The following is a 57,671-nucleotide window of genomic DNA, read 5'->3' as shown; positions in this document are numbered from 1 at the left end:
CGGGCGACGGACTTGGAGACGATGTTCGAGCTCGTGTGTGGAGCCATGTGCACCATCTTCGCGCCCGTGTCCTGGAACTGACCCTCGCCAGCGAAAGCCACGGAGAGCACCTCGCCCTTCGCGTGCGGGCCGGTCATCCACACGGCCGGGTACTTCATGGTCACCTTGGAGCCGATGTTGCCGTCGACCCACTCCATCGTTCCGCCCTCTTCGCACTTGGTGCGCTTGGTGACGAGGTTGTAGACGTTGTTCGACCAGTTCTGGATCGTGGTGTAACGGCAGCGGCCGCCCTTCTTCACGATGATCTCGACCACTGCGGAGTGGAGGGAGTCGGTCTTGTAGATCGGTGCGGTGCAGCCCTCGACGTAGTGGACGTAAGCGTCCTCGTCGACGATGATCAGCGTGCGCTCGAACTGACCCATGTTCTCGGTGTTAATGCGGAAGTACGCCTGCAGCGGAATGTCCACGTGCACGCCCTTTGGCACGTAAATGAAGGAACCACCGGACCAGACGGCCGTGTTCAGCGCGGAGAACTTGTTGTCGCCGGCCGGGATCACGGTGCCGAAGTACTCCTCGAACAGCTCGGGGTACTCGCGCAGTCCGGTATCGGTATCGACGAAGATCACGCCCTGCTTCTCCAGGTCCTCGCGGATCTGGTGGTACACAACCTCGGACTCGTACTGGGCGGCTACGCCAGCGACCAGGCGCTGCTTCTCGGCCTCCGGGATGCCCAGCTTGTCGTAGGTGTTCTTAATGTCCTCCGGCAGGTCCTCCCAGGTCTGAGCCTGCTTCTCGGTGGAACGGACGAAGTACTTGATGTTGTCGAAGTCGATATCGCTGAGGTCCGCGCCCCACGTCGGCAGTGGCTTCTTGTCGAAGATGTCCAGAGCCTTCAGGCGGCGCTTCAGCATCCACTCCGGCTCGTTCTTCTTCGCGGAGATGTCGCGGACGACGTCCTCGTTAAGGCCGCGGCGGGCAGAGGCGCCGGCGACATCGGAATCGTGCCAGCCGTAGCCGTACGCGCCGATGGAATCGATAATCTCTTCGTCGGTCTGGGGTTTAGTTTCAGGTGTTTGTGCAGCTTGAGTCATGGTTTAACTTTCCTTCTTGGGGGAAGGGTCAATGGTTCTAAGCGGAATATAGGTGGTGCAGACACCGTTGCCGTCGGCGATTGTCGCCAAAGGTTGGGTGTGCTGTCCCAGCAGCTCTGCAACCACCCGGTGCTCCGCCGCGCACAGTTCTGGGAACTCGTGAGCGACATCTTGGATCGGGCAGTGATGACGGCAAATCTGTACGCCACCGCCTGCGTGGCCGACAGTGGCAGCGTAGCCCCTCTCGGTCAATGCGTCGGCAATGGCCTGGGCCTTGGCGGCTACGTCTGCGTCGGAGTCGGAGACGTCCTGCAGCAGATCGTTGATGCGCTGAGCGGCGAAGTCCTCCACCGCTTCCTCTCCTCCTGCAGAGCGAAGAGCACGCAGAGCCAGCAAGGCGAGCGTGTCGTAATCATGTCCAAACTCCGCCCGGCCTTGGTCGGTCAGCCTGAAGAGCTTGGCGGGCCGTCCACGTTGCCCGGAACGAGGTGCCTCGACGACCTCGGCGAGGCCGTCGGAGACGATGTTGTCTAAGTGACGCCGAACGCCGGCGGCGCTTAGCCCAAATGCCTCGCTAATGTCCGATGCGCTCACCGGACCGTGGCGCAGCACATGCAGAAGAATGCGGTGCCGCGTGTCGTGCTCTGGAGTGGGCTGGGTTGCCCGCTCCTCAGATGTCCGTGCCACGCTAGTACCTCCTTTAGCTTCTGTTCGAGTGCGCCTGTGCAACTTAAAGTTGTGCCTACATGATTAGACAACAAAAGTGTGTCGTAAATATTCCCGCTTGTCTACTAAGGTAACCCTGCCTAACTCGCGGCCATCCTTGGAGCTATCTCTGTGGCGCTGGTCACGGCCATGGCTGAAGAAGATTGCTTGCGACATTCGGTAGTATCTGCACCTATGACTACCCCCACCTCAGCCACCCCGAGGGCCACCCCGAGCTCGTCTCGGGGGTCGCGTCTCTTGGCGCCCTGGCGGAGGTTCCAGGAGCAATTGCCCCACCTGGGCCTGGCGGGGTCGCGATCGGCACAGCTGCACTCGGAATCCGAGGGCGACAATGTGCCGGAAAGCTCCCTGCAGCTCCAGCCCCTGAGTCGCGCGCTTTCCATGCGGCTTTACGCTGCGGTATTCCTGGGAGCCCTCGGCACCATGCTGATCACGGTCGGCGGCCTGGGCGCCGGCGCGTTCCCCGTGATCCACAACCCCTATTGGGACTTCCCCGGCGTGAACACGCTGGCGCGGATGCTGCACTCCACCACCGTTTTGGTCTTCGTTGGCATCGGCTTCTTGGTCTACGGCTGGTTGCTTCTGTCTACCTTTGCTGTCTCCGCGCCCGGCAGGCCCAACCACCCGATCCCGGTGCGCACCTATTGGCGCACATTCTTCGTGTGGGTCACCCCGCTCATGGTCACCCCGCCACTGTTTACCCAGGACATCTACTCCTACCTGGCGCAGGGAGCGATCGCCGCGAGGGGCTGGGACCCCTACAGCGCCGGCCCCGTAGACCTGCTGGGTATCGACGACCCCCTGGCCCGTTCCGTGCCCCTGATGTGGGCGCACTCCCCTGCACCCTATGGGCCGGTGGCGCTGGGCTATAGCGGGGTCATCTCCATGCTCACTGACAACTCCATCATCCTCGGCATCGTGCTGCATCGGTTGGTGGCCATCCTGGGGCTGGCCTTAAGCGGCTGGGCTCTCGTACGCCTGGCACGGCGCTGTGGCGTGTCGAGTGGAGCTGCCTTGTGGCTGGGCGTGTTGAACCCGTTGGCGATCCTGCACCTGGTCGGCGGCATTCACAACGAGGCCGCCCTGATCGGCCTTCTGCTCGCAGGCATGGAGTTGGTGCTGCGCGGCGTGGATAACGAAGAGCGCCCCCTCACCAGCCGCTGGATACTAATCATCGGCGGTTTCGGCCTGATCACAATGGCCGGCTTGGTCAAAGTCACGGCTTTCATCGGCCTGGGCTTCGCCGGTGCCGCACTCGCCCGCTGGTTCGGCGGGCGCCTGCTGGATCTCTGCTCCGCCGCGAGTGTCGCCGTAGCCGTCGCGGTCGTAACGTCCGTCGCATTCTCCCTATTCACCGGTGTCGGTTTCGGCTGGATCACCTCCCAGGGTGGCGCTGCGGAGATCATCTCCTGGATGTCGATCACCACCTCCCTTGGGCTGTCCTCCGGGGCGCTCGGTGCCCTCTTGGGGCTGGGCGATCACACCGATTCGGCGCTGATCATCTTCCGCACCCTCGGACTGCTCGTGGGTGCGTTCTGGGTGGTTCGCATGCTGTGGGCCTCCTTCCGCGGCCGTATCCACCCCGTAGGCGGGCTGGGCGTGGCCACCCTCATCCTGGTGCTTTTCTTCCCCGTCGTGCACCCCTGGTACCTTCTGTGGGCGATTCTCCCCCTTGCGGCCTGGGCGAACAGGCGCGCGTTCCACCTCACCGCCGTTATCTATTCGGTGGTGTTCAGCTTCTTCATCCTCCCCCGCGGACTTTCCCTGCCAACCTCCACGGTGATCTACATCTATGCGATGAGTCTCGTGTTCTTCCTGGTAGCGCTGGTGGCTCTGCGGGCTATGGCGGCCCACAACGCAGATCTGGCCGAGGCCCTGTCGTTTCGCTCCGATAAACTCCGGCGGGCAGTAGCCGCTGCTACGTAAAACGCTGCCAGGGGGCTAGACTTTCACATCATGACCACAAGACCTGAAACCCAGGCAACCCAAGCAGCCCCAGCACGGGCGAGCTCTCCCGTGCTTCAGCTCCGCGACGTAGTCAAGACCTACGGCGAGCGCCGCGCCGTCGACGGGCTGAGCCTCGAGTTGTCCGCCGGCCAGGTGCTCGCTCTCCTCGGCCCGAACGGCGCTGGCAAGACCACGACCGTCGAAATGTGCGAGGGCTTCATCCGTCCCACCGAGGGCACCATCCGCGTGTTCGGCAAGGATCCGGCCGTCGAGTCGGACGAGGTGCGCAGTCGCATCGGGGTAATGCTGCAAGGTGGCGGCGCGTACCCCGGAATCCGCGTGGGCGAGATGTTACGGCTGGTGGCGTCATACTCGAAAAACCCCTTGGATCCCGACTGGCTGCTCGAGACCGTCGGGCTGACCGGCCACGAAAAGACTCCCTACCGGCGCCTATCGGGTGGCCAACAGCAGCGCCTGAGCCTGGCCTGTGCACTGGTTGGGCGCCCCGAGCTGGTGTTCCTGGACGAGCCGACCGCCGGCCTGGACGCCCAGTCCCGCCTGGCGGTGTGGGATCTGGTGGCCTCGCTGAAGCGCGACGGCGTGGCGGTGGTGCTGACCACCCACCTGATGGACGAGGCCGAGGCGCTGGCCGACCAGGTGGTCATCATTGACTCCGGTCGCGTGGTCGCTTCTGGCACGCCCGAGGAGATGATGTCGAGCCGCGACCCGAATTCCACCGGTGCGTGGCTTGCGGTGCAGGTTGATTCCGACGCCGCACTCCCCGATGTCTCCGCGGCCATTGCCAAGCGCGCGGAGGTGCCGGTGACGGTGGACGAGCTGCGCCCCCGCCACTTCAGGATCGAGGCTGAGGAGCTGAGCCCGCAGTTGGTTGCAGCGGTGGCCGAGGCTTTCGCCGATGAGTCCGTGATGATCAGCCAGCTCGAGGTCAACAGGCAGTCGCTGGAGGACGTCTTCCTCTCTATCACCGGAAAGGACATCCGCTCATGAGTACCACCAGCCGCTTCGAGCCAGGGCTCTTTGCCCCCGCACCTCAGCAGGCGAAGTCCGGCGACATCGTAAAGGCCCAGGCCAAGATAGAATCGCTGCTCTTCTTGCGTCACGGGGAGCAGCAATTGCTCTCTATGGTCATCCCGCTGGGGCTGCTTATTGGTCTGACGCTGGTTCCCGGCGATGACGCATCCCACGCAGTCAGCCGCATCTTCCCCATGGCTTTGGCGATTGCACTGATGGGTGCGGGTTTCACGGGCCAGGCCATCGCGGTAGCCTTCGACCGGCGCTATGGGGCTCTGAAGCGCATCGGCGCGGCGGGTGTGCCCACCTGGGCGCTGATCGCGGGCAAGGTTGTCGCAGTGTGCATCGTGGTGCTGCTGCAGGTGTTGGTGCTATCCATCGCCTCATTCGCGCTGGGATGGCGCCCGGACATCGTGGGGTTGCCCGCGGCCCTGGTGACGGCGGTACTGGGGGTTGCGGCCTTCACCAGCCTGGGGCTGCTGCTGGGCGGCACCCTGAGCTCGGAGCTGGTGCTGGCGCTGGGCAACACGATCTGGTTCGTTTTGCTAGGTGCGGCTGTGTTCGCCACCATGGCAACCCCGGCCGGTGAAAACGTCAGTGCTTTCCTCATGGCCGTGCCCTCGGTGGCGCTAATGGAAGGCTTCCACACCGCAGTGGTTGCCGGTGGATTCAACTGGTTGGCGCTGCTGAGCCTGGCCGTGTGGGCCGTGATCGGCTCGGTCCTCGCGCTAAAGCTTTTCCGCTTCACCATGGAGAGCGACTAACGCAAGGACGGCTAGCGGCAATTAGCCCCGCCACGTGGGCTTCCGATAGTCTTAAAGGCGTGCTTGAGACTATGAAACAACGCGCCGCGGAGGAGAACAATCCCTTCGTCAGAGCGCTGCTGAAGCTGTACGCCTTTGCACATGCAGCCGACCGCAGGTTTGGCTTCCCTCGGCCCGTTACCGCCCCGACTATCCGGCGCCAGCGGCTCTTCGCCATCATCCTGTTGGCTTGCCAGACGGGAATTACCTTCACCGGCTCTTTGGTGCGCGTTACGGGCTCCGGTTTGGGCTGCGACACGTGGCCGCAGTGCCACCCGGGCTCCCTGTTCCCGGTTGCTGGCTCCGCGCCGTGGATTCACCAACTGATCGAGTTCGGCAACCGGACGCTGACATTCGTACTGATCATCGCCGCCCTGGTGTGCTTCATTTCCGTGGTGCGCGCCGCGCGCCGCTCTACGATTCTCCACCTGGCCTTCATCCAGGGCATCGGCATTATCGTCCAGGCCGTTCTGGGTGGCATCACCGTGCACATGGATTTGATGTGGTGGACCGTTGCCCTGCACTTCCTGCCCAGCATGCTGCTGGTCTTCCTGGCCGCGAAGCTGGTGGTGCGCATCGGTGAGCCCGACGATGGCGAGATGCAACCCCTGATGCCACGTCCCCTGCGCATTCTCACCGACGGATCCGCGCTGAGCCTGGCGATCGTCCTGATTACCGGCACCCTGGTGACCGGTGCCGGTCCGCACGCGGGCGACGAGGCGATTCTTCCGGAGCACCGTCTGCAGGTTCCGCTGATTGACATGGCGCACATCCACGCCGGTTTCATGTATCTCTACCTGGGCCTGACCGTTGGCTTGCTGGCGGGCGTGTTCGCACTGAACCTGGAGCACCGCATTAAGACGGCCTCCTACTGGGTGATCGCCGCGATCATTCTGCAGGCCATCGTCGGCATCATGCAGTACTGGCTGGGTGTTCCCCGCTGGTCGGTGCCGATCCACGTTATTGGCTCGGGGCTTACTACCGCGGCCACCGGCTTCCTCTGGGCTCTGAAGTACCGCTACAGCGGTGGCAACGCCAGCCTGACGGGCACGACGGCCGGCGACTGCCAGCGTCAGGAGACTGTCGACGCCTAAGACGGCTAAGATGCCGAATTATGACTCAGCCGACGCGCATGCCGCGCACCACCCTGAAATTCAACTCGGGGGTGGACACTCCATTGGTGCCCGGTCGGGGCGAACACTACTACTCCACTCCTAACCCGATGCGGGATAGCAGCGGATGCTTTCAAGCCGTGAGCGCGGCGGGTCCTCCGCCGTACTCACAGGAAATGCCATTACGTATTTCTATCCTCGTGGCAGCTGGACTCGTCGGTGTTGTCTTTACAGTCATCGCCCTCATGATGCCATTCGGTAGTGCACGCGGCGCGGACTCCACGGGCGACAGTCTTAGTTTCATGAACGCCTTCTTCTTTTTTGCTGGAATCGCCTTCGTCATGGCCGTGGGCTTTCTGATCAACAGCACGCTTTCGCGGCGCAGGAGAATAGCTACTGCCTGGAAGAATGGCTGGATCGACTACTACCCGGCGCTAGTCGGGCAGATTTATCACACTCGCAGCGTTTTGCGAAAGGGCAATAAGTTAGGCCCAAATTTTTTGTACTACTACCGGGCACCTCTCCAAGTGCTCTACCCGGATGGCTCGTTCCGGCAGATGCAGTCTTTTGAATTCGAGATGAAGGCCAGGCCCGACTGGTATCGCATGCGTTGCAATATGGCCTCATCGGCGAAAACCGCTGTCGCGAATGGTTGGAACAATAACGGATGGGCAATCGTCGGCGTAAGTCGCCTTCCTGGGCAGACGCATGCCGAACTCGACCCCGGACTCACGCACCAACAGTGCGAAGCCATATTCAACCTCGCTGAACGCTACTGGCTCAGGACGGCTTGGTGATCTTAGTCGTGATGCTAGCCGAGCACAGCCTCGGCGAGCGTCTGCCACCCCAGCACCGCGTCCACGGAGAGAGCGACGAAGAGGATAGACAGGTAGTTGTTCGATAGGAAGAACAGCTGCATCGGCTTCACCGGCGTACCGTTCTTCACTCCCTGGTGCAGCATGTGAGCCTTGATGATGAACCAGCCGCCGGAAATCAGCGCCGCAGCCAAGTAGATCCAGCTAGCCGCCGGAACCAGCAGGAGCGAAGTGATCACGGTCGCCCAGGTGTAGCCCAGGATCTGGCGCGTTACCTGCAGCGGGGGCTTGACCACGGGCATCATGGGCACGCCCGCGGCCTCGTAGTCTTCGCGGTAGCGCATTCCCAGAGCCCAGGTATGCGGCGGCGTCCAAAAGAAAATAATCATGAACAAAATGAGCGCCTGAACCCACGAGGACCACCCGGCGTGGAACGCACCGCCGTTGTTATCAGTGATGACGGCCCAGCCAACAATCACCGGCATGCAGCCCGCAGCGCCACCCCAGATGACGTTCTGCCAGGTACGGCGCTTGAGCCACTTGGTGTAGACGAAAACATAGAACCAGTTCGTCAGCACGATAAATCCGGCGGCCAGCCAGGAGTGGCACAAGAATCCCAGCCACAGCACAGAGGCAATCAGCAGCACCCAGGCGAAGACGCGGGCCTCCCCGACGGAGACGGTCTGACGGGCAGTCGGACGGCGACGGGTGCGGCGCATCAGCTGGTCGATGTCGTGATCGACCACGTTGTTGAACGTGTTGGCCGCGCCAGCTCCCATCCAGCCGCCGATGAGAGTCAGGAGGATAAGGCCGAAGTTCACTTCGCCGCGCGCTGCCTGCAACATCGCAGGGATCGTGGCCACCAGCAACAATTCAATGACCCTGGGTTTGGTCAGTGCTAGATATGCCTTGGCCGTCTCAGCGAATGTCTTCACCGGCTGCCTCGCCTCCACCTTCTCGAAAATTTTCCGAATCGCGTCTAACGCTACCCGAGCGCAGGATGCAGGCCGAAACAGAGCCTGCACTCGCCCATCTACATATGGTCGTACGGGAGCTCCAAATAGTTCCCGCGGAGTGCAAAAAATTTTTGCCGCGAAAATCCGGCCTGCAACTGCGCCCACTAGCCACGGCGAACGTTTACGACCATTAGTATGTATGGGGTATTCGGCTTGATGAAGAAAGGCAACTGACAGTGACTCTCTCCCCAGAACAGCAGGCACTCACGGTGCGCAACTACCCGGCGGACTGGACGGAGACCGACACGCGCGCGGTCGACCTTGCCCGCGTACTGGCCGCAGACGCCGTGGAGAACTGCGGCTCGGGCCACCCCGGCACGGCAATGAGCCTGGCGCCGCTGGCATACACCCTGTACCAGCGCGTGCTGCGCCACGACCCGCAGGACGTGCACTGGGTAGGCAGGGATCGCTTCGTCCTCTCGGCTGGCCACTCCTCCCTGACCCAATACATCCAGCTGTACCTGGGCGGCTTCGGCCTGGAACTGGAGGACCTGCAGGCGCTGCGCACCTGGGACTCCAAGACACCGGGCCACCCGGAGGTGCACCACACCGACGGCGTGGAGATCACCACCGGCCCGCTGGGCCAGGGCCTGGCGTCCGCGGTGGGTATGGCGATGGCTTCCCGTCGCGAGCGCGCCCTGTTCGACCCGCAGGCTCCGGCCGGCGAGTCCCCCTTCGACCACTTCATCTACGTCATCGCTTCTGACGGCGACGTGCAGGAGGGCGTGACCTCCGAGGCTTCCTCCCTGGCAGGCACCCAGCAGCTGGGCAACCTCATTGTTTTCTGGGACGACAACGGCATCTCCATCGAGGACCAGACCGAGATCGCCTTCACCGAGGACGTCTCCGCCCGCTACGCCGCCTACGGTTGGCAGACCCTCGAGGTCACCGGCGAGGATGTCGAGGGCATCCTGGACGCAGTCGAGCGCGCCAAGGCCGAGACCTCCCGCCCCACCTTCATCCGCCTGCGCAGCGTTATCGCCTACCCCGCCCCGACGAAGATGGATACCGGTGCTTCCCATGGCGCTGCCCTCGGCGCGGAGGAGATCACGGGCATCAAGCAGGCCCTGGACTTCCCGGACGAGCCGTTCCCGGTGGAGGACAACGTAATCGCCCACACCCGCGGTCTGATCGATCGTGGCGCGGAGGCACACAAGCAGTGGCAGGTTCTTTTTGACGCCTGGGCGGAGAACAACCCGGAGAACAAGGCTCTGTTCGACCGTCTGTACTCCCGCGAACTTCCGGAGGACTTCGACGCCGAGGTTCCCAGCTGGGAGGCCGGCGAGTCCCTGGCTACCCGCAAGGCTTCGGAGGCCACCCTGCAGGCTCTAGGTAAGACCCTGCCGGAGCTGTGGGGTGGTTCCGCCGACCTGGCTGGCTCCACCAACACCATCATCAAGGGCTCCCCGAGCTTCGGTCCGGAGGCCATCAGCACCCGTAACTTCACCGCGGAGCCGGGCGGCCGCAACCTGCACTTCGGTATCCGCGAACACGGCATGGTCGCCATCCTGAACGGCATCGCCCTGCACGGCCCGACTCGCCCGTACGGCGCAACGTTCCTGCAGTTCTCCGACTACGCCCGCGGTGCGGTGCGCCTGGGTGCACTGATGAAGTCGGATGTTTACCACGTGTGGACGCACGACTCCATCGGCCTGGGTGAGGACGGCCCCACCCACCAGCCGGTCGAGCACCTGGCCTCCCTGCGCGCCATCCCCCACCTGGCGGTTATCCGCCCGGCGGACGCCAACGAGACCGCTGCCGGCTGGGTGGCTGCCCTGCAGGCCGAGGAGTCCCCGAAGGCTCTGGTCTTGACCCGCCAGAACGTCCCCGTGCTGGAGGGAACCCAGGACAAGGCCGCCGAGGGCGTGGCCCGCGGCGGCTACGTGCTGGTCGAGGAATCGACGGACACTCCGGAGGTCATCCTGCTGGCCACCGGCTCCGAGGTACAGCTGGCCGTGGAGGCCGCCAAGGAGCTGGAGAGCCAGGGCGTGGGCACCCGCGTGGTTTCCATGCCGGTCATGGAGTGGTTCCTCGAGCAGGATGCCGAGTACCAGGAGCAGGTCCTGCCAAGCAGCGTGACGGCTCGCGTCTCCGTCGAGGCTGGCATCTCCATGCCGTGGCACCGCTTCGTCGGCCTGAACGGCCGCACGGTCTCCCTGGAGCACTACGGCGCTTCGGCGGACTACCAGACGCTCTACCGCGAGTTCGGCATCACTTCCGAGGCAGTCGTCGCCGCCGCGCACGACTCCATCGCGGCGAACAAGTAAGCCCTACCTGAGCTAACCCCAACCCCACCCCAAGGACTGATTCCTTACATGAGCACCCCCGCCAACATCGACGCACTTGCACAAGCCGGCACCTCCGTGTGGCTGGACGACCTGTCCCGCGACCGCCTGCGCACCGGCAACCTCGCTGAGGTCATTGAGAACAAGGGCGTGGTCGGCGTGACCACGAACCCGGCCATCTTCGCCAACGCGATGTCCCAGGGCACGGCTTACGACGAGCAGCTCCGCGAGCTCGCCGCCGCTGGCACTCCGGCTGGCAGCGCGGTGTTCGAGATGGCGGCGGACGACGTGGCGGACGCCTGCGACGTCTTCCTGCCCATCTACGAGAAGACCGATGGTGTGGACGGCCGAGTCTCCCTAGAGGTGGATCCGCGCCTGGCCAACGAGCGCGAGGCCACCGTCACACAGGCCAAGGAGCTGGCTGCGAAGGTGGGGCGCGAGAACCTTATGATCAAGATCCCCGCCACGCAGGAATGCCTGCCCGCCATCACCGACGTGCTGGCCGAGGGAATCAGCGTGAACGTGACCCTGATCTTCTCCGTCAGCCGCTACATCCAGGTGATGGAGGCATTCATTGCCGGTATTTCCCGTGCCGCTGAGGCCGGCAAGGACCTCACCAAGATCCACTCCGTGGCCAGCTTTTTCGTCTCCCGCGTGGACACCGAAATCGACAAGCGCCTGGATGGCATCGGCACCGACGAGGCCAAGCAGCTCAAGGGCAAGGCCGGCGTGGCCAACGCGCAGCTGGCCTACGCCGCCTTCGAGGAGCGCCTGCTCAACAACCCCGACTGGACCGCACTTGCCGATAAGGGAGCGCACGTTCAGCGACCACTGTGGGCGTCCACCTCAGTAAAGAACCCCGAGTACCCAGACACTCTGTACGTAACCGAGCTGGCCGGACCGTACACCGTGAACACGATGCCGGAGAACACCCTGGACGCAACGATCGACCACGGCGAGATCCACGGCGATTCCCTCAGCGGCACCGCGGAGGACGCGCGCGAATTGTTCGCCCGGTTGGATGCGGTCGGCGTGAACCTGGCCGAAGTGTGGGCACTGTTGGAGGACGAGGGCGTGAAGAAGTTCGTGGACTCCTGGAACGAGCTGTTGGACACCCTCTCCGCGCAGCTAGAAGCCAAGTAGCTCAAGCAGCACAAGCAGCACTCATCCCCACCGACTAAAGAAAATAGGACTTTAGACAAGTGCAACTTCCCTTTTCCGCCGAGGAATGGCGCAACCCGCTACGCGACGAATTGGATAAGCGCCTGCCGCGCATTGCCGGTCCCTGCGGCCTGGTGATCTTCGGCGTAACCGGCGACCTGGCGCGCAAGAAGCTGCTACCCGCCGTGTACGACCTAGCTAACCGTGGACTGCTGCCGCCCGGCTTCAGCCTGATCGGCTACGGTCGCCGCGACTGGTCGAAGGAGCAGTTCGAGGAGCAGGTCCTGGAGTGCGTCAAGGAGCACGCGCGCACCCCGTGGCGCCAGAACGTGTGGGACCGCCTCGCCGAGGGTATCTTCTTCGTCACCGGCGACTTCACCACTGATTCTGCTTTTGACGCCCTCGCGGAGAAGACCCGGGAGATCGACAACGCGCGCGGCACCGCCGGCAACTGGGCTTATTACCTGTCCGTCCCGCCGGACCACTTCCCCAGCGTGTGCCACCAACTCGAGCGTTCCGGGCTGGCTAAGCCGGATCCGGAGCTGGGAGAGCTGCACAACGGCTGGCGCCGCGTGGTCATCGAGAAGCCCTTCGGCCACGACGAGCAGTCGGCCCACGAGCTCAACGAAATCGTGAACAGCGTGTTCCCGGAATCCAGCGTGTTCCGCATTGACCACTACCTGGGCAAGGAGACGGTGCAGAACATCCTGGCACTGCGCTTCGCCAACCAGCTGTTCGACCCAATGTTCAATGCGCACTATGTGGACCACGTGCAGATCACCATGGCCGAGGACATTGGCCTGGGCGGACGCGCTGGCTACTACGATGGCATCGGCGCCGCCCGCGACGTGATCCAGAACCACCTGCTGCAGTTGCTGGCGCTAATCGCCATGGAGGAGCCGGTGACGTTCAACCCGGAGGAGCTGCAGGCGGAAAAGGTGAAGGTGCTGCGCGCAACCACCCCGGTCGGACCTTTCGCGCAGACTACGGCGCGCGGGCAGTACACCTCCGGCTGGCAGGGTTCGATCCCGGTGAAGGGGCTGCGCCAAGAGGACGGCTTCGACCCGGAGTCCACCACGGAAACCTACGCCGCGGCGACCTTTGAGATCTCCTCCCGCCGCTGGGCCGGGGTGCCGTTCTACCTGCGCACCGGCAAGCGTCTGGGGCGCCGCGTGACGGAGATCGCCATCGTGTTCAAGGAGGCTCCGCACCTGCCGTTCGGCCCGGGCCAGACCACGGCCCAGGGCAACAACATGCTGGTCATCCGCGTGCAGCCCGAGGAGGGCGTGCTGGTGCGCTTCGGCTCCAAGGTGCCGGGCTCGGCCATGGAAGTTCGCGACGTGAACATGGACTTCAGCTACTCCGAGTCCTTCACCGAGGAATCCCCCGAGGCCTACGAGCGACTGATCCTGGATGCCCTGCTGGACGAGGCGAGCCTGTTCCCCACCAACGAGGAAGTGGAGCTCTCCTGGAAGATCCTGGATCCGATCCTGGAGCACTGGGCCCTCCACGGGCGCCCGGAAGACTACCCCGCCGGCACGTGGGGGCCGAAGGGTGCCGAAGAGATCCTGTCCCGGTCCGGGCGGCAGTGGCGTCGCCCCTAAAACCTTTTTCGTTCCCCCACCTACCCCTCCGACCGCGCGAGGAGCGCTCACTAAACGCCCATGATCATCGACCTTCCGAACACCAAGACCAAAGACATCGAGCGGCGCATCCGCGCGCTGCGTGAGGAACGCGGCGACGTCACGAGCGGGCGCGTGCTCACCCTCATCGTCGTCACCAGTGAGGACGACGATCTCGACCGCATCATCAGCTCCACCCACGACGCTTCCCGCGAGCACCCCGCCCGCGTGATCGTGCTGGTCACGCACCGCAGCGAGGAGTCTTTGCTGGACGCGCAGCTGCGCATTGGTGGCGATGCCGGGGCCTCCGAGATCATCATCATGCACCTGCACGGCGAGCTGTCCGCCAACCGCTCCTCCGTCGTGACTCCCCTGCTGCTGCCTGATACCCCGATCGTGGCCTGGTGGCCTGGCACTGGCCCGCGCAACCCGGCCTCCGACCCTATCGGCGCGCTGGCGACCCGCCGTATCACCGACTCGCTGACGGACGAGGACGAGGATGCCCTCTACCGCCGCCGCATGACGTACACTCGCGGAGATTCGGACATGGTGTGGAGCCGCATCACACTGTGGCGCGGTCTGCTAGCCTCCGCGCTGGATCAGCCGCCGCACCACCCGATCGTGTCCGCCGAAGTGTGGGGGCCGAAGCACGACCCGTCCGTGGACATCGCCGCCGGCTGGCTGGCGGAGCGCCTGGATGTGCCTTTGACCAGGCACGTTACGGTCGATGGTCGCTATGGCGAGGACGCGGAAGGCAATCGCCTGATCTCTATCGAGAAGGCGGTGCTGTACCGCCAGGTGGGAGCCATTGAGGTTGAGGTTGTTGACGCCAACACGGTTTCGCTGACCGTCGGCGATCAGAAGTCCATGGTCACCCTCGGCAGGCGTGCACTGGCCGATTGCCTGGCCGAAGAGCTGCGCCACCTGGACCCGGACTACGCCTTCGGGCATGCCCTCCGCGGCCTGGTGCGCGTGAACCGCCCGGACCGCGGTCCCCGCACTTCCCAGTATCGTGGCGTGCAAACCCCTGGGCCGCAGGAGGACAAGCTGGACCGCTGGACCTCCCGCGATGCCCGCGAAACCTATAACACTTTTGATGGTCAGGAGTCTCTACGATGAAGCCCACGCAGAATAACCGCCGTACCGCTGTCGTCAGCGACAAAACCGGGGTGGAGCTACGCCCCCGCGACAACAAGCAGGACCTGGCAACCGCCGCGGCCCGTGAGTTCATCAACACGGTGGCGGAATTGCAGCGTACCGGGGATACCGTGACGGGCGACGGCATCGTCCGCGTGGTGCTGACCGGAGGCGGCGCAGGCATCGCCACCCTGGCGGAGATCGCCGCCCTGGACCACGCAGCGCAGCAGACGGCGGAGGACTTCCCCGTCACCGCGATTGACTGGTCCCAGGTGTATGTCTTCTTCGGCGACGAGCGTTTCCTGGCCGCCGGCGACCCAGAGCGAAACGACAAGCAGGCCTTCGATGCCCTGCTGCGCCACGTGAACATCTCCTCGCTAAACGTGTTCCGTGTTCCGGCCCTGGCCGCCGGCGAGGAGCCCGACGGCCCGGCGCTGGACGCCGCCGCGGAGTTCTACGGCAAGACGGTGGACCAGGTGGCTCCCGAGGGCTTCGACATTCACCTGCTGGGAATGGGGCCGGAAGGGCATATCAACTCGCTGTTCCCGCACACCGACGCGCTACTGCATGCCGAGGGGTCGGTGGTTGCGGTGCGCGAGTGCCCGAAGCCTCCAGCGGAGCGCATTAGCCTGACCATGCAGGCGGTGAACCGCTCCCGGCAGGTGTGGCTGCTGGTCAGCGGCGAGGAAAAGAAAGAAGCTGCGGGCCAGGTGTTTAACGGCGGCAATGGCGCCGAATGGCCCGCAGCTTTGGCCTCCGGTACGGAGACGACGCTGCTGTGGGTTGACGAAGCCGCCAACCCGCTGCTTTAAGTTGTGTAAGCGGTTTGGCTTTTAGGCCAGGCCGTAGTGCAGAACCAGGTTCAGGCCGATCAGGGCGAGCAGCCAGATCACTGCGGTGCCCACGGTCAGGCGATCCAGGTTCTTCTCCGCCACGGTGGAACCGGACAGGTTGGACTGCATGCCGCCACCGAACAGGCTGGACAGGCCGCCGCCCTTACCCTTGTGCAGCAACACGGAAAGGCCCATCAGCAAGCTGGTGATAACCAGGATGATCTGCAGCGTTAGGATCAATGCCCTACCCTCAACTCTTCTGTAGAAATCGACTAACTAAAACTTTCAATTAACACCACGAATTTACCCGCTGTAGCCCCCGCGTGACAACCTGCCACGCGGGGTGTGGCGTTCTAGCCCGAGTTGCGCAGCGCGGTGGCCAGACCGTTCATCGTCAGCTGGATGCCGGAGCGCACACTATCGGAATCGTCGCCAGCGCGGAAGCGGCGCAGCAGCTCCACCTGCAGCAGGTTCAGCGGCACCAGGTACGGGAAGCGGTTGCGCACGGAGCTGACCAGCTCCGGGTTGTCCGCCAGCAGGGTTTCCCGCTCGGTGATCTGCAGGAACATCTCCACGGTCAGCTTGTACTCCTCGACGATCACGCCGAAGATCCGCTCCGCCGCTTCCCTATCGCCCACCAGCTCGGAGTACAGCTGCGCGATGGAAAGGTCCGCCTTCGACATCACCTGGGCCATATTAGAAAGCACCGAGTCGAAGAAAGGCCAGCGCCTGTGGAGCTCCCGCAGGTAGTTGAGGCGCGAGGTGGCGTCACCAGATACAGAAGAACCATCCTCGATCCAGCGCTTCAGGGCGCTGCCCACACCGAACCAACCGGGCAGCATCACGCGCGACTGCGACCAGCTGAGCACCCACGGGATGGCTCGCAGATCCGAGACCGCCGTGGTCTGCTTGCGCGAGGAGGGGCGGGAGCCGATGTTCAGGCTGCCGATCTCCGCCAGCGGCGTTGAGGTTGTGAAGTACTCGATGAAGCCCGGATCCTCGTGCATCAGTGCGGAGTAGGCCTTCCGCGACTCCTCCGCGATCTGGCGCATGGTCTCGAAGGCCACGTCCGGGTCGTTGAGGTCGTCGACGGGCAGCAGGCTGGCCTCCAGAGTGGCGGCCACGAGGGCCTCCAGGTTGCGAGAGGCGTTGGCGGGATCGCCGTACTTGGCGGAGATGATCTCGCCCTGCTCGGTGATGCGCACCGCACCCTGCACCGCGCCCTTCGGCTGCGCCAGGATCGCGTCGTAGGAAGGGCCACCGCCGCGGCCGACGGTGCCGCCGCGGCCGTGGAACAGGCGCAGGAACAGCCCGGCCTCGCGGGAGGCCTCGACCAGCGCCAGCTCCGCGTCGTAGAGCGCCCAGTTGGCGGCGAAGTAGCCTCCGTCCTTGTTGGAATCGGAGTAGCCCAGCATGATCTCCTGGATATCCCCGCGCCCCGCCACGTAGTTGCGGTACAGCGGCAACTGCCAGAGCTGGCGCATGATGTCCGCACCACCAGCGAGGTCGTCGATGGTCTCGAACAGCGGGATGATGTCCACGGAGCCGTGCGGGTGTTCGCCGTTCGCCTGGATCAGCCCGACTTCCTTCAGCAGGATCATCGGCTCGATCACGTCGGAGACGGACGAGGCCATCGAGATGATGCAGTGCGGCACCACCTCCGCGCCGAACTTCTTGGCAGCCTTCGCGGCCGCGCGGAAGATGCCGAGCTCGCGGGCGGTCTCTTCAGACCATTCGGCCTCCGGGTCGGAAAGCGGTCGCGGGCTGGCCAGCTCTGTCAGCAGCAGCTCCACCTTCACGTCCTCGTCCAACTCGGCATAGTTCTCCGCCACGCCCGCGCGGGCGAAGACTTCCGTCAGCACGTTCTCGAAGCTCTCGGAGTTCTGGCGCAGGTCCAGCGAGTACAGGTTGAAGCCGAAGGTCTCCACGGCTTCCCGCAGATCCGCCAGGGTGTGATCGGCCAGCAGGTCGTCCATGGAATGGCGCAGGGCCTGATCCACCGTGTCGATGTCCGCCAGCAGTTCCGTCGGGTTGGCATAGGGCTCGTGGCCCTTGTGGATGCCTCCGGAGACCACCGGCTCTCCCAGGGTGTGCTTGGCCGTGGCCGCCACGCGCCCACGCATACCGTGGAGGGCACGGCGGAACGGCTCGTCCACGCGGGAGGGCACATCGTTGCGCCCACGGTCCGCCAGCTGCTCCAGCGCTTCGGTCGTGTCGATGAACTTGGAGGACAGGCTGAGCTCGTGCTCCAGCGCGTAGATGGTCTTCTGGTAGTGGTCGAAGATGGTGCGCGCCGCGAAGGTCGTGGCGATGCCCACCGTTTCCGCCGTCACGTACGGGTTGCCGTCGTGGTCACCGCCGATCCACGAGCCGGGGCGCACGACCGCGGTGCGGGGCACCACGTCTCCGTACTGCTCCTTCATGTGCTCGTTCACGCGGCGGTTGATGGCCGGTATCTCGCTGAGCAGGCTGATGCCGTAGTAGCGCAGCCCCACCTTGATCTCGTCCTCGATGCGCGGACGCACGCTGCGGATCAGGGAGGTCTGCCACAACAGCGTCATTCGGCGGCGGATCACCAGCTCGATCTCGGCCAGCTGGCGGGCAGAACGTACCGAATCGGGGTTGAGCTTCAGCTCCTTGAGCACACGTGCGCGCCGCCGCATCATCTTCATGATGTCGGTCTGCACGTCAAACACGGTCCGGCGGCGGGTTTCCGTCGGGTGCGCCGTCAAAACGGGCGCAACCAGCGCGTTCGCCATCGTCTCGGCGACCTTCTCCCCCGGCACCTCGCGGTTGTGCAGCTCCTGCCAGGTGTAGGCCAGCGTGGAGCGCGGCGCGGTGTTACCGCGGTCCTCCTCGAGGTCGCGCACCCGCTCGACGTACAGGTCTTCCGCCAGGTTGGCCATCAACGCGAAGTGCGAGAACGCGCGGATGACGGGCAGTGCCTTCTCGGTCGGCAGGGTGTTGAACTGCTCGGCGAGCTCCTCAATAGGCATCTCGCCATAGCGCAGGTCAAACGCCGCGCTGCGGGTGTTTTCGATCAGGTTGAAGGTGTAGTCGCCCTCCTGCTCGCGGATCACCTCGCCCAAGATGCGCCCCAGGTAGCGGGTATCGTCCCGCACCGTTGGGCTGATCTCGGGGTGGGCGATCTCTTCGGGAGCGACGGGAATTGCGGTGCCGCGGATCGTGTCTTTGCTCATCTCTATCGCTTCTTAAGCGGTTGCCTTAGCCGCTGCGGCGGCCAGACGGGCAAAGTCTTCGCCGTCTAGTGACGCCCCGCCGACCAGACCGCCATCGACGTCAGGCTGGCTGACCAGCTCTCCGACGGAGTCGGTCTTCACGGAACCGCCGTATAGGATGCGGATACCACCGGCAACCTCCTCGCCCGCCAGCTCCGCGACGAGCTCGCGGATGGCGTGGCAGACTTCCTGCGCGTCCTCGGCGGAGGCCACCTTGCCGGTGCCAATGGCCCAGACCGGCTCGTAGGCGATGACCGTCTTGGCCAGATCCTCAGCGGACAGGCCGGCCAGGGAGGCCTTAGTCTGCTCCTTGACGAACTCGACGTGCTCGCCCTTCTCGCGGACGTCCAGCTGCTCGCCGACGCACACGATCGGCTGCAGCTCGTTGTCCAGTGCGGCGCGTGCCTTGGCGGCGACAATCTCGTCGGTCTCCCCGTGGTACTGTCGGCGCTCGGAGTGGCCGACGATGGCCCAGGTGCAGCCGAGCTTCTTCAGCATCGTGCCGGAAACCTCGCCGGTGTAGGCGCCGGAGGCGTGCTGGGAGACGTCCTGGCCGCCGTAGGTGATGGCCAGCTTGTCCCCGTCCACCAGGGTCTGCACGGAGCGGATGTCGGTAAAGGGCGGGATGAAGGCCACGTCAACGGCCTCGTAGTATTCCTTCGGCAATGCGAAGACGAACTTCTGGACGACCTGCATGGCCTCCAGGTGGTTCAGGTTCATCTTCCAGTTGCCGGCAATCAGGGGCTTGCGTGCGGTCATGAAAGTCTATGCCTCTCTAGTTCTTTCTAGATGGTTGCTGCTCGGAGCAGCTTGTTCTTGTTGCAAACGTTGGGCTGCTTAGCTCTCCAGCACGGAAACGCCGGGCAGCTCCTTGCCCTCCAGGAACTCCAGGGAGGCGCCGCCACCGGTGGAGATGTGAGAGAAGCCCTCCTCGTCCAGCCCCAGGGTGCGTACAGCTGCAGCAGAGTCGCCGCCGCCCACGACCGAGAATGCACCGGCAGCGGTGGCGTCAATAATCGCCTGAGCAACACCGCGCGTACCCTCAGCGAACGCAGGGAACTCGAATACGCCCATCGGGCCGTTCCAGAAGACGGTCTTGGAGTTGGAGAGGACTTCGGCGAAGGCCTTGACGGACTCCGGGCCGATGTCCAGGCCCATCCAGCCCGCCGGGATGGAGTTCAGGTCGACGGTGCGGTGGTCAGCGTCCTTGTCGAAGCGCTCTGCGACCACAACGTCGGTGGGCAGCGCGATGACGTCGCCGAAGCGCTCCAGCAGATCCTTGCAGGTGTCGATCATGTCTTCCTGCAGCAGGGAGCCGCCGACCTCGTAGCCCTTGGCAGCGAGGAAGGTGAAGCACATACCGCCGCCGATGATGAGGTTGTCCACGCGCGGAGCAAGCGCCTCGATGACGCCCAGCTTGTCAGAGACCTTGGAGCCACCCAGCACGACGGCGTAGGGCTTCTCCGGGTTCTCCGATACCTTGCGCAACACGTTCAGCTCGGCCTCCACCAGGCCGCCGGCATAGTGCGGCAGCTTCTTGGCCACGTCGTACACGGAGGCCTGCTTGCGGTGAACCACGCCGAAGCCGTCGGAGACGAAGGCACCGTTGTCGCCGGTCAGGGCTGCCAGCTCGGCGGCGAACTCGGTGCGCTCGGCCTCATCCTTGGAGGTCTCGCGGGCGTCGAAGCGGACGTTTTCCAGCAGCAGGATGTCACCGTCGTCCAGGCCGTTGGCGCGCTCGTGGGCATCCTCGCCGGTGACGTCGGTGGCCAGCGGTACCCACTGGTCCAGGCGCTCGGCGAGAGCCTCGGCGACAGGAGCCAGGGAGAACTCCTCCTTGAACTCGCCCTTCGGGCGGCCCAGGTGGGCGGAAACGACGACGCGGGCGCCGGCTTCCAGCAGAGCCTTCAGGGTCGGGACGGAGGCATCGATGCGACCCGGGTCGGTGATGTTGCCGTCGGACAGCGGGACGTTCAGGTCAGCGCGGACCAGGACGTGGCGGCCCTGTACACCCTCGTTGATCAGATCTTGAACGGTCTTGATGGCCATGGGAAGCTCCTTAAATTTTCTGCTGGGGTTGATTCTTATGGGGTTAAAGCGGGTTTGTATGAATAAGAGAAAACGGGTCGACTCGATCGGCGCGACGCGCTAACGTGCGGCGATCGGAGCCGAACCCGTCATTGTCCTAAATCGTCCTAAAGAGGACTTTCGGCCGGTAAGCGACTTAGAGGCGCTCGCCGACGTAGGTGGCCAGGTCGACCAGGCGGCAGGAGTAGCCCCACTCGTTGTCGTACCAGGAGACAACCTTGACCTGGTTGTCGATGACCTTGGTCAGGCCGGAGTCGAAGACGGAGGAGTGCGGGTCGCCGACGATGTCGGTGGAGACCAGCGGAGCGTCGTCGGAGTACTTAGCGATGCCCTTCAGCTCGTTCTCGGCAGCCTTCTTCAGCGCAGCGTTCACGGCCTCGACGGTGACCGGCTTCTCAGCCTCGAAGGTCAGGTCGGTCAGGGAGCCGGTGATAACCGGAACGCGGACTGCGTAGCCGTCCAGCTTGCCCTTCAGCTGCGGCAGAACCAGGGAGACGGCCTTTGCAGCACCGGTGGAGGTCGGAACCAGGTTCACGGCTGCGGCGCGGGCGCGGCGCAGGTCCTTGTGCGGAGCGTCGTGCAGGCGCTGGTCACCGGTGTAAGCGTGGACGGTGGTCATCAGGCCCTTGACGATGCCGAATTCCTCGTCCAGGGTCTTGGCCAGCGGAGCCAGGCAGTTGGTGGTGCAGGATGCGTTGGAGATGATGTGGTGGTTCTCCGGGTCGTAATCGGTGTGGTTAACACCGACGACGAAGGTAGCGTCCTCGTTCTTCGCCGGGGCGGAGATGATGACCTTCTTGGCGCCGGCTTCGATGTGAGCCTTGGCAGCCTCAGCGTCGGTGAAGAAGCCGGTGGACTCGATGACGATGTCCGCGCCCAGCTCGCCCCACTTCAGGTTCTTCGGCTCACGCTCAGCGGAAACGGCGATGCGCTTGCCGTCGACGGTGATGGACTCGTCGTCGTACTCGACCTCTGCGTCCAGGCGACCCATCACGGAGTCGTTCTTCAGCAGCACGGACAGGGTCTTGTTGTCGGTCAGGTCGTTGATGCCGACGACCTCGATGTCAGCGCCCTGGGAACGGATAGCGCGGAAGAAGTTGCGGCCGATGCGGCCAAAGCCGTTAATGCCAACACGGATAGTCATAAGTTGATCTCCTAAACAGAGCGTCTACATTTACTTCGATCTAGACGCCAAGGCCCACGGCTCAATAAACCAAGCCCTCGACCCTCACGCCGACACTTCCGAGAGTACCTGCGCCCCACCAGCTTCGCAGGGATTACTAACCCTTTTGGGACGGGGGTACTAGTCCACGTCGTTAAACAGTTCAGAGGTCACCGCGGAGTGTGTATCCGGCAGCCCCAGCTCCTCCGCGCGCTTGTCCGCCATAGACAGCAGGCGGCGGATGCGGCCCGCCACCGCGTCCTTCGTCATCGGCGGTTCCGCCAGGCGGCCGAGCTCCTCCAAGGAAGCCTCCTTGTGCTCCACGCGCAGCTGACCGGCCTGGGCCAGGTGCTGAGGCACGTCGTTCTCCAGGATCTCCAGGGCGCGCTCTACGCGGGCCGCGGCGGCCACGGCGGCACGCGCGCTGCGGCGCAGGTTGGCGTCGTCGAAGTTGGCCAGTCGGTTGGCCTTCGCCCGATTCTCCCGGGTACGGCGCTGCTTCTCCCAAACCTCGCGGGTCTCCTGGGCGCCCATCAACATCAGCAGCCGTCCGATGGAATCGCCGTCGCGGATGACCACGCGATTGACTCCCCGAGCCTCCTTCGTCTTGGCCGTCACGTCGATGCGGCGGGCGGTTCCCACCAGCGCCAGTGCGGCTTCGTTGGAGGGCGTCTGTACCTCCAGCGCCGAGGAGCGCCCCGGGTCGGTGATGTAGCCGTGAGCCAGGAAGGCGCCGCGCCAGGCCGCCACGCACTGTTCCGAGGTGCCGCCGATGATGAAGCGCGGCAGGCCGCGAACGGGCCGGCCCACGCGGTCGATCAGTTCGGTGCGGCGGGCCAGCTCCATGCCGCCCTCGGTCCAGCGCAGAACGTGGCGCGGTCGGCGGCGTAGGTTGCCGGCGCCGATGATCTGGTGCTCCGGCTCGATCTTGTACAGCTGCTCGACCATGTCGGTCAGGCGCCGGGCGGTCTCTGCCGAGTCGACCTCGGATTCCACCACGATCTTCTTGCCCACCAGGTGCAGGGCGGCCGTGTAGCGCAGCAGGCTGGCGACCTCGGCGGTCATCTCGTCGTGGCGGGTCACCAGAACTCGGTTTAGCTCTGCCTTCACATCGGCCGTCAGTGCCACGGGCTTCCTTTCTTGTGTCTCTTGTCCCGATTGGTCGTATGCAATCAGTGCTCAAAGCATCTGATTATAGCCGGGAAAACTATTCCCGCTCGGGCAGGTCCTTCACGCCCCCTGATACCTCGCGCAACACGGCCGCCAGCTTCTGCGGGTTGTGTCGGTCGGTCCAGCGCCCCCGGTTGTCGTCCTCTCGCACGTCGCGGTAGATGACTTTGGCGCCGAGTGCCGCTGCGGCTCTATCGATATGACGCCGAGTGCTGGCCACTGGCATCGTTGACAGATCGACGATGACAACGTCAATCTGCAGGCTTGGGCAGTGCTGCCGCACCATGTGGATATGGTGCTCCAAGGACATGCCTGCGGTCTCCCCCGGTTCCGGGACCAGGTTGAGCACCAGCGCCTTGACGGCCTTCGTCTGGTTCAGCGCGTCCACGATCTCCGGCACCAGCAGGTGCGGGATGACGCTAGAGAACCAGGATCCCGGACCCATGGAAACCAGGTCGGCGTTCAGGATCGCCTCCACGGCCTCCTTCGATGCCGGCGGGTTTTCCGGGTACAGCTTCACGCGGCGCACCTCGCCGAGGGTGGAGGCAACGGCCACCTGGCCACGGACGGCCACGACCTCGCGGGGATCCTCTTCGAGCCCCAGCACTTCTGCCTCGAGATCCAGCGGCTCGTTGCTCATGGGGATCACGCGCCCCTCGATGCCCAGCAGGCGCCCGATCTCGTCGAGGGCTTCCATTTCGCTGCCCATCACCTGCGCCAGGCCTGTGATGAGGAAGTTGCCGAGCGCGTGGCCCTTCAGTGCCCCGGAGCCACCGAAGCGGTGCTGGAGGACTTCCTCCCACATGCGACCGCGCTCGTTGTCCCTGGTCAAAGCCGCCAGCGCCATGCGCAGGTCGCCCGGCGGAAGCGAGCCCAGCTCGCGGCGGATGCGGCCGGAAGAGCCGCCGTCGTCGGCAACTGTCACGATGGCGGAAACATAGTCGGCGATGGTGCGCGCCGAACGCAGCGTGTTAAACAGCCCGTGCCCGCCGCCGAGGCAGGCGATGTTCGCAATGGGCTTGCCGGGCTTCTCGGAAGTACTCATGGTTGGTCTCCAGCCCCCTTTCCTAACGTTCCAGGTCCCGGTGGGACAGGTTCACCAGCACGCCGTCGTCGGCCAGGCGGCGCGTCAGCTCTTCGACAATTGCCACGCTGCGGTGGTGGCCACCCGTACAGCCGATGGCCACGGAGACGAAGAACTTGCCCTCTTTGCGGTAGCCCGGCAGCACAGAATGGATGAGCCCGACGATGTGGTCGAGGAACGTTTGCGCGCCTGGCTGAGACAGCACAAAGTCGGAGACGGGGGCGTCAATACCTCTAAAAGGCCGCAGCTCCGGATCCCAATAAGGGTTCGGCAAAAAGCGAGCATCCAGCAACATGTCGATGTCCTTCGGCGGACCGTGCTTAAAGCCGAAGCTCTGGACGTTGATGCGCACGCTCGAGTGGTCGGCGGCGGCGAAGAACTTCTCCAGCTCGCGGCGCAGATCGTGGATGCTGCGGTTGGTCGTGTCCAACACAATGTCGGCGCGCTCGCGGATGCTGGTCAGCATCTCGCGCTCCCGGTCGATGCCGTCCTGCAGCGTGCCCTTCTGCTGCAGCGGGTGGGTGCGGCGAACCGCGTCGAAGCGGGCGATCAGCGCCTCGTCGGTGGCATCCAGGTACAGCACCGTTGGGCGCCGACCCCCGGTGTGCAGGTCGTGCAGCACGCTGGTCAGGTTGCCGGCGAAGTCGCGGGAGCGCACGTCGGTGACGATCGCCAGTTTCTCGATCGGCGAATCCTCAGAGAAACTGAGCTCGACCATGCGCACAATGAGCTCGGGCGGGAGGTTGTCTGCGACGTACCACCCGAGCTCCTCCAGGGCTGCGGCAGTGGCTCGACGCCCCGCCCCAGACATGCCCGTAATAAGGATCAAACTGGGCTCTTGCTGCGTTGATGCGCTCATGTCCCCGATCCTACCCAGCATTCAGCGCGTCGTGAATGAGTTGCGCCAACTTGGGGCCAAAGCCCGGCAGCGCGGCAATGTCCTCCACGCTGGCTTCCTTGACCCTCGCCACCGAGCCAAACTCCTTGACCAGCTGCTTGCGGCGCTTCGGTCCCAGCCCTGGAATATCGTCCAGTTTGCTGCGGCGCATGCGGGCGCTGCGCTGCTGGCGGTGGAACGTGATGGCGAAGCGGTGCGCCTCGTCGCGCAGGTTCTGCACCAGGTATAGCGCGGGAGAGTTGCGGGGCACGATGATCGGATACTCCTCCCCCGGCACCCAGATCTCTTCCAGGCGCTTGGCGATGCCCACCAGGGTGACGTCGTTCACGCCTAACTCGTCGAGCACCTCCTGGGCGGCGTTTACCTGCGGCAGGCCGCCGTCCACGATGAATAGCTGCGGCGGGTAGGCGAACTTGCGCTTCTCGGCTGCTGGGTCTGTGCCTTCCGGGGCGCTGTCTTCCAGCTCCGTCTCACCTTCCAGCAGATCGCCCGCATCATCGCCCGCGGGCACCGCGGACTTATCCTGCTGATAGCGCTTAAATCGTCTCCGCACGACCTCCGCGATGCTGGCGACGTCGTCGGAGTGCCCATCACCCGCCGCGTCGCGGATTTTGTACCGGCGGTAGTCGGCCTTCTTTGGCAGGCCGTCCTCGAAGACCACCAGGCTGGCCACCACGTCGGTGCCCTGGATGTGCGAGATGTCGGTGCACTCGATGCGCAGCGGGGATTCGTCCATCCACAGCGCCTCCTGCAGCTCCTTGAGCGCCGCCGAGCGAGCCGTGATGTCACCCGCACGCTTCAACTTGTGCTGCGCCAGGGCCTGCGTGGCGTTGGTCTCCGCGGTGGTCATCAGCGCCTTCTTGTCGCCGCGCTGCGGCACGCGGATCTGCACGTTGGAGCCGCGCAGGCTCGTCAGCCACGCCGCCAGGTCCTCGGAATCCTCCGGCATCGCGTGAACCAGGATCTCGCGGGGCACGGGCGTGACCTGAACGTCGCCCACCAGGTCGCCCAGGTCCTGTGCGGCGGCCGGGTTGATGGCGCGCGCCAGGTCCCGGTCCACCTCCGGGCCGGAGGCGCCGCCCACCTGGGTTTCCGTCGCCTTCGCCAGCTCCGCCGTCTCGCCGTAGAACTGGGTGATGAAGTCCGCGACCAGCTTCTCCTCGCTCAAGTCCTCGCGCTCGACCACCCAGCCACGCTGGCCGTGAATGCGGCCGCCGCGGACGTGGAAAATCTGCACCGCGGCCTCTAGCTCGTCGGCCACGAAGGCGATCAGGTCGGCATCCGTGCTGTCGGAGAACACCACCGCCTGCCGCTCCATGGATTTCTGCATGGCCTGTAGCTGGTCGCGCAAGGATGCGGCGCGTTCAAAGTCCAGGTTTTCGCTGGCCTGTTCCATCTCCTTGCGCACCCTGCGCAGCACGGGTTCCGTGTTGCCCGCCAGGAAGCTGGAGAACTGATCCACCAGCGCGCGGTGACCCTCCGGGGTGATCTTGTCCACGCAAGGGGCACTGCAGCGATCGATGTAGCCCAGTAGGCAGGGTCTTCCCAATGCTTCGTGACGCCTATACACCCCAGCCGAGCACGTTCTGATCGGAAACACGCGCGTCAGCGACTCGAGGGTCTCCCGGATAGCCCACGCCTTGGGGTATGGACCGAAGTAACGCACGCCCTTGCGCCGGGGCCCGCGGTACATGAATGCGCGCGGGATCTGCTCCTTCACGCTGATCGCCAGCATGGGATAGGTCTTGTCATCCCGATACATCACGTTGAACCGGGGGTTGAAGCGCTTGATCCAGGTGTACTCCAGGTTCAGGGCCTCGAGCTCGCTGGAGACCACCGTCCACTGCACGTGGTTGGCGGACTGCACCATCGCGCGGGTGCGCGGGTGCAGCTGGTCGAGGTCCTGGAAGTAGTTAGACAGCCGGGCGCGTAGGTTCTTGGCCTTGCCGACATAAATGACGCGCTCGTGGGCGTCCCGAAAGGTATAAACCCCCGGGTCGGTGGGGATGCTGCCGGGTTCGGGGCGGTAGGAAACGCTAGTCATCGAAAGGCATGTAGCGGTCCTCCAGCTGGCGGAAGTCCTCTACACGCTGGGCGATCAGCTGCTTGTCGTAAATGTTCAGCGCCATCATCGGCACGAACTCGAAGTCGGGCAGTTCCAGGCGCGCCCACTTCGCCTCCTGTGGGAAGGACAGCCCGTGGATGATCTCCCACGGGTAGAACTGCCCGTTCACGATGTTGCGCACCTCCACGCCCTCACTGTTCACCTTGACGTGCGGGCGAAGCAGGGAAAGCGCCACGAAAGAGAAGACCAGGCCGATGCCGATGAACCCCCATTGGTCGGCCTTCGTCACCGTCACACCGGTATCCCCCACGGCCACGACGATGGCCATGAAGATGTGCACCGCCATGATCAGCACGACCAGGATCCACGCCAGCTTCTTCAAGAAGGGCGAGGATACTTCCAGCTCCCAATTCTCCTTATCGCTCACGGCAATCCACCCTACTCTGTCCGGGGTGGTAGACCCTAAACGCCACGCTCGATCTGGCGTAGCACCAGCGCGGTGTGGATAGCGGCGACCGCTGCGTCGCGCCCCTTGTCCTCTTTCGCATCGACGCCACCCGCACGGTCCACCGCCTGCTCATGGGTATCGACGGTCAGCACGCCATTGCCGACGGGCGTGCCCGAGTCCATGCCCGCGCGCGTCAGGCCATAGGTGACCGCATCGCAGACCACGCGGAAGTGCTCGGTCTCCCCCTGGATTACGCAGCCATTCGCCACTACGGCGTCAAAACGCTTACATGCCGCGGCGACGGCAACCGGCAGCTCCAGTGCCCCGGCGACCCGCCACTCCGAGACCTGTGCGCCGGCCTCCTTGGCGGCGGCGATCGAGTGCTCGTGCAGCTGGTCGGTGATGTCGGCGTTCCAGGATGCGCTGATGACGGCCACGGTCATGCCATAGGCAGAACCGGCCTTGAGCTGGACGTCGGCGACTCCGTTGTGTGCCACGGTTGCGGGGCTCCTTCTTTCTTTTAGTGGGTTCTAGTCCAGGGTATCGAGTTGGTGGCCCATGCGGTCGCGTTTCGTGCGCAGGTACACCACATTGTCCTCGTTGGCATTCAGCTCCACCGGGATGCGCTTGGTCACGTTCACGCCGTGGCTGGCCAGGTCGTGGATCTTGTCCGGGTTGTTGGAGATCAGTGCGACCGACTGAACCTGCAGGTCCTTGAGGATCTGCGCGGCGGCGCTGTACTCGCGGGCGTCTACCGGAAGACCCTGCTCCAGGTTTGCGTCGACGGTATCCAGACCCTCGTCCTGCAGCACGTAGGCGCGCAGCTTCGGCAGCAGGCCGATGCCCCGGCCTTCGTGGCCGCGCAGGTAGATGACCACTCCCCGGCCCTTCGCCTCGATATAGTCCAGGGCGGCAGAAAGCTGGTCCCCGCAGTCGCAGCGGCGGGAACCGAAGACGTCGCCGGTCAGGCACTCGGAGTGCACGCGCACCGGAACCGGGGCCTCACTGGCTGCACTCACATCGCCCTTGACCAGAGCCACGTGCTCCGTGCCGTCGATGATGTTGACGTAGCCGATGGCCCGGTAGTTGCCGTGGACGGTCGGCAGGCGGGTTTCCACGGCGCGCTCGAGGGTCTGGGTGTGGTGGCGGCGCCAGTCCTGCAGCTGCTCGATGCTGATCAGGGCCAGGTCGTGCTCGTCGGCGAAGCGGCGCAGCTCCGGCAGGCGGGCCATGGTCGTGGGATCTTCCTCAGAGACGATCTCGCACAGTGCGCCGGCGGGCGCCAGGTTCGCCGCGCGGGCCAGGTCCACCGCTGCTTCCGTGTGCCCCTGTCGCACGAGCACGCCTCCGCGCTTTGCACGCAGCGGCACCACGTGGCCGGGGCGGTTAAAGGTGGCGACGGTGGACTTGGGATCAGCCAGCAGACGCACGGTGCGGGCGCGGTCGGTGGCGCTGATGCCGGTATCCACGTCCTCGGCGGCATCCACAGTCACGGTGTAGGCAGTGCCGCGCACATCCTCGTTGCGGGCCACCATCGGCGGCAGGCCCAGGCGGTCGCAGTCGGCGCTATCCATGCCCACGCACACATAGCCGGAGCTGTGGCGCACCATGAAGGCCATAAGCTCCGGGGTGGCCAGCTCCGCGGCGAAGATGAGGTCACCTTCGTTCTCCCGGTCCTCGTCGTCGACGACCACTACGGCCTTGCCCGCCGCGATGTCGGCGATGGCGCGCTCTACGGAATCCAGTTTGATGTCTTGGGGTTCGCTAGTTTCGCTCGTGCTCATTGGTGCCCTTTATGCCTTTTACTGATTATCCTGCGCGCCGTGCTGTGCCAGCCGCTCGACGTACTTCGCCAGTACGTCGCATTCCACATTCACCGTATCGCCCGGGTTCAGGTCCCCTAGCATCGTGTCCGCCAGGGTGGTCGGGATCAGGGAGACTTCGAACCATGCATCGGCGGAGCCAGACCCGCCTGCTTCGGCCACTTCCGCCACCTCCGCCACGGTCAGCGACGTGCCGTTGATCGCCACGGAACCCTTCTTGGCCACGTAGCGGGCCAATTGGGGATCCTCCAGCTGGAAGCGGAACACCTCCCAGTGCTCCGAGGGGCGGCGCTCCTGCAAGGTCGCGGTGCCGTCCACGTGCCCCTGCACGATGTGTCCGCCGAAGCGTTGGCCGCTGGCCATGGCGCGTTCCACGTTCACCCGGTCGCCGACGGAAACGCTGCCCAGCGCGCTGTAGTCCAGCGTCACCTGCATCACATCGGCAGTGAACTCCTCGGGCGAAAGCTCGGCCACGGTCAGGCACACGCCGTTGATGGCGATGGAATCGCCGCGCTTGGCGTCCTCCAGCACACCCGGCGCCGTGAAGCGCATCCTTAAAGAATCCCCGGCTTCTTCGATCGCGGCTACCCGCCCGACCTCCTCGATGATCCCGGTGAACATACGCGCTCCTTGAATTTTGTATATGTGATTACATACACATTATCCCACTGTGGGCGGATCCCAGTATCAGGGGGTACGCCCGGGCGCGGTGAGCGTCCAGCGCAGGTCTTGGCCGAAAACCTGCAGCTCACGCGGGACGAAGCGGCGGATGTCCCCGATCGTTTGGCCGAGGCGGTTCTCGCTATCGCTTAGTGACGCCACCCCCGCCCCCAATACCGCCGGGGCCGCGTAGTACTGAACCTCGTCCACCACGTCGGCTTTCATGAAGGCTGCGGCTACTTGAGCTCCGCCTTCCACCAGCAGGGTGCGTACCTCGCGCTTCCAGAGCTCCGCCAGCACTTCGTGCACGTCGCGGGTCTGCAGGTGGAGGGCGCGCCCGGGCGTGGCGAACACCGCCGCGTCCGCGGTAATGTCGCTGGTGCCCATGATGACTCGCAGCGGCTGCAACTCCTCGGCGAAGGGCTGGCCGTCGGCATCGCGGGCGGTCAGCCGCGGGTTATCCGCCGCAATGGTTCCGGTGCCCACCAGGATCGCGTCGCGGCGGGTTCTATCCTCGTGCACCGCCACGCGCGCTGGCTCGCCGGTGATCCACTGGCTGGTTCCATCCACTGCGGCCACCCGGCCATCCAGCGTGGAGGCCATTTTCAGGCACACGTGCGGGCGCTGCAGGGCCTCGGCAATCAGCCAGGGTTCCACGCTATATACCTCCGACCACGCGGGCAGTTGCGCCGCGTCGCTGGCCGTCGGATGCGGCAGGTAGGGGCCGTGTACCTCCACGCCCGCGGCGCGGAGCGTGGCGGCACCACCTTCGGCGGCGGGGTTCGGATCCGCGAAGAGGAAATCCACCCGCCGGATGCCGGCGCGGATGAGGGCCTCTGCACACGGGCCGGTGCGGCCGGTGTGGTTGCAGGGCTCCAGGGTGACGATCGCCCTGCCGCCCCGGGCCTTCTCGCCGGCCTGTCGCAGGGCGCCGACCTCCGCGTGCGCGCCGCCGGGGGCCTGCGTGTACCCGCGCCCCACCACCTGCCCGGAGGAATCCTCGATCACCGCGCCGACCGGCGGATTCGGGCTGGCTAACTGGGCTGCTTGCCAGCCGAGACTGTGGGCGTCAGAAAAAAGAGAAAGATCCATAGAGCTACTTGGCGCTGGCGCGGATCTCATCGACCGCCGCGGCGGGGTCCGGCTTGCCAAACACGCTGGAACCAGCGACGAACACGTCCACGCCCGCTGCGGCGGACTCGGCGGCGGTCTCAGCCCCAATGCCACCGTCGATCTCGATGAGGGTATCCAGGCCGTCGGCATCGATTCGGCTGCGCAGCGCGCGGACCTTATCCAGCACCTCCGGCATGAACTTCTGGCCGCCGAAGCCGGGCTCCACGCTCATGACGAGCACGAGGTCGAAGCGATCCAGGTGGTCCAGCAGCGGCTCCACCGGGGTGTTGGGCTTGATGGAGATGCCCGCCATCGTGCCGTGACCGCGCAGCTTATCGGCCAGAGCGATGGCGGTATCGACGTCCGCGACGGCCTCCAGGTGGAAGGTCACGGACTGGAAGTCGTCGGCGTAGTCCTCCGCCCACTTCTCCGGGTTCTCGATCATGAGGTGCACGTCCAGGTGCTTGTCCGTGTGCGGCAGCAGGGACTTGGCCACGGGCAGGCCGAAGGAGAGGTTCGGGACGAAGTGATTGTCCATCACGTCGATGTGCAACCAGTCGGCGTTCGGCACGCGGGCAACCTCTTGGGCCAGGTTGGCGAAGTCGGCGGCGAGGATGGACGGGGCGATCAGCGGGGTGCGGGGATTGGACATGGGATGGGCTTCCTCACTAGTGGACTATTGGTTTGTGCTTGTGCTCGGGCTATTGCTGGCGGGGCGCAGGGCGGCGAAGAACATCGCGTCCGTGCCGTGGATGTGCGGCCAGAGCTGCACAAACGGCGAGGTCTGGGAGGTGTTCGTCTCTGCCAATTCGGGTAGGAACTCGGTGACGTCCAGGATCTCCGCGCCCGTGCGGGCGGCGACGGAGCGGACGACCTCGGAGGTTTCCTTAGGGTGCGGCGAGCACGTGGAGTAAATGACCACGCCCTCGGCGGCAGTGGCTGCAAGCCCGCTGACCAGCAGCTCGCGCTGCAGCGTGACCAGCGGGGCGATGTCCTGCGGATCCTTGGTCCAGCGGGCTTCCGGGCGGCGGCGCAGCGCGCCCAGGCCAGAACACGGCGCGTCGATGAGCACACGCGCGAAACCGCCCTCCGGAGCTTCCAGGCCATCGATGGCCTCCAGCTTGCGGCCGTCGCCGACGTGCACGCGCACGGGCAGGTCGCGGGTTGTCTGCTCGATCAGCTTCGCGCGGTGCGCGGCGATTTCGATCGCGTCCACGGTGGCCTGCTCCGACATGGCCACTGAGGCGATGAATGCGGTCTTGCCGCCGGGGCCGGCGCACAGGTCCAGCCAACGGGCGGGCAGGTTGTCGGCGACGGGAACGCGCGTGGTCGCCAGGCCGATCAGCTGGGAGCCTTCGTCCTGCACGCTGGCCATCCCCTCGCGTACAGGGGCGATTTCGCCTGGGGCGCCCTCGTCCAGGTACACCGCATAGGGAGAGAACTTGCCCTCCGTGCCGCCGGTGATCAGCGCCAGTTCCTCGCCGCTGATCTGTCCGGGGCGGGCGGCCAGGTGCACGATCGGGCGGGCGTCGTCGGCCGCCAGGGCGCCCTCGAGCTCGGCGCGGCCGGCATCAGTCGCGGGATCCACGCCCAGCGCTTCCGCGAAGACCTCGGCGATCCACTCGGGGTGCGCGTTGCGCAGAGCTAGGTCGGCCAGGCTGTCGCTGGGAGCTACGCGCTCGATCCACGTCTCCGGCTTCTTACGCGTCAGCGCGCGCAGCACGCCATTGACGAACCCGGAGGCCTGGCCTGCTCCGAAGGCTTTCACCAACTCCACCGAGGTGTTCACCGCGGCGTGGTTCTCCACTCGCGTGCGCAGGATCTGGTAGGTGCCCAGCCGCAGGGCGTCCAGCGCCACCGAGTCGATCTTCTCGATCTTGCGCCCGGCCGCGTGTTCGATGATCGCGTCGAGCAACCCCCGCGCCCGCAGCGTGCCATAGGTTAGCTCGGTCGCAAATGCGGCGTCACGACCCTTGATGCCCGCCTCCCGCAGCGCCTTAGGTAGCGCGAGGTTGCCGAAGGCACCGTCCACCGTTACATCGCGCAGCACGCCGAAAACCACGTCGCGCACCTTGTCGCCGGAGCCGCGCGACCTGCTCTTTCGCTGCTTGTGCTCGGGGCGGCGCTGCTGATAGCCCGTCGCCTTCTTGCGCTGTCCCTCGCCGCTGCGGGCGGATTCGGAACGAGACCTGAAGCCTCCCATGGTCTACTCCCCCGTCTCCCGCGCGCTGAACGTCGGGCGGCCAGCCAGCAGTTCTTGCTGCCCGCGCGCCCACGCCGCGGCTTCCATCATCTTCTTGCCCGGCGGCTGGATGCGGGTGATCTCTAGTGGGTCGGTGCCGGTGCCGACGAAAACCTTCTTTGGTGACGCCACCACTTCGCCGACGCCAAGCCCAGTGACCTCTTCTTTGCTACCAGGCAGCAGCATGCCGATCTTGTATCGCTGGCCGTCCAGCAAAGTCCACGCCCCGGGTGCCGGGGTGTGGGCGCGGGCAACGCGCTGGATTACCTCGGCAGGTTGGGACCAGTCGATCTGCGCGTCCGCGGGGTGAATCTTCGGTGCGTGGGTGGCCTGCGCGTCGTCCTGCGGGGAAAGCTCGGCCGTGCCTTCGTCCATGGCGACGAGCGTATCGGCCAGCAGTTCGCGGCCGGCGTAGGTCAGGCTGGCCAGCAGGTCGTCGGCGGTGTCCTCTAGGCCGATCGTCCGTGTCAGCTGGGCGGCGACGGGGCCGGTGTCCAGGCCTTCCTCGATGCGGAAGATGGAGGCGCCGGTGGTCTCGTCGCCCGCCGCCAGGGCGGCCTGCACGGGCGCGGCGCCGCGCCAGCGTGGGAGCAGCGAGTAGTGCAGGTTCACCCAGCCGTGCTCAAAGACGTCGAGGATGTCCTTGGGGATCAGGTTTCCGTAGGCTACGACGGCGGATGCGGTTACCCCCTGCGCTGCGAGGTCGCTCAAAACGGCCCGGGCCTCGTCACCAGATTCAGTTCCGGCCTTGAGGCTCGGCCACTTGTAGGTCGGGATGGCGGCCTCCTCAGCGACCTCCGCGACCTTCGATGGGCGCAGGCTACGGCCGCGTCCCCGCTTGGCGTCCGGCTGGGTAACCACCGCAACCACCTCGATGCGCTCATCGGCGATGAGGTGCTCAAGGGCCACGGCGGCTGGTTCCGGGGTTCCGGCAAAGACGATCTTCACTGCTTAAACCACTCCGATTCGCGGATCTGCTTCATTGCTTCGCGGCGCTGCTCAGCCGAGAGGTGCTGAATGAACAGAACGCCGTCCAGGTGGTCGGTTTCGTGCTGCACGCAACGGGCCATAAGGTCCGTGACCTCCCGATCCACCTGCTCACCGTCCACGGTTACCCCGCGCAGGCGCACGCGCTGGGCGCGGGTGACGTCCCCGTGGACGTCGGGGATGGAAAGGCAGCCCTCGCCGCCGGTCTGTGTCTCCTCGCCCACGGCCTCCCAGGTGGGGTTGATCACGTGGCCGCGGTCGCCGTCGCAGTCGAAAACGAAGATGCGACGGGTGATGCCGATCTGGTTGGCGGCCAGGCCCACTCCCCCGTAGTGATCCATGGTCTCCAGCATGTCCTCGACCAGCCGCCGGGTTCCGGCATCCTGGATCTGTTCTGGCTTGACGGGGTCCGCCACGGTCTTGAGAACCGGGTCCCCGAAGTAGCGCATGTTAAGCACGGTCATGGTTACTAACCCTAACCGATGCGCACGGGATCCATGACAACCCGCAAGGCCTCCGGTTGGGCCGCCCATGAGCCCCGATGGATGGTCCGCACCGATTGGGCGCTGCGCAGGGCCTGGCCAAGCGCAATCCGCTGCTCGGCGGGCACGCGCACCAGCAGCCGGCGCGCGGACTTTCTGGCCTGTGGATCGTGGGAATCGATGCCCGCGGGCAGGCGCACGCCGGGAGGCAGCTCCACTGGTCCCAGGGTCTCCGCACCTTCCGGTAACTCCCACGCCGCCTCGAGCGCTTCGATGGCAGAAGTGGTGCCGTCGATGGCGGCCACGCTAAAGGCAGGCGGGAAGGCGGCCTCGGCCCGGTGCGCCAGCTCCGCGCGCGCAGATCCGACGGGATCCCAGCGGATCAGTTGCTGAGCCGTCGGCAGGTTCGCTGCCCCGGCGAAGACCACCTTGCCGCCCTGGCTCCGTGGGGCGACGAGGGCGGCAGCCTCCATCCAGTGGCGCAGCGCAGTCTCCGCGGCACGGAGGTCCTGCCTTCCCAGCAGGATCCACGGATCCACCAGGATCGCTGCGCCGTACAGGCCGCCCTCGACGGTGGGTTCCGCCCCAGGCGTGGCCACGACGATGCTCTTGCGCAGCCGCACGCTATCCACCACGTGTTTGCCGCCGCTGGCGATGATCGGCACTCCGGGGAATGCCCGCCCCAGCTCCTCCACCGTCCGGTCGTGGCCGATTACGGACAGCCGTACGCTGTGGTTGCCGCAGGCGGAACAAGTAAATAGCCCGGCGGTCAGCCCGCACCAGCGGCAGCGCGGCGGGGCGGCCTCAGCACTCGTGGGCAACTCCAAAGGGCCGTTGCAGTGCCGGCAGCGGGCGGGCGTGCGGCATTTCGCACACGCCAGCGCGGGTGCGTATCCCCGCCGCGGAACCTGCACCAACGCGGGCACGCCGTTATCCACGCACTCGCGTAGCGCCTCGAAGCCCATGGAGGGGATGCGCGCCCCGGGCGCGTGGAGCTCCCGCTCTGTCGCGCTGTCGGTCTCCCCCATGCCGCGGATCCACGGCATGGCATCGTGCAGTACCTCCCGCGTGGGCAGCAGCGGATACACTAGCCCGCTATCCACCCACTGCTGCACCTCGGCCGAGCGGTGCACCCCGACGATCAGCAGCCCCGCTCCGGTGCGCTGCGCGTGCAACGCCAGCGCCTCCCGCGCGTGGATGTACGGGGCGCGCGGGTCCACCAGGTTGTCGTCGGCCTCGCCCACCAGCACCATCAGGCGGGGTGCGACGACGGGCAGCAGTGCCGCAGAGCGCGTGCCCACCACCACGCGCGCCTGGCCCGCGAGCACCGAAAGGTAGCGGCGATAGCGCGCATTCGGTCCCACCTGTGCCGTCAGTTCCATCACCTGTGCGGGGTTCATGTGCTCCTTCAACCCCGCCACCAGTCGATCCACCAGACGTTGGTTGGGAGCCACCACCAGCACGCTCCCCTGCGTATTCCAGGCCACGGCGGCGGTGATGGCCGCGATGAGGGTGGAGATGTCGCGGCCTGGGGGCGTCAATAAACAAGCACGCGCAGCCTTGCCCTCGACGAGCGCCGACAGGTACGCCGCGCCGTGAGTGTAGGGCGCCAAAGCCTCCTCGGCGGCGGCGTAAGAATCGGTGGCGGCCTGTTCGACAGACTGCAGCTTGGCTCCGAGGTCCTCCCAGGCCGCACCGTCGGCGAACAAACCGGCGTTCTCCGCCGAGGCGTGGCGGGAAGGCACGACGGAGCGCAGAATGTCCGAACGCACGCCTGCGTAGCGCTCGGCGAGCGTGTTCACGAGCTCCCACAGGGGCTTCGGTAGCACCTGGATGGGGCTGATCACGCGCTCCAGCTGGCGCAGCTCGCCGGGGTGGTCGCTTCGGCGGCGGCGCTCGATGACGAACGCATCGACCAACCGGCCGGAGAAACGAACGCGGACGCGCACACCCGGCTGGGCATGCGCGTCCATGTCTGCGGGCACCGCGTAGTCGAAAAGCCGGTCGAGGTGTGGCACGCCGAGCATCGGCAGTACGCGGGCGACGGGCTGGTCCACGGTGCTTTAAACCTACTGGGACTGCTGGGCGGCGGCGACGGCCTTCTGTAGCGCTTCCACGCGGTCGGTGCGCTCCCACGGCAGGTCCAAGTCGGTGCGGCCGAAGTGGCCATAGGCGCTGGTCTGGGCGTAGATCGGGCGCTTCAGGTCCAGCTCCTGCAGGATCGCGGCCGGGCGCAGGTCGAACACCTGGCGAACGGCATCCTGGATGGCCTCGACCGGTGCCTTCTCGGTGCCGAAGGTCTCCACGTACAGGCCCACCGGGGTCGCTCGCCCGATGGCGTAGGCCACCTGCACCTCCGCGCGGTCGGCCAGGCCGGCGGCGACGATGTTCTTGGCAACCCAGCGCATGGCGTAGGCGCCGGAGCGGTCCACCTTGCTCGGGTCCTTGCCGGAGAACGCGCCGCCACCGTGGCGAGCCATACCGCCATAGGTGTCGACGATGATCTTGCGGCCGGTCAGGCCGGCATCGCCCATCGGGCCGCCCAGCACGAAGGAGCCGGAGGGGTTCACCAGCAGCGTGTAGTCGGTGTCCGCCAGGTTGCCGCTGAGGCCCGCCTCGTCCAGCACGTACTGGACAACGTGGGTGCGGATCTGCTCGTGCAGCCACTCCTGCTCGATGCCGGCGTCGTGCTGTGTGGAGACCACGACGGTATCCAGACGCACCGGGGCGCCTTCCGTGTCGTAGGCGAAGGTCACCTGGGTCTTGCCGTCGGGGCGCAGGTGCGGGACGATGCCCTTCTTGCGCACCTCCGTCAGGCGGCGGGACAGGCGGTGTGCCAGCGCGATCGGCAGCGGCATGTACTCCGGGGTCTCGTTGGTGGCGTAGCCGAACATCAGGCCCTGGTCGCCGGCGCCGAGGCGGTCGATCTCGTCCAGCTCGGTGCCGCCTTCCGCGTCGTGCGAGCGGTGCTCGAGGGCGGTATCGACACCCTGGGCGATCTCCTGGGACTGCTCACCGATGGCCACGCTAACACCACAGGTGGAGCCGTCGAAGCCCATGTCGGAGCTGTTGAAGCCGATCTCCAGCAGGGTCTTGCGCACCAGCGCGGGGATCTCTACGTAGGTGGTGGTGCGGATTTCGCCGACGACGTGCACCAGGCCGGTGGTCACGACGGTCTCAACGGCCACGCGCGCCTCGGGGTCCTTGGCAATCAGCGCGTCGAGGATCTTGTCGGAGATCGCGTCGCAGATCTTGTCGGGGTGCCCTTCGGTGACGGACTCGCTACTAAACAGGCGCAAAGACACGTGGATTTTCCTTTTATACGTTTGAATTACTGAAGACTTTTAAGTCGATGGACACATACTAGACTAAGCTGTCTGTATTTGTCACGTAGCTGCCTAGAGAGTCTCGCACACGGCCTTCCAGATAGCGGCAGCGACCCCGGTCTTGGGCCCTTGCGGCACCTCGGTGACCTCACCGTCCGGGCGTAGGATCCAGCCCGAGCTATCCGGCTGTCCGAAGACCTTGCCGTCGCCCACCGCGTTGCACATCAGTAGGTCGCAGCCCTTCTTCTCGAGCTTCTTGCGGGCGAAGTCGAGCGGCGTGCTGTTTTCGTCTCCCGTTTCTGCCGCGAAGCCCACGATCTTTGTTGTGGACGCCACGTCTCCCCGCCTGCGCGCCTCAACCACGCCCGCGAGGATGTCTGGGTTCTCGGTCAGCTGGATGGTGGACAGGTCGGCCTCCGAGCCCTTCTTCATCTTTGAGCCTGCCACCTCTGCGGGACGGTAGTCGGCAACGGCCGCGGCCATGACCACGACGTCGGCGGTAGGCGCGTGCTCCATGACGGCCTGCTGCATCTCGCGGGCGGTCTTCACCCGCACTACCTCAGCGCCGATGGGAGTGGGCAGGTTCTCGGTCACACCCGCAACAAGGGTGACCTCGGCGCCGCGCTGGGCGGCAACCTCTGCTAGCGCGTAGCCCTGGCGGCCGGAGGATGCGTTGCCGAGGTAGCGAACGGGATCCAGGGGCTCGTGCGTACCACCGGCACTGATGACGACCTTCTTGCCCTCCAGGTCGCGGGTGAAGGCCTCGCGGTCTGCTAGGACGGTGAGCGCCAGCTCGCCGATCTGCTCCGGCTCCGGCAACCGCCCGGCGCCGGTATCCTTGCCCGTGAGCCGCCCGTGCGCGGGCTCCAGCACCGTCAGGCCGTGGCGGCGCAGCGTGGCCACGTTGTCCACGGTCGCCGGGTTCAGCCACATCTCGGTGTGCATCGCCGGAGCCAGCACCACGGGGCACGTAGCAACCAGGCAGCTAGCTGTAAGCAGATCGTCGGCACGCCCATGGGCGATCCGGGCCATCAGGTCTGCAGTGGCCGGGGCCACGACGATGAGGTCGGCCTCCTGCCCCAGGCGGACGTGCTGCACCTCGTCCACGGCGTCAAAAACATCGGTGGCCACCGGCTGGCCCGAGAGAGCCTCGAAGGTGGCGGCACCCACGAAGTTCAGCGCAGAGCGGGTGGGAATCACCCGCACCTGGTGGCCGCGCTCGGTGAAGTAGCGGACCAGATGAGCGGCCTTATACGCAGCAATGCCGCCCCCTACGCCGATGACGACGCGGAGCGGCTTGGTGTTCAATTCAGCTGATGCAACGTTCACAACGAATCAGCCTAGCTGGTTTAACCCTCGGTGTGTTCCAACAGATCCCGGTTAATCTCGCGCAGGGCGATGGACAGCGGCTTCTCGTGAACATCCGGGGTCACCAGAGGTCCGACGAACTCGAAGACGCCCTCGTCGACCGTCTGGAAGTAGTCGTTGATCTGACGTGCGCGCTTAGCGGCGAAGATGACCAAGGCGTACTTGGAGGAGACCTTCGTCAGCAGCTCGTCGATCGGTGGATTGGTGATGCCTACAGGAGGATCGAACACGCTATCGTTCGCATTCACGTCCTGGTTTTCCACGGTATTCACCTTTTCTTTGGTGGGTTGTTTGATTATTTATTTAGTTCTTTAAAGCGCGGGACTGAAGAGTGCGCCGCTGGAGCTTCTGTGCCTGCCGTGTCCTAAGCGCCCGATTAGCGAAGGATCTCGCTGATGGCCGCCACTGCCCGATCCACGTCGTCGTTCACAACCACGTGATCAAACTCGGACTGCGAGGCCATCTCGACCTTCGCGGTCTGCAGGCGGCGCTCTATGATGTCCTGCGTCTCGGTTCCACGACCGGTCAGACGGTCAACCAGTACCTCCCACGACGGCGGAGCCAGGAAGACGGTCTGCACCTGGGGCAGCATCTTCTTGACGTTGCGCGCGCCCTCGAGGTCTACCTCGACGAGTACCGGACGGGATTCAGCCAGCGCCTTTTCGATGGGTTCGCGCGGCGTGCCGGAAAGCTGTAGGCCTCCGTGGATCTCCGCCCATTCGAGCATCTTGTCGGCCGCGATGTTCTGTTCGAACTGCTCGCGGGTGACGTAGATGTAGTCCTCGCCATCGACCTCGCCGGGACGCGGGTCGCGGGTGGTCATGGACACACTGAAAAACAGGTCCGGAACGTCGGTGCGCAGGCGGCGCACGACGGTGGACTTACCCACCGCAGATGGGCCCGCCAGTACGACGATCCGTCCGCTATTCAGGTCCTGGCTCAAGACTATTCCTCGAAACCGAAGTGCTCCAGCAGGGCGCGGCGCTGACGGTCGCCCAGGCCGCGGATGCGACGGGTCTCAGCGATCTCCAGCTGCTCCATGATCTCCTTGGCCTTCACCTTGCCAACCTTCGGCAGGGAAACCAGCAGGGCGGAAACCTTCATCTTGCCCAGGGTCTCGTCGGTCTCGGCGTCCTTCAGGACCTGCTTCAGGTCGGTGCCGCCACGCTTCAGCTTCTCGCGCAGTTCTGCGCGTGCCTTGCGTGCCTCGGCTGCCTTCTTCAGCGCTGCTGCGCGCTGCTCATCGGTCAACTGGGGAAGTGCCACGGGTGCCTCCGTTAAATTTTTCTCGTCTTAAAGGATGGAAAGTTTTTCTGGTCCATAACCAGCATGCTGTAGAGACCAAACGGTATTCCAAGCAACGCTGGATATTAAATCCTCTCGGTGGAAAATGCCAAGCTGACACACCGAGATTCATTTTTCGGATTCATGTTCTCGACTACTGTACACGCTTCGCCCGAACCGCCTATATGTGCAGGCGTGGCGCCACGCGACCAGGTTTCAAACAATGAGTAACAGTGTAACACCTGAATCCATGAAGAACAGCAAAAGCCCCTGCTAGAGCCGTAGAGTTGCCGCCTGCTCGGCCACTGCGTTTCGCAGATCCGCAACCACAGGCCCTGCGCGCAGTACGCCGCGGGAAACGTTGGGCGATACTAGTGACGCCGTCTGGTCTCCCCCGGCGATACGTCGCACATCGTCCATGGTGCCTCCCTGGGCGCCGACTCCCGGCATCAGAACCATGCCGCCCACCTCGTCCAAGCGCGGCGGCTCCGCCAGAGTCGCGCCGACTACTACGCCGAGGTTGCCAGCCCCAGGATGCTGGGAGTTTTCCGCGGCCACGCGGTCCACAATGTACTGGGCCAAGTTCGTGTCTGTGCCGTCGAAGTAGGAGCGTTGCAGACCCCGCGCCTCCGGGTTAGATGTGGCGGCCAGGACGATCACACCTCTGCCGTGCTGCTCACCCAAGTCGATAACAGGGCGCAGGGAGTCGAAGCCCAACCACGGGGATACGGTCACAGCGTCGCTGCACAGCGGAGATTCCGGATCCAACCACGCCCGTGCGTACCCGGCCATGGTCGAGCCAATGTCGCCCCGTTTGGCGTCGGCAATAACCAACACCCCGGCCTTCCGCAGCTCCGCGATCGATCGCTCCAGCACGGTCAAGCCGGCCGAGCCGAACTGCTCGTAGAAGGCCACCTGGGGCTTGACCACACAGGCGACGTCCGCGAAGGCCTCCACGCAGGTCTTGCTGAAGGCCTCCAGTCCTGCCACGTCGGCCTTTAAGCCCCAGTCCTCCAGGATGCCCACGTGCGGATCCATGCCCACACAGAGCTGCCCGTGGTCCTGGGAACGCTCCAGGAACCGCTCGCCGAAGGTTGGGCGGCCTACCGAACTCGCACTCGCGGTCACGAGTGATCGACCTCCTGAATGGCGCGCACGGTCGGCTCGGCGCCCTGCAAGGCCTCGATGCCCTGGACGGCTGCCACGGCTCCCTGGACGGTAGTCACGCACGGCACGCCCATGTTCACCGCAGCAGAGCGGATGTCGTAACCATCGTGACGCGCCCCGGCGGAGCCAGCCGGCGTGTTCAGGATCAGGTCGACGTCGCCGTCCTTGATCCAGTCGCCCACGGTGCGCAGTGGCTCGCCGTTGGTATCAACCAGCGGGGTGTTCTCCGCGGCGGCACGGCGCTCGTCGGAGATCTTGGCCACGACCTCGCACTCCACGCCGTTGCGGCGCAGCATGGCGGCGGTGCCCTGGGTGGCCAGGATCTTAAAGCCCAGCGAGTACAGGCGCTGGATTGGCAGGAGCACCGTGCGCTTGTCGCGGTTGGCCACCGAGACGAAGACGGTGCCCTCGGTCGGCAGGTCGCCGGTGGCTTCCTGGGACTTTGCGAAGGCGGTACCGAAGTCGTCGTCCAGGCCCATGACCTCACCGGTGGACTTCATCTCCGGGCTCAGCAGGGAGTCCAGCACGTGGCCCTCCGGGCTGCGGAAGCGGTTGAAGGGCATAACAGCCTCCTTCACAGCGATCGGGTGGCCCTGCGGCAGGGAGCCGCCGTCGCGGTCGTGCGGCAGGATGCCCTCCTCGATCAGGTCCGGGATGCTGGTGCCCAGCATGATGCGCGCGGCGGCCTTGGACAGCTGCACGCCCGTGGCCTTAGAGACGAAGGGCACGGTACGGGAGGCGCGCGGGTTGGCCTCGATGACGTAGAGGATGTCGTCCTTCAGTGCGAACTGAACATTCATCAGACCCTTCACGCCGATGCCGTGAGCCAGCTTGGCGGTGGCCTTGCGCACCTTGTCGATGTCCTCCGCGCCCAGGGTCATCGGCGGGATCGCACAGGCGGAGTCGCCGGAGTGGATGCCGGCCTCCTCGATGTGCTCCATCACGCCGGCCAGGTACACGTGCTCGCCGTCGCACAGTGCATCCACGTCGATCTCGATTGCGGAGTCCAGGAAGCGGTCCACCAGAACCGGGTGGTCGTTGGTGATCTCAGTGGCTCGCTGGATGTAGTTGGACAGGCTCTCGTCGTCGTAGACGATCTCCATGCCGCGTCCGCCCAGCACGTAGGACGGGCGAACCAGCACCGGGAAGCCGATGCGGGCGGCCACGTCGTGTGCCTCCTCCACGCTAGTGGCGGTGCCGAACTCCGGGGCCGGCAGGGCAGCCTGCTCCAGCACCTTGCCGAACTCGCCACGATCCTCGGCCAGGTTGATGGCCTCCGGGGAGGTGCCAACAACCGGCACGCCAGCGTCCGCCAGACGCTGCGCCAGGCCCAGCGGGGTCTGGCCACCCAGCTGCACGATCACGCCTGCGATCTCGCCGGATTCGGCCTCTGCGTGGTAGACCTCCATGACGTCCTCGAAGGTCAGCGGCTCGAAGTACAGGCGGTCGGCGGTGTCGTAGTCCGTGGAGACAGTCTCCGGGTTGCAGTTGACCATGACGGTCTCATAGCCCACGCGAGACAGCTCCAGGGCGGCGTGCACGCAGGAGTAGTCGAACTCGATGCCCTGGCCAATGCGGTTCGGGCCGGAGCCCAGGATCAGCACCTTCTTCTTGTCCGGCTGCGGGGCAACCTCGGACTCGGCGGCCGGATCCAGCTCGTAGGAGCTGTAGTGGTACGGGGTCTTCGCCTCGAACTCGGCAGCGCAGGTGTCCACGGTCTTGAAGACCGGGCGGATGCCCTGGGCCCAGCGAAGGGCGCGCACGCCGTCCTCGCCCGCCAGCTCCGGACGCAGCGCTGCAATCTGCTTATCCGACAGACCCATGTACTTCGCTTCGCGGAGAAGGTCGACGTCCAAGACTGGGGCGTCAATAAGACGGCTGCGGAACTCCACCAGACCGGCGAGCTCGTGCAGGAACCAGGGGTCAATGCCGGAGGCCGCGTAGACCTCCTCGACGGTGGCGCCGAGGCGCAGGGCCAGCTCCACGTCGTACATGCGGCCCTCGGTCGGGCGCTTCAGGTCCTCCAGCACGGCCTGCTTGTCGGTGGCGCGCTCGCCGGCGAACTCCTCGTCCGGCACGGTCCAGAATCCGGCCTGCTTGGTCTCCAGGGAACGCATGACCTTGTTCAGGCCCGTGATGTAGTTGCGGCCGACGGCCATGGCCTCGCCGACGGACTTCATGGTGGTGGTCAGCGTGTCGTCGGCACCCGGGAACTTCTCGAAGGCGAAACGCGGGGCCTTGACGATCACGTAGTCCAGGGTCGGCTCGAAGGCGGCTGGGGTGACCTCGGTGATGTCGTTGCGGACCTCATCCAAGGTGTAGCCGATGGCCAGCTTGGCGGCCAGCTTCGCAATCGGGAAGCCGGTGGCCTTGGAGGCCAGGGCCGAAGAGCGGGACACGCGCGGGTTCATCTCGATGGTGATGATGCGCCCGTCCTTCGGGTTCACGGCGAACTGGATGTTACAGCCGCCGGTATCCACGCCGACCTCGCGCAGGATGGCGATGCCCTGGTCGCGCATCACCTGGTACTCGCGGTCGGTCAGGGTCATGCTCGGGGCGACGGTCATGGAGTCGCCGGTGTGCACGCCCAGCGCGTCCACGTTCTCAATGGAGCAGACGATCACGACGTTATCCTTGCCGTCGCGCATCAGCTCTAGCTCGAACTCCTTCCAACCGAGGATGGACTCCTCGATCAGAACGTTGGCCTCCGGGGAGGCAGCCAGGCCACCGCCGGCGATGCGCTCCAGGTCCTTCTCGTTGAAGGCCAGGCCGGAACCCAGGCCACCCATGGTGAACGACGGGCGCACGACGACCGGCAGGCCCAGCTCGGCGACCGTCTCGTGAACCTCGTCCATGTTGTGGCACACGCGGGAGCGGGCGGAATCGCCGCCGATCTTCGCCACGATGTCCTTGAACTTCTGGCGATCCTCACCGCGCTCGATGGCGTCGATGTCCGCGCCGATCAGCTCCACGCCGTACTTGTCGAGGATCCCCAGGCGATCAAGCTGGATCGCAGCGTTCAGTGCGGTCTGGCCGCCCAGAGTCGCCAGGACCGCGTCGACCTTGTGGCCGGCGGCCTGCTGCTCCTGGAAGATCTTCTCGATGTACTTCGGGGCGATCGGTTCGATGTAGGTGTTATCGGCAAACTCCGGGTCGGTCATGATGGTCGCCGGGTTGGAGTTGATCAGCGTAACGCGCAGGCCTTCTTCCTTCAGGACTCGGCAGGCCTGAGTACCGGAGTAGTCGAACTCGCAGGCCTGGCCGATGACGATCGGGCCGGAGCCGATGACGAGTACGTGGTTGATGTCTTCGCGACGTGGCATTGGTTTTCCCTTTAATTCGGTGTTACTAGCTTTTGCTTGGCTCTGTTGCTTTGCTCTGTTGCGTTAGCTGTTCTTCTCGAGATTCGCGAAGAACTTATCGAACAGCGGGTTTGCGTCGTGCGGGCCGGCTGCCGATTCCGGGTGGTATTGGACGGAGAATGCGCTGCCGTCCAGCAGTGCCACGCCCTCGACCACGTCGTCGTTCAGGCAGGTGTGCGTCACCTGCGCCTCGCCGAACGGGGTGTCGAACTTCTCCAGCGCCTTGCCCTTCAGGGCGAAGCCGTGGTTCTGCGCGGTGATGTCGATCCGGCCGGTCTGGTGATCCAGGACCGGCACGTTGGTGCCACGGTGGCCGAACTTCAGCTTGTAGGTCTCCATGCCCAGCGCACGGCCGAGCAGCTGGTTGCCGAAGCAGATGCCGAAGAAAGGAATCTTGGCCTCCAGGATCTTCTTCAGCTCCTCCACCGTCGCGTCGGCCGTCGCCGGGTCGCCCGGGCCGTTCGAGATGAACACGCCGGTGGCGTTGTACTCGGCCATCAGCTTCTGCACCTCCTCGAAGGTGGTGTTGGAAGGCACGACCACGCTGCGCACGCCGCGCTTGGAGAACTCGCGCGGGGTGTTCGTCTTAATACCCATGTCGTAGGCGATGACGGTGTGCTTGGTCTCCCCTTCCGGCTCCACCACGTACAGCTCGTCGGTGCTGACGTCGGCGGAAAGATCCGCACCCGCCATGGAGGGCTGGGCCTGCACCTGGCTGAGCATATCCTCGTCGGAGGTGAGGGCGTCACCGCTAAAAATGCCTGCCGCGACGGAGCCCTTGTCGCGCAGGTGGCGCACGATCGCACGGGTGTCGACGTTCTGGATGCCAATGATTCCCTGGGCTTCCATCTCGTCGGTCAGGCTGCGGTCGGCGCGCCAGTTGCTCACGGAGCGGGACAGGTCTCGGATAACCAGGCCGGCGACCCAGATCTTGTCGCCGCGGGACTCGGAATCCTCGTCGTTCCAACCCGTGTTGCCGATCTGCGGGGCCGTCGCCACCACGATCTGACGGTGGTAGGAGGGGTCGGTCATGGTCTCCTGGTAGCCGGTCATGGCGGTGGTGAACACCGCCTCGCCCAGGGTGCGGCCCGTCGCGCCGAATGCGCGGCCGCGGAAGATCTTTCCGTCGGCGAGAACCAGTGCTGCTGGCGTGTAGCTCATTGTGCTTGTTTCCTTAACTCTTAGCTGTTGTGTTTGGTTCTTTTTAGTGACGCCCACTCGTGGGTGCTTACTTCACCGCTGAGCCGTTCTTGCAGGTCACCTTGCCTCGCAACAGCGTGGTGGTCACCTTGACCGGCATCTCCATGCCCTCGTACGGGGTGTTGTTGGCCTTGGAGGCCATGTCCTTTCCGTGCGCCGTCCACTTCTGGTTCAGGTCCACCGCGCACAGGTTCGCCGGCTCCCCTACCGCGATCGGGCGTCCGTGGCCGGGCAGCTTGGTGATCTCCGCCGGGCGCTCGGACATGACCTTGGCGACGAAGCGCCAGTCCTCGTCGCCGTCGATGACGAAGATCTTGGCGATCAGCGCCAGCGAGGTCTCGATGCCCAGCATGCCGGGGCGTGCCTGGTCGAACTCGCAGCACTTGTCCTCGGAGCCGTGCGGGGCGTGGTCGGTGGCCACGCAGTCGACGGTGCCGTCGATCAGGGCGGCGCGTAGGGTCTCCACGTCGCGCTGCTCGCGCAGCGGCGGGTTCACGCGGTTCACGCCGTCGTAGGTCTCCAGCCGCGCGTCGGTGAGAAGCAGGTGGTGCGGGGTGACTTCCGCGGAGAGCGGGATGTCCTGATCCTTAGCCCAGCGCAGGAGCTCCACAGTTCCCTCGGTGGAGGCGTGGCAGATGTGCAGGCGGCCACCGTAGTCGCGGGCCATGATGGCATCGCGGGCGACGATGGATTCCTCGGCCACGCGCGGCCAGCCACCCAGCCCCAGGCGGGCGGCGGTCTCGCCCTCGTGGGCCACGGCGCCCTCCGTCAGGCGGGGCTCCTCACAGTGCTGAGCCAGCAGCACGTCCATGCCCTTGGAGTATTCGATGGCGCGGCGCATAAGGCGGGGGTCGTCGACGCACTTGCCGTCGTCGGAGAACATGCGCACCTTCGCATCGGAATCGGCCATCATGCCGAATTCCGTGAGCTCCTTGCCCTCCAGCCCCTTGGAGATCGAGCCGACCGGGTGCACATCGCACAGGTTCGTGTTCTGGCCCTTGAACCACACCATCTCCGCGATGGCGGGGTTGTCGGTGACCGGGGCCGTGTTCGCCATGGTGAACACAGCCGTGAAGCCGCCCTGGGCGGCGGCCGCGGAGCCGGTGGCAATGGTCTCGGTATCCTCGCGGCCCGGCTCGCGCAGGTGAACGTGCATGTCCACCAGGCCAGGCAGCAGCACCTGGCCGTCCAGGTCCAGCACCTCCGCGCCCTGTGGAGCCGAGTCGGCCAGGTCAGCGCCGATCTCGGCGATCACGCCGTCCTGGATCAGCACGTCCTGCTTCTCCCCCTCGCCGTAGAGCAAAACGCCACGCAGCAGCACTGCGTTCTCGGCGCCGGTGGGGTGGCCCGCCAGCTCGCCGGTGGCCGGGTACTCGGAGGTCATCGTCAAAGCTCCTTTATCGAAAGTATTCTTATCCGTCTGTGCCATGTGCGCCTAGCCCTCTTCTCCGACTAGCAGGGTGAACAGCACCGCCATGCGCACGTGCACACCCGCGGTGACCTGGTTCAGCACCACGGTCTGCGGGGCATCCGCAACGTCGTAGTTGATCTCCATGCCGCGCAGCATCGGGCCCGGGTGCATGATGATGGCGCCTTCCTTCATACGCTCCGCGCGGGCCTGGGAAAGGCCGTAGCGGGTGGCGTACTCGCGGTGCGAGGGGAAGAAGCCGCCGTGCATGCGCTCGGCCTGCACACGCAGCATCATCACCACGTCTGCATCGGCGATCTCGCTGTCGAAGTCGTAGCTCACGCGCACGCTGTCCGGTTCCGCACCCCAGTGCTCAATACCCAGCGGCACCAGCGTCGGGGGTGCCACGAACACCACCTCCGCTCCGAGGGTCGTGAGCAGCTGCGCATTCGAGCGGGCCACGCGGGAGTGCAGGATATCCCCGACGATCACTACCTTTTTGCCGCTAATCTCCCCGATGCGGTTGCGCATCGTGGTGGCATCCAAAAGAGCCTGGGTGGGGTGCTGGTTGGAACCGTCACCTGCGTTGATGATGGCCGTATCGTCCAGCCAACCGGCTACCTGGCGAGCCGCGCCGGAGGACGGGTGGCGCATGATGATCGCGTCGGCGCCCACGGCCTTCAGGGTCAGCGCGGTATCACGCAGTGACTCGCCCTTCTTCACCGACGAGCTGGAGGCGGATATGTTGATGACGTCCGCGCTCATCCACTTGCCCGCGGTCTCGAAGGAAGATCGCGTACGAGTGGAGTTCTCGTAGAACAGGGTGAAGATTGTGCGGCCGCGCAGCGTGGGCAGCTTCTTCATCTCGCGGCCTTCGAGGGCCTCGGCGAAGCGGTCGGCCTCGTCCATCAGGCCTAAGATCTCGGACTTGTTCAGATCGGCAATGCTAATCAGGTGCTTCATGGCTTAGTTGCTCCCTTCCCCAGTGCCTGGCCTGCGGGTCAGAACCACGTTGTCTACCCCGTCCAGCTCCGCGAGGTTCACCGTCACGTCCTCGTCGGCGGCAGTCGGAATGTTCTTGCCCACGTAGTCCGCGCGGATCGGCAGCTTGCGGTGACCGCGATCGATCAGCACCGCCACCTGCACGGCATACGGCCGGCCGATGTCCGTGAGTGCATCGAGTGCCGCACGGATGGAACGGCCACTGTAGAGGACGTCGTCGACCAGGACGACGATGGCGTCATCAATCCCCTCCGCGGGAACCTTGGTGGGTTTCAGCGCGCGGTGGGTGGTGTTGCGCAGGTCGTCGCGGTACAGGGTGATGTCCAGGGAACCCTGGAACACCTCTACCCCCGTGAAGTGCTGAATCTTCTCGGCCAGGCGGGCCGCAAGCGGCACTCCCCCCGATGGAATGCCGAGTAGAACTACGCGCCGGGAGTCTTCCCCATCCAGCGCCGTCTTTTCAATGATCTGGTGCGCGATGCGCGCGACAGTACGGGAAACTTGATCCGCGTCGAGTAAGGTGACGCCAGCTTCCCCAGCCGTCGAGTTCATCGTGACCTCCTTTCCCGCCTCTCTGTGCGGTCCGTTAAAGGATGTCTACTTTTGACGACTAGAAGTCTATCACGCTTCACCGGATTCTTTGACGACCCCGTCGAGCAGTCCGTCCAACTCGTCGGACGGCTCGGCCCTCTGAGCGGCGGCCGCGTCGGCGATCTTCATGTCCGCCTGCAGTTGCAGTTCCTTATTGATGCCGTCCAGCACCGCGTGGATGTAGCTGGGCGCCTTGTCGTGGGAGTACTCGCTGGCCAGCTCCACTCCCTCAACCACGGCAACCTGCGGCGGCACGTCGTCGTTGAACTTCAGCTCCCACGCCGCCACCCGCAGCACCGCGCGGTCGACGGCGGGAAGGCGATCCAGCCGCCAATCGCTGGACAGGTGCAGCGCAATGGCCTCGTCGAGTGCGTCCAGGTTCGTCGCCACGCCGGGCACGATCTGCTGGGTGTACTCCGGCACGGGCTTGACCTGGTTCGCGGAATCCTTGGCCAGCGAGATGCGCTCCTCGACGATCTCCACCGGGTCGATGTCACGGAACTCGGCCTCGAACAGGATGTCTACGGCGCGACGGCGCGCCTTGTAGCGCGAGCCGTGGCGCTTGAAGGAAGCGGCCTTAGCCGCCTTAGCAGCGTTGCTATCAGCTGTGCGTTCTTCAGTCATGGGTGAAAAACAGTCGCTGCCTTAGTTGTTTACGCGGGACAGGTACTCGCCGGTGCGGGTGTCTACCTTAACGACGTTGCCGGTCTCGAGGAACAGCGGCACCTGAATCTCGGCGCCGGTCTCCAGGGTGGCGGGCTTGGAGCCGCCGGTGGAGCGGTCGCCCTGCAGGCCCGGGTCGGTGTGCTCGATCTTCAGCTCCACGGATACCGGCAGCTCAGCGAACAGCGGCTCGCCCTCGTGGAAGGAAACCTGGACGCTGGTGTTCTCCAGCAGGAACTTCGCGCCCTCGCCCATCAGGTGCGGGGCCAGCTCGATCTGGTCGTAGGTCTTCTCGTCCATCAGAACGAAGCTGGTGCCGTCGTTGTACAGGTAGGTCATGTCGCGGCGGTCAACGGTAGCGGTCTCCACCTTCACGCCTGCGTTCCAGGTCTTGTCGATGGTCTTGCCGGAGACGACATCCTTGAGCTTCGTGCGCACGAAAGCGGGGCCCTTGCCCGGCTTGACGTGCTGGAATTCGACGATCTGCTGCAGCTTGCCATCAACCTTGAGGACAAGGCCGTTCTTGAAGTCAGCGGTGGTTGCCACGAATGGTCTCCTTATTGAGATTGCGATTGCGAGTATTAAAAAATTTTTGGCTGCTACAGTCTAGCAGCCGGCCAAACCTAAACGACGATGAGTTCCGTCGGCGAGGCGTTGAAGCTACGCGCCCCATCGTTGGTGATTACGTACGTGTTCTCGATGCGCAGGCCCGTCTTGCCGGGGATGTAGATGCCCGGCTCGACCGTTACCGTCATGCCTTCTACTAGCTCTTCTTCGGGATTGACGCCCGCCGCTGCCCGCGGGGCCTCATGCACGTCGAGCCCCACGCCGTGTCCCGTGGAGTGCACGAAGAAGTCCCCATAGCCGGCCTCAGTAATGACGTCGCGGCAGGCTGCGTCCACGTTACGCAGCGCCACACCCGGAGCCAGGATCGCCTCACCGGCCTTCTGGGCGCGGTAGACCACGTCGTAGAGTTCGCGGGACAGCTCGTCGGGCTCGCCCACGCAGACCGTGCGGGTCTGGTCGGAGGCGTAGCCGTCCAGATACACCCCGAAGTCCACGGTCACCAGGCCGGGAACGATTCTGTCGCGGGAGACTCCCGCGTGCGGCTTGGTGGCGTTCAAGCCGCTGGCCAGGATCGTGTCGAAGCTCAGCCCGTCGGCTCCAGCGGTGCGCAGCTGGAACTCCAACTCCGCCGCCGCCTGGATCTCCGTGATGCCCTCGCGGATGCCGTCGTCCTCGATGAAGGAGCGCCACACGCTATCGGCCAGCTCGCCGGCCGCGGCCAGAGCCTCGATCTCCAGCTCGTCCTTCACCAGACGCAGATCCTCCACCACCGAGGAAAGCACCGGCGGGTTGTCCAGCGCCCGTGCCTGCCCGTAGTCCAGGCTGGGCTCCACGGCGAAGCCCTTCCCCGCAAACTCAACGGCGCGGTCAAACAGCTTGCCGCCGATTTCGATGGTCACATCGTCCGGCTCGCCGGTCTCGACGCGGATCTGCGTATCGTAGCGCCCGTCCGTCAGCAGCAGGTGCTGGCCGTCCTCGCGGATCACCAGTAGTGCGTTCGATCCAGAGAAGCCGGTCAGGTAGCGGACATTCTTCAAGTCGCTGATCAGCAAGGCTGCGTGCTCGGAGTCTTGGATCTTTGCGGTGGCCTTGTTGCGGCGGGTGCGGTAGGCGTCAAAAAATTTTTTAGACATGAACTCTCCAACTTCCCTTCAACAGTAACTAGCAGTAACCAGCAGTAACTAGCAGTGACTACTGTGCGAAGAACCGCAGCGCGGCGACGTATCCGTAGATGCCCAGGCCGGCGATCACTCCACTGGCCAGGGGGCTTAGGTAGCTGTGGTGGCGGAACTCCTCTCGCGCGTGCACGTTCGAGATGTGCACCTCCACGAAACCCGCGCCGTCGGCGATCTCTGCCAGTGCGTCGCGCAGCGCGACGGATGTGTGGGTAAAGCCGCCGGGGTTGATGATCACCGCGGCTCCCTCGTCGGCGGCCAGGTGCACGCGATCCAGCAGCTCGCCCTCGTGGTTGGACTGGAAGAAGTCGACCTCGATGCCCAAGGAGGCTGCCTCGCGGGCCAGCAGATCTTCCACGTCGGCCAGCGTGGTGGTGCCGTAGACCTCCGGCTGGCGCTTGCCCAGTCGGTTTAGGTTCGGGCCGTTGATCACGCACACCTTCGGCGCCTGCGGCTGTGCTGCATTCATCGCTGTCTCCTCCTAGTGGATTGTCGCCAGTGGATTGTCGGCCCTTTTATGCTTCCACGCTAGCTGCGTACGCCGCGCGCAGCAGCTCCTCGCTGGGGCCTTCCAGGCGGGTGGGCTTGCCGATCCGCTCGAGCACCACGAAGCGAATCTTGCCGCCCTTGTTCTTCTTGTCGCGCCCCATCGCCGCCAGCAGCTCGTCTAGCTCGGCGCCGTCGTAGCTGGTCGCCAGACCTATCGCGTTAAGGATGTCGCGGTGACGCCGAACGTCTGCCTCGCTCAGCAACCCAGCCGCCTTGGCCAGCTCTGCCTCGAAGATCATGCCCACGGCAACCGCCTGGCCGTGGCGCCAGCGGTAGTCCTCGTGGTGCTCGACCGCGTGGCCGTAGGTGTGGCCGTAGTTGAGGATCTCGCGCAGGCTGGATTCCTTCAGGTCCACCGCCACCACGTCGGCCTTCACCTGGATGGCCCGGGCGATCAGCTCCGGCAGGCTGCCGTGCGGGTTCAGTGCAGCCTGCGGGTCGGCCTCGTAGATGTCCAGGATTTCCGTGTCCGCAATGAAGCCGGCCTTGACGATCTCCGCCGAGCCGGCGACCATCTCGGCCTCCGGCAGGGTCTCCAGGACCTCCAGGTCGACGATGACCGCGCTGGGCTCGTGGAAAGCGCCCACCAGGTTCTTGCCTGCGGGGGTGTTGATGCCGGTCTTGCCGCCGACGGCGGCATCCACCATGGCTAGCAAGGTGGTGGGATAGTGCACGACCTTGATTCCGCGCATCCAGGTGGCGGCGATGAAGCCGGCCAGGTCCGTGGAGGCGCCGCCGCCCAGGCCGATGATGGTATCGGCGCGGGTCAGGCCAACTTGCGCGCAAACATCCCAGCACTCGGCGGCGGACTGGGCCGTCTTCGCCGACTCGGCGTCCTCGATCTGGTGGGTGTGCGCGGCGAACCCAGCTGCGGTCAGCCGCTTGGACAGCTCGTTGGCGCGGTCTGCGAGTGCGGGCTGGTGAATGATCAGGTAGTTGGCAGTGGCTCCCGCGGCCTTCAGGATCTCCTCGGTGGCGAAGTCGATGCCCCGGTCGATGACCACCTCGTAAGGCGACTGGGAGGCCACCTTGATGCGCTGCTGCTGAAAGTCTGCGGACTGTGCGTTGGTCATGGTTGGAGAGGATCCTTATGTGAGTTCTGATTACGGGGCCGGAATATTGGACCCGGACTAAAGGGTCCGGGTTGGGTGGGAAGCATCGCGGTCGTTGAGGCGCTCCAGGCGCACCTCTTCGATGAACATCAGGATGTCGGTGACCACGCGGCGCGGCTCCTTGCCGTCGCAGCGCACCATGAAGTTGGAGACTTCCTCGTAGTACGCAGAGCGCTGCGCAAAGAGCTGTGCGTACTTGCTCCGCGGGTCGGCGACGTTCAGCAGTGGGCGGGTGTTAGAGCCGGACGTGCGCCGTACGCCCTCGTCGATGGAGACGTTGAGGTACACCACCGTGTGGTCGGCGAGCAGGTTCCGGGTGCTTTCGGTCACCACTGCCCCGCCCCCGAGGGAGACGATTCCGTCGGTCTGCAGGGCTTCAGACACCACGATGGCCTCTTGTTCGCGAAAACCCGGCTCCCCGAGCTCGCCCATGATCTGGTTGCAGGTCTTGCCGAGCTTCTCCTCGAGCATGTGGTCGGTGTCCACGAGCTGCAGGTTTAAGGCGTTGGCCAGGCGCTTACCGATGGTTGTCTTGCCGGAGCCCGGCAGCCCCACCAGCACTGCGCGGGGGCTCATCGGATTTCTCCGTCCGCCACTTCCCCGTCGGCCACGTCGCTGGCCTCAGCGGACCAGTCGAGGCGGGTATCTACGTACTCCAGGTAGGACTGCACGTTGCGCTTAGTTTCCTCCACGGAGTCGCCACCGAACTTCTTCAGTACGGCGCGGGCCAGCACCAGGGCGACCATGGTCTCGGCCACCACACCGGCAGCCGGCACGGCGCACACGTCGGAACGCTGATGGATGCCCGTGGCGGCCTCGCCAGTGGCCATATCCACTGTCTTCAGCGCGCGCGGGACTGTGCTGATCGGCTTCATGGCGGCGCGGACGCGCAGCTCCTCGCCGTTGGTCATGCCACCTTCCAGGCCACCGGCACGGTTGCTCAGGCGGTGTACGCCACCGCCTGCAGCCGCCTCCATCTCGTCGTGCGCTTCGGAGCCCCGGCGGCGGGCCTCCTCGAAGCCATCGCCGATCTCCACACCCTTGATCGCCTGAATGCCCATGAGGGCGGCAGCCAGCTGGGCATCCAGTCGCTCGTCACCGGAGACGTGGGAGCCCAGGCCGATCGGCAGGCCCTTAACAACGACCTCGACGATGCCGCCGAGGGTATCGCCGGACTTCTTGGCGGCCTTGATCTCGTCGATCATGGACTCTTCCGCTGCGGAATCAAAGGCGCGCACCGGCGAGGCGTCGATGCCCTCCAGGTCGGAGAATGCCGGGCTCGGCCCCTCGTAAGGCTCCGAGCGGCCGATGCTGATGACGTGCGAGAGGACCTCCACGCCCAGCACCTCGCGCAGCAGCGCGCGGGCAAAAGTTCCAGCGGCCACGCGGGCGGCGGTCTCGCGGGCGGAGGAACGCTCCAGAATCGGACGCGCCTCATCGTGGTCGTACTTCACCATGCCAGAGAAATCAGCGTGACCCGGTCGCGGGCGGGTCAGCTTCGCACCGCGACCGCTGGCCATCTCCTTGGCAACCTCCGGATCAGACTCGTCGATCGGATCTGCGGACATGATCGTCGTCCACTTCGGCCACTCGGTGTTGCCGATCATCACAGCCACCGGGCTGCCGAGGGTCTTGCCGTGGCGAACGCCGCCGACGAAGGTCACTTCGTCGGCTTCGAACTTCATGCGAGCTCCGCGGCCGTAGCCCAGACGGCGGCGAGCCAGCTGATAAGAAACGTCTTCCCGAGTTACCGACAAACCGGCCGGGAGGTTCTCGATCATCGAAATGAGGGCCTGGCCGTGCGATTCACCTGCAGTAGTCCAACGAAGCATAAAGAGCATGATACAGGCCATATGCAGCCTTAGCTTCAATGACGTCCCGGATTATTAACGGAAGATTAATGACGCCACCACCACCGCCCCCGTCGCCACCAACATCGCCGGGCCGTGGGGGCTGGCCCTATCGCGGCCTGCTCTTTGCCCTCCGCGAAGGAAGCAGTGCATCACACCGCTCAATCCCAGCGCGGCCACGGCGCCCAACGGAGCCACAATAGCGGCCAGTGTTCCCGTCGTAAGCGCGAGCTTTGCATCCCCGCCACCCGCCAGCAGCCGAGGGTGCAGCAGCGGAAGCCCGAAGGCCACCGCCCACCAGGCCACCCCGCCGAGTAGAGCCCAGTGGTTTGCGCCCGGTATGGCTAAGGGCACGAGCCCGGCAGCGGGTATGGCGGGAAGAGTCAAATAGTTCGGCAGGCGGGAGGTGCGGGCGTCAATAAGAAAAAGGGCGATAGCCCACGGCAGGAAAGGCAGCAGCGGCCACCAGGAAAGAAGCGAGGTTGCATTCACGCTTCAGAAGGTTAACCAGGCGCGCGGACAGGCCCCCGTGCGCGCGGCTTCGAGAAAGTACGGCCTGTGGAGAGCGGAAAGTTATCCACAGGGGCGAGAAACTAGGCTTGTCCCTTGGCTCGCAGCACGGTATCTAGCATGAGTCCTTCCGGGGCAGGATGGCCCGTGAACAGGCGGAACTGTTCCTCGGCCTGGCCCGCCAACATGCGCAGACCGTCGGCGTGCGGGATCGACTTTGCCTGAGCCGCAGAAAGCAACGGCGTGGGATAAGGGTCGTAAATCACGTCCACGATGCCCGCGGCGGCGCACAGCCCCTCGGCCAAATCCTCGGCGGCGTGGGCTGGGATCGTGGAAATCACGGCGGCGGCATCGGCACAGATCCCAGCGATGTCGGCCTCCTCGAAGCGGGACCAAGAAAAATCCATGCCCAGGGTTTCCACCACGGCCTGCAGGTTCAGGGCGCGCTCGGAGCGAGCCAGCACCGTCACCTCGGTGACCCCGGCGGCCGCCAGTGCTGCAACGGCCGGGCGGGCAGTGCCTCCGTTGCCGACGATCACCGCTTTACCGTCCTGCAGAGCGGAAGTGTCTCCGCCGTAGAGGTGCTCCAGGCAGCGGGTCACACCGTCCACGTCGGTATTGTCGGCCAGCCATTGGCCATCGCCCTGCGGCACCAACGTGTTGGCGGAGCCGATCTCCTGGGCTCGGTTCGTCGCCAAATCCGCCAACTCCAAGGCCGCCTGCTTGCCGGGCATCGTCACGGAGAAGCCGCGGACTTGATCGCCGGACTCGGTCAGCAGGCGGCGAATGTCGCGCGCTTCTCCCGCCTCCACGCGGTAGTAATCCATCTGCAGCCCCAGCGCGCCGTATCCGGCGTTGTGCAGTTGCGGGGACAGCGAGTGTTCGATCGGGCTGCCCAGCACCGCGCAGCGCATGCCGGGCGTCTCCAGGAACTCATCTACCGACAGCACGTGGCCTGCGGCGGACATACTAATTCACCCTTTGCTCTTAGGTTTGCTCTTAGGTTTGCTCTTGATCTTGGCTTAAGTTCTAGCGGTTCGAATCCAGCACACCGTTGCGGCGGGATTCCTCGATTGCCCGCTCGTGCGCGTCAAAGTCGCGGTTGAAGACGGTGCGGCCGTCGCGGTCTACGGTAACGAAGTACAGCCAGTCGCCTTCGGCTGGGTTCTCGATCGCGTGCAGAGCCTGCAGGCCAGGCGAGGAGATCGGGGTGTCCGGCAGCCCCTCCTTGGCATAAGTGTTCCACGGGGTCGGGCGCTTACGATCCTCGTCGGTGGTGGCGACCTCAACCTCGCTCAGGTCGTAGTTCACCGTCGAGTCGAACTCGAGCTTTTGGTTTACGTCCAGGCGGTTCAGGATCACGCGCGCAACCTTGTCGAAGTCGCCCTCCGGAGCCTCGCGCTCCACCAGGGAAGCCGCCACCAGCATGTCATAGGGGCTTAAGCCCACCTTCTCTGCAGAAGACAGCAGTCCGGTGTTCTCGTACTGCTCCTTGG

General features: G+C 65.1%; 53 protein-coding genes (2 of these 53 cut by a window edge). 10 read left to right on the top strand and 43 right to left on the bottom strand.

Going from position 1 to position 57,671, the window contains the following annotated elements; genetic code table 11:
- Positions 1–1,091, bottom strand: the 5' portion of a protein-coding gene (gene sufB, locus MHX52_RS00805) for a Fe-S cluster assembly protein SufB (protein WP_034987621.1). The gene continues 352 nt to the left of window position 1, outside the view; 1,091 of the gene's 1,443 nt are visible here — the first part of the coding sequence; its start codon is at positions 1,089–1,091; its stop codon lies beyond the left edge, outside the window.
- Positions 1,092–1,094: 3 nt separating this feature from the next.
- The gene (locus tag MHX52_RS00800) at positions 1,095–1,778 is read right to left on the bottom strand and encodes a metalloregulator ArsR/SmtB family transcription factor (protein WP_035003908.1); all 684 of its coding nucleotides are present in this window, start codon (positions 1,776–1,778) and stop codon (positions 1,095–1,097) included.
- Between the two features lie 213 nt (positions 1,779–1,991).
- Here MHX52_RS00800 and mptB point away from each other — a divergent pair, with 213 nt between their 5' ends.
- The 5 genes from mptB to MHX52_RS00775 all read left to right on the top strand — a co-directional run bounded on the left by mptB (position 1,992) and on the right by MHX52_RS00775 (position 7,508).
- On the top strand, positions 1,992–3,743 hold the full coding sequence (gene mptB, locus MHX52_RS00795) for a polyprenol phosphomannose-dependent alpha 1,6 mannosyltransferase MptB (RefSeq protein ID WP_239316058.1): 1,752 nt from the start codon (positions 1,992–1,994) through the stop codon (positions 3,741–3,743).
- Positions 3,744–3,773: 30 nt separating this feature from the next.
- The gene (locus tag MHX52_RS00790) at positions 3,774–4,772 is read left to right on the top strand and encodes an ABC transporter ATP-binding protein (RefSeq protein ID WP_035003903.1); all 999 of its coding nucleotides are present in this window, start codon (positions 3,774–3,776) and stop codon (positions 4,770–4,772) included.
- On the top strand, positions 4,769–5,560 hold the full coding sequence (locus MHX52_RS00785) for an ABC transporter permease (protein WP_035003901.1): 792 nt from the start codon (positions 4,769–4,771) through the stop codon (positions 5,558–5,560). Before MHX52_RS00790 ends, MHX52_RS00785 begins: the two co-directional genes overlap by 4 nt.
- A gap of 71 nt (positions 5,561–5,631) precedes the next feature.
- Positions 5,632–6,693 (top strand): heme A synthase, encoded by a 1,062-nt coding sequence (locus MHX52_RS00780; protein WP_035003899.1) that lies wholly within the window; start codon positions 5,632–5,634, stop codon positions 6,691–6,693.
- Positions 6,694–6,713: 20 nt separating this feature from the next.
- Positions 6,714–7,508, top strand: a complete 795-nt coding sequence (locus MHX52_RS00775; RefSeq protein WP_049049966.1) for a hypothetical protein — start codon at positions 6,714–6,716, stop codon at positions 7,506–7,508.
- A 14-nt stretch (positions 7,509–7,522) separates the two neighbouring features.
- Here the strand turns inward: MHX52_RS00775 and MHX52_RS00770 are convergent, their stop codons facing one another.
- A complete protein-coding gene (locus tag MHX52_RS00770; protein ID WP_035003895.1) occupies positions 7,523–8,461 on the bottom strand; it encodes a heme o synthase in 939 nt (312 codons plus the stop codon).
- A gap of 257 nt (positions 8,462–8,718) precedes the next feature.
- On the opposite strand from MHX52_RS00770, the gene tkt reads away from it, so the two are divergent.
- Genes tkt through pgl form a run of 5 tightly spaced genes read left to right on the top strand, consistent with a single transcriptional unit; the run spans position 8,719 to position 15,559 of the window.
- A complete protein-coding gene (gene tkt / locus MHX52_RS00765; RefSeq protein WP_239316049.1) occupies positions 8,719–10,809 on the top strand; it encodes a transketolase in 2,091 nt (696 codons plus the stop codon).
- 48 nt (positions 10,810–10,857) lie between these two features.
- Positions 10,858–11,970, top strand: a complete 1,113-nt coding sequence (gene tal / locus MHX52_RS00760; RefSeq protein WP_239316047.1) for a transaldolase — start codon at positions 10,858–10,860, stop codon at positions 11,968–11,970.
- Between the two features lie 59 nt (positions 11,971–12,029).
- Positions 12,030–13,592: a glucose-6-phosphate dehydrogenase gene (gene zwf / locus MHX52_RS00755; protein WP_239316038.1), complete on the top strand. Its 1,563-nt coding sequence runs from the start codon at positions 12,030–12,032 to the stop codon at positions 13,590–13,592.
- 60 nt (positions 13,593–13,652) lie between these two features.
- The gene (locus tag MHX52_RS00750) at positions 13,653–14,729 is read left to right on the top strand and encodes a glucose-6-phosphate dehydrogenase assembly protein OpcA (protein ID WP_035003885.1); all 1,077 of its coding nucleotides are present in this window, start codon (positions 13,653–13,655) and stop codon (positions 14,727–14,729) included.
- Entirely contained in the window at positions 14,726–15,559 is an 834-nt protein-coding gene (pgl, locus tag MHX52_RS00745; RefSeq protein ID WP_239316036.1) for a 6-phosphogluconolactonase, read from the top strand. The genes MHX52_RS00750 and pgl overlap by 4 nt, the downstream gene beginning before the upstream one ends.
- 21 nt (positions 15,560–15,580) lie before the next feature.
- Here the strand turns inward: pgl and secG are convergent, their stop codons facing one another.
- From secG to mltG, 40 genes are all read right to left on the bottom strand, one after another.
- Positions 15,581–15,820 (bottom strand): preprotein translocase subunit SecG, encoded by a 240-nt coding sequence (secG, locus tag MHX52_RS00740; protein WP_034987982.1) that lies wholly within the window; start codon positions 15,818–15,820, stop codon positions 15,581–15,583.
- 113 nt (positions 15,821–15,933) lie between these two features.
- Positions 15,934–18,780, bottom strand: coding sequence for a phosphoenolpyruvate carboxylase (gene ppc / locus MHX52_RS00735; RefSeq protein WP_239316029.1), 2,847 nt, complete (start codon positions 18,778–18,780; stop codon positions 15,934–15,936).
- Between the two features lie 12 nt (positions 18,781–18,792).
- Entirely contained in the window at positions 18,793–19,578 is a 786-nt protein-coding gene (gene tpiA / locus MHX52_RS00730) for a triose-phosphate isomerase (protein ID WP_070487512.1), read from the bottom strand.
- Between the two features lie 78 nt (positions 19,579–19,656).
- On the bottom strand, positions 19,657–20,868 hold the full coding sequence (gene pgk, locus MHX52_RS00725; protein WP_071056563.1) for a phosphoglycerate kinase: 1,212 nt from the start codon (positions 20,866–20,868) through the stop codon (positions 19,657–19,659).
- 175 nt (positions 20,869–21,043) lie between these two features.
- Positions 21,044–22,051: a type I glyceraldehyde-3-phosphate dehydrogenase gene (gene gap / locus MHX52_RS00720; protein WP_005294824.1), complete on the bottom strand. Its 1,008-nt coding sequence runs from the start codon at positions 22,049–22,051 to the stop codon at positions 21,044–21,046.
- 159 nt (positions 22,052–22,210) lie between these two features.
- A complete protein-coding gene (gene whiA / locus MHX52_RS00715; protein WP_035003872.1) occupies positions 22,211–23,197 on the bottom strand; it encodes a DNA-binding protein WhiA in 987 nt (328 codons plus the stop codon).
- 79 nt (positions 23,198–23,276) lie between these two features.
- Complete coding sequence (yvcK, locus tag MHX52_RS00710) at positions 23,277–24,284, bottom strand: uridine diphosphate-N-acetylglucosamine-binding protein YvcK (protein ID WP_035003868.1); 1,008 nt, start codon at positions 24,282–24,284, stop codon at positions 23,277–23,279.
- Positions 24,285–24,306: 22 nt separating this feature from the next.
- Positions 24,307–25,182: an RNase adapter RapZ gene (gene rapZ, locus MHX52_RS00705; protein ID WP_035003866.1), complete on the bottom strand. Its 876-nt coding sequence runs from the start codon at positions 25,180–25,182 to the stop codon at positions 24,307–24,309.
- Positions 25,183–25,192: 10 nt separating this feature from the next.
- Positions 25,193–27,265, bottom strand: coding sequence for an excinuclease ABC subunit UvrC (uvrC, locus tag MHX52_RS00700; RefSeq protein ID WP_239316027.1), 2,073 nt, complete (start codon positions 27,263–27,265; stop codon positions 25,193–25,195).
- Entirely contained in the window at positions 27,258–27,713 is a 456-nt protein-coding gene (locus tag MHX52_RS00695) for a PH domain-containing protein (protein ID WP_011273578.1), read from the bottom strand. Before MHX52_RS00695 ends, uvrC begins: the two co-directional genes overlap by 8 nt.
- 35 nt (positions 27,714–27,748) lie before the next feature.
- Positions 27,749–28,177 (bottom strand): 6,7-dimethyl-8-ribityllumazine synthase, encoded by a 429-nt coding sequence (gene ribH / locus MHX52_RS00690; protein WP_080561529.1) that lies wholly within the window; start codon positions 28,175–28,177, stop codon positions 27,749–27,751.
- Positions 28,178–28,264: 87 nt separating this feature from the next.
- Positions 28,265–29,518, bottom strand: a complete 1,254-nt coding sequence (locus tag MHX52_RS00685) for a bifunctional 3,4-dihydroxy-2-butanone-4-phosphate synthase/GTP cyclohydrolase II (protein WP_239316025.1) — start codon at positions 29,516–29,518, stop codon at positions 28,265–28,267.
- An 18-nt stretch (positions 29,519–29,536) separates the two neighbouring features.
- Positions 29,537–30,178: a riboflavin synthase gene (locus tag MHX52_RS00680; protein WP_239316023.1), complete on the bottom strand. Its 642-nt coding sequence runs from the start codon at positions 30,176–30,178 to the stop codon at positions 29,537–29,539.
- Positions 30,179–30,244: 66 nt separating this feature from the next.
- Positions 30,245–31,309, bottom strand: coding sequence for a bifunctional diaminohydroxyphosphoribosylaminopyrimidine deaminase/5-amino-6-(5-phosphoribosylamino)uracil reductase RibD (gene ribD / locus MHX52_RS00675; protein WP_239316021.1), 1,065 nt, complete (start codon positions 31,307–31,309; stop codon positions 30,245–30,247).
- A gap of 4 nt (positions 31,310–31,313) precedes the next feature.
- Positions 31,314–31,982 (bottom strand): ribulose-phosphate 3-epimerase, encoded by a 669-nt coding sequence (gene rpe / locus MHX52_RS00670; protein WP_239316019.1) that lies wholly within the window; start codon positions 31,980–31,982, stop codon positions 31,314–31,316.
- Between the two features lie 24 nt (positions 31,983–32,006).
- Complete coding sequence (locus MHX52_RS00665) at positions 32,007–33,533, bottom strand: RsmB/NOP family class I SAM-dependent RNA methyltransferase (RefSeq protein ID WP_239316017.1); 1,527 nt, start codon at positions 33,531–33,533, stop codon at positions 32,007–32,009.
- A 3-nt stretch (positions 33,534–33,536) separates the two neighbouring features.
- Positions 33,537–34,520: a methionyl-tRNA formyltransferase gene (gene fmt, locus MHX52_RS00660; RefSeq protein WP_239316016.1), complete on the bottom strand. Its 984-nt coding sequence runs from the start codon at positions 34,518–34,520 to the stop codon at positions 33,537–33,539.
- Entirely contained in the window at positions 34,517–35,023 is a 507-nt protein-coding gene (def, locus tag MHX52_RS00655) for a peptide deformylase (protein WP_049049953.1), read from the bottom strand. Before def ends, fmt begins: the two co-directional genes overlap by 4 nt.
- 11 nt (positions 35,024–35,034) lie before the next feature.
- Positions 35,035–37,098 carry a primosomal protein N' gene (locus MHX52_RS00650; protein WP_370642187.1) on the bottom strand — a complete coding sequence of 688 codons (2,064 nt, stop codon included), beginning with the start codon at positions 37,096–37,098 and terminating at the stop codon, positions 35,035–35,037.
- 12 nt (positions 37,099–37,110) lie between these two features.
- Entirely contained in the window at positions 37,111–38,346 is a 1,236-nt protein-coding gene (gene metK, locus MHX52_RS00645) for a methionine adenosyltransferase (RefSeq protein ID WP_239316015.1), read from the bottom strand.
- A 93-nt stretch (positions 38,347–38,439) separates the two neighbouring features.
- Positions 38,440–39,696, bottom strand: a complete 1,257-nt coding sequence (coaBC, locus tag MHX52_RS00640) for a bifunctional phosphopantothenoylcysteine decarboxylase/phosphopantothenate--cysteine ligase CoaBC (protein WP_239316001.1) — start codon at positions 39,694–39,696, stop codon at positions 38,440–38,442.
- A 20-nt stretch (positions 39,697–39,716) separates the two neighbouring features.
- Positions 39,717–39,998 (bottom strand): DNA-directed RNA polymerase subunit omega, encoded by a 282-nt coding sequence (gene rpoZ / locus MHX52_RS00635; RefSeq protein ID WP_034988049.1) that lies wholly within the window; start codon positions 39,996–39,998, stop codon positions 39,717–39,719.
- A gap of 113 nt (positions 39,999–40,111) precedes the next feature.
- Positions 40,112–40,678, bottom strand: a complete 567-nt coding sequence (gene gmk, locus MHX52_RS00630) for a guanylate kinase (RefSeq protein ID WP_239315999.1) — start codon at positions 40,676–40,678, stop codon at positions 40,112–40,114.
- A gap of 2 nt (positions 40,679–40,680) precedes the next feature.
- Entirely contained in the window at positions 40,681–41,001 is a 321-nt protein-coding gene (gene mihF / locus MHX52_RS00625; protein ID WP_005294871.1) for an integration host factor, actinobacterial type, read from the bottom strand.
- Positions 41,002–41,292: 291 nt separating this feature from the next.
- Positions 41,293–42,147 (bottom strand): orotidine-5'-phosphate decarboxylase, encoded by an 855-nt coding sequence (gene pyrF, locus MHX52_RS00620; protein WP_035003847.1) that lies wholly within the window; start codon positions 42,145–42,147, stop codon positions 41,293–41,295.
- Positions 42,144–45,509, bottom strand: coding sequence for a carbamoyl-phosphate synthase large subunit (carB, locus tag MHX52_RS00615; RefSeq protein ID WP_049049948.1), 3,366 nt, complete (start codon positions 45,507–45,509; stop codon positions 42,144–42,146). Before carB ends, pyrF begins: the two co-directional genes overlap by 4 nt.
- Positions 45,510–45,572: 63 nt before the next feature.
- Entirely contained in the window at positions 45,573–46,709 is a 1,137-nt protein-coding gene (gene carA / locus MHX52_RS00610) for a glutamine-hydrolyzing carbamoyl-phosphate synthase small subunit (protein ID WP_011273594.1), read from the bottom strand.
- A gap of 67 nt (positions 46,710–46,776) precedes the next feature.
- Positions 46,777–48,177, bottom strand: coding sequence for a dihydroorotase (locus MHX52_RS00605; RefSeq protein WP_370642186.1), 1,401 nt, complete (start codon positions 48,175–48,177; stop codon positions 46,777–46,779).
- Positions 48,178–48,183: 6 nt separating this feature from the next.
- Positions 48,184–49,119: an aspartate carbamoyltransferase catalytic subunit gene (locus MHX52_RS00600; protein ID WP_011273596.1), complete on the bottom strand. Its 936-nt coding sequence runs from the start codon at positions 49,117–49,119 to the stop codon at positions 48,184–48,186.
- 3 nt (positions 49,120–49,122) lie between these two features.
- On the bottom strand, positions 49,123–49,710 hold the full coding sequence (pyrR, locus tag MHX52_RS00595; protein WP_035010400.1) for a bifunctional pyr operon transcriptional regulator/uracil phosphoribosyltransferase PyrR: 588 nt from the start codon (positions 49,708–49,710) through the stop codon (positions 49,123–49,125).
- A gap of 69 nt (positions 49,711–49,779) precedes the next feature.
- Complete coding sequence (gene nusB, locus MHX52_RS00590) at positions 49,780–50,373, bottom strand: transcription antitermination factor NusB (RefSeq protein WP_239315992.1); 594 nt, start codon at positions 50,371–50,373, stop codon at positions 49,780–49,782.
- A 21-nt stretch (positions 50,374–50,394) separates the two neighbouring features.
- A complete protein-coding gene (gene efp / locus MHX52_RS00585; protein ID WP_034987927.1) occupies positions 50,395–50,958 on the bottom strand; it encodes an elongation factor P in 564 nt (187 codons plus the stop codon).
- A gap of 77 nt (positions 50,959–51,035) precedes the next feature.
- Positions 51,036–52,112: a Xaa-Pro peptidase family protein gene (locus MHX52_RS00580; protein ID WP_239315990.1), complete on the bottom strand. Its 1,077-nt coding sequence runs from the start codon at positions 52,110–52,112 to the stop codon at positions 51,036–51,038.
- 58 nt (positions 52,113–52,170) lie between these two features.
- The gene (gene aroQ, locus MHX52_RS00575) at positions 52,171–52,623 is read right to left on the bottom strand and encodes a type II 3-dehydroquinate dehydratase (RefSeq protein ID WP_239315988.1); all 453 of its coding nucleotides are present in this window, start codon (positions 52,621–52,623) and stop codon (positions 52,171–52,173) included.
- A 46-nt stretch (positions 52,624–52,669) separates the two neighbouring features.
- Entirely contained in the window at positions 52,670–53,776 is a 1,107-nt protein-coding gene (gene aroB, locus MHX52_RS00570; RefSeq protein ID WP_239315987.1) for a 3-dehydroquinate synthase, read from the bottom strand.
- Positions 53,777–53,833: 57 nt separating this feature from the next.
- Positions 53,834–54,391 carry a shikimate kinase gene (locus MHX52_RS00565; protein WP_035003838.1) on the bottom strand — a complete coding sequence of 186 codons (558 nt, stop codon included), beginning with the start codon at positions 54,389–54,391 and terminating at the stop codon, positions 53,834–53,836.
- Positions 54,388–55,647 carry a chorismate synthase gene (aroC, locus tag MHX52_RS00560; RefSeq protein ID WP_035004161.1) on the bottom strand — a complete coding sequence of 420 codons (1,260 nt, stop codon included), beginning with the start codon at positions 55,645–55,647 and terminating at the stop codon, positions 54,388–54,390. Before aroC ends, MHX52_RS00565 begins: the two co-directional genes overlap by 4 nt.
- Positions 55,648–55,701: 54 nt before the next feature.
- Positions 55,702–56,157, bottom strand: a complete 456-nt coding sequence (locus tag MHX52_RS00555; protein WP_239315986.1) for a prepilin peptidase — start codon at positions 56,155–56,157, stop codon at positions 55,702–55,704.
- 101 nt (positions 56,158–56,258) lie between these two features.
- The gene (locus MHX52_RS00550; protein ID WP_239315985.1) at positions 56,259–57,143 is read right to left on the bottom strand and encodes a shikimate dehydrogenase; all 885 of its coding nucleotides are present in this window, start codon (positions 57,141–57,143) and stop codon (positions 56,259–56,261) included.
- Positions 57,144–57,204: 61 nt separating this feature from the next.
- Positions 57,205–57,671 carry the 3' end of an endolytic transglycosylase MltG gene (gene mltG / locus MHX52_RS00545; protein WP_239315984.1) on the bottom strand. 688 nt of this gene lie beyond the right edge of the window, so only the last 467 of its 1,155 coding nucleotides appear in the window; its start codon lies off the right edge, out of view; the stop codon is at positions 57,205–57,207.

It is taken from the genome of Corynebacterium sp. ACRQJ (genome assembly GCF_022346045.1).
GTDB classification, from domain to species: domain Bacteria; phylum Actinomycetota; class Actinomycetes; order Mycobacteriales; family Mycobacteriaceae; genus Corynebacterium; species Corynebacterium evansiae.
This window is presented reverse-complemented; position numbering and strand designations above follow the sequence as displayed.

Excerpts from the sequence above, each read along its gene's own strand:
- pgk (WP_071056563.1), bottom strand. The coding sequence starts at position 20,868 with ATGGCCATCAAGACCGTTCAAGATCTGATCAACGAGGGTGTACAGGGC.
- def (WP_049049953.1), bottom strand. The coding sequence starts at position 35,023 with ATGACCGTGCTTAACATGCGCTACTTCGGGGACCCGGTTCTCAAGACC.
- uvrC (WP_239316027.1), bottom strand. The coding sequence starts at position 27,265 with ATGACTAGCGTTTCCTACCGCCCCGAACCCGGCAGCATCCCCACCGAC.
- MHX52_RS00580 (WP_239315990.1), bottom strand. The coding sequence starts at position 52,112 with ATGTCTAAAAAATTTTTTGACGCCTACCGCACCCGCCGCAACAAGGCC.
- MHX52_RS00685 (WP_239316025.1), bottom strand. The coding sequence starts at position 29,518 with ATGAGCACGAGCGAAACTAGCGAACCCCAAGACATCAAACTGGATTCC.
- MHX52_RS00750 (WP_035003885.1), top strand. The coding sequence starts at position 13,653 with ATGATCATCGACCTTCCGAACACCAAGACCAAAGACATCGAGCGGCGC.
- mptB (WP_239316058.1), top strand. The coding sequence starts at position 1,992 with ATGACTACCCCCACCTCAGCCACCCCGAGGGCCACCCCGAGCTCGTCT.
- aroQ (WP_239315988.1), bottom strand. The coding sequence starts at position 52,623 with ATGAATGCAGCACAGCCGCAGGCGCCGAAGGTGTGCGTGATCAACGGC.
- aroB (WP_239315987.1), bottom strand. The coding sequence starts at position 53,776 with ATGACCAACGCACAGTCCGCAGACTTTCAGCAGCAGCGCATCAAGGTG.
- gap (WP_005294824.1), bottom strand. The coding sequence starts at position 22,051 with ATGACTATCCGTGTTGGCATTAACGGCTTTGGCCGCATCGGCCGCAAC.
- MHX52_RS00605 (WP_370642186.1), bottom strand. The coding sequence starts at position 48,177 with ATGGCACAGACGGATAAGAATACTTTCGATAAAGGAGCTTTGACGATG.
- MHX52_RS00780 (WP_035003899.1), top strand. The coding sequence starts at position 5,632 with ATGAAACAACGCGCCGCGGAGGAGAACAATCCCTTCGTCAGAGCGCTG.
- MHX52_RS00550 (WP_239315985.1), bottom strand. The coding sequence starts at position 57,143 with ATGTCCGCCGCAGGCCACGTGCTGTCGGTAGATGAGTTCCTGGAGACG.
- yvcK (WP_035003868.1), bottom strand. The coding sequence starts at position 24,284 with ATGAGTACTTCCGAGAAGCCCGGCAAGCCCATTGCGAACATCGCCTGC.
- carA (WP_011273594.1), bottom strand. The coding sequence starts at position 46,709 with ATGAGCTACACGCCAGCAGCACTGGTTCTCGCCGACGGAAAGATCTTC.
- MHX52_RS00600 (WP_011273596.1), bottom strand. The coding sequence starts at position 49,119 with ATGAAGCACCTGATTAGCATTGCCGATCTGAACAAGTCCGAGATCTTA.
- rpe (WP_239316019.1), bottom strand. The coding sequence starts at position 31,982 with ATGTCCAATCCCCGCACCCCGCTGATCGCCCCGTCCATCCTCGCCGCC.
- pyrR (WP_035010400.1), bottom strand. The coding sequence starts at position 49,710 with ATGAACTCGACGGCTGGGGAAGCTGGCGTCACCTTACTCGACGCGGAT.
- MHX52_RS00785 (WP_035003901.1), top strand. The coding sequence starts at position 4,769 with ATGAGTACCACCAGCCGCTTCGAGCCAGGGCTCTTTGCCCCCGCACCT.
- MHX52_RS00775 (WP_049049966.1), top strand. The coding sequence starts at position 6,714 with ATGACTCAGCCGACGCGCATGCCGCGCACCACCCTGAAATTCAACTCG.
- ppc (WP_239316029.1), bottom strand. The coding sequence starts at position 18,780 with ATGAGCAAAGACACGATCCGCGGCACCGCAATTCCCGTCGCTCCCGAA.
- carB (WP_049049948.1), bottom strand. The coding sequence starts at position 45,509 with ATGCCACGTCGCGAAGACATCAACCACGTACTCGTCATCGGCTCCGGC.
- rapZ (WP_035003866.1), bottom strand. The coding sequence starts at position 25,182 with ATGAGCGCATCAACGCAGCAAGAGCCCAGTTTGATCCTTATTACGGGC.
- MHX52_RS00680 (WP_239316023.1), bottom strand. The coding sequence starts at position 30,178 with ATGTTCACCGGGATCATCGAGGAGGTCGGGCGGGTAGCCGCGATCGAA.
- MHX52_RS00565 (WP_035003838.1), bottom strand. The coding sequence starts at position 54,391 with ATGAGCCCCCGCGCAGTGCTGGTGGGGCTGCCGGGCTCCGGCAAGACA.
- aroC (WP_035004161.1), bottom strand. The coding sequence starts at position 55,647 with ATGCTTCGTTGGACTACTGCAGGTGAATCGCACGGCCAGGCCCTCATT.
- nusB (WP_239315992.1), bottom strand. The coding sequence starts at position 50,373 with ATGACTGAAGAACGCACAGCTGATAGCAACGCTGCTAAGGCGGCTAAG.
- ribD (WP_239316021.1), bottom strand. The coding sequence starts at position 31,309 with ATGGATCTTTCTCTTTTTTCTGACGCCCACAGTCTCGGCTGGCAAGCA.
- pgl (WP_239316036.1), top strand. The coding sequence starts at position 14,726 with ATGAAGCCCACGCAGAATAACCGCCGTACCGCTGTCGTCAGCGACAAA.
- MHX52_RS00665 (WP_239316017.1), bottom strand. The coding sequence starts at position 33,533 with ATGGGAGGCTTCAGGTCTCGTTCCGAATCCGCCCGCAGCGGCGAGGGA.
- tal (WP_239316047.1), top strand. The coding sequence starts at position 10,858 with ATGAGCACCCCCGCCAACATCGACGCACTTGCACAAGCCGGCACCTCC.
- ribH (WP_080561529.1), bottom strand. The coding sequence starts at position 28,177 with ATGACCGTGGCCGTCATCAGCGCATCCTGGAACGCCGACATCACCGAC.
- tpiA (WP_070487512.1), bottom strand. The coding sequence starts at position 19,578 with ATGACCGCACGCAAGCCCCTGATTGCCGGCAACTGGAAGATGAACCTG.
- MHX52_RS00790 (WP_035003903.1), top strand. The coding sequence starts at position 3,774 with ATGACCACAAGACCTGAAACCCAGGCAACCCAAGCAGCCCCAGCACGG.